The organism is Pseudomonas sp. NFX98 (assembly GCF_047784845.1).
Taxonomy (GTDB): domain Bacteria; phylum Pseudomonadota; class Gammaproteobacteria; order Pseudomonadales; family Pseudomonadaceae; genus Aquipseudomonas.
Genome location: NZ_JBLNNF010000008.1, coordinates 55,346 through 112,588, shown reverse-complemented (window position 1 = coordinate 112,588; position 57,243 = coordinate 55,346). Strand labels below are relative to the sequence as shown.

Here is a 57,243-nt window from a genome sequence, read left to right as displayed (position 1 = left end):
TTGGCGTAGGCCAATGCTACGTCCACCGCAGGAACCGGTTTGTAACCACGGAAGTAGGGTGCGTAGCTGCCCATGGCTTCGACGAGGACGGTGGGGCTGATCGAGTTCACACGCAGGCCGCGCGGCAGTTCGATGGCGGCGGCGCGGACGAAGCTGTCCAGTGCTCCGTTGACCAGTGCTGCCGAGGCGCCGCTGCGAATCGGGTCGTGACTGAGCACGCCGGTGGTGAGGGTGAACGATGCGCCGTCATTGGCGAACTCGCGGCCGATCAGCACCAGGTTGACCTGACCCATCAGCTTGTCTTTCAGGCCCAGGGCAAAACTCTCTTCGGTCATTTCGGCCAGCGGTGCGAAGGTCACGTTGCCCGCCGCGCAGACCAGTGCGTCGAACTTGCCGGTCTTCTCGAACAATTTGCGAATCGAAGCGCTGTCGCTGATATCCACCTGAAAATCACCGCTGTTGCGGCCGATGCGGATGATTTCGTGACGTTGCGACAGTTCTTTGTCGACGGCCGATCCGATGGTGCCGCCTGCGCCGATCAAAAGAATTTTCATGGGTACTTTTCCTCAAGTGGGTTGATTGAGGTTTCAGTTTAGAGTGGTTTTTTCTGTGGATAAGCGTGCTAATAGGCAACCTTTGGTTTTCTATTGGAAACAATCCATGAGCGATATGGATGATCTGGCGGCGTTTGCGGTACTGGTCGAAGCGGGCAGTTTTACGTTGGCTGCGCAGCAACTCGGTTGCAGCAAGGGGCAACTGTCCAAGCGCATCAGTCAGTTGGAAGCGCAGTTTTCCGTGGTCCTGTTACAACGCACTACACGGCGCTTGAGCCTGACTGCGGCGGGCGCGGCGTTGTTGCCGCAGGCCCAGGCGCTGGTGGTTCAAGTCGAGCGGGCGCGTCAGGCATTGGCGCGGTTGAAAGACGACATGGTCGGCCCGGTGCGCATGACGGTTCCGGTGTCGCTCGGGGAAACCTTTTTCGATGGTCTATTGCTGGAGTTTTCCGCCAAATATCCGCAGGTGCAGATCGAGCTCGATCTCAGTAACAACTATCGTGACTTGTCCCGCGAAGGCTTTGATCTGGCGGTTCGCTCCGACGTCGGAAATGACGAACGTCTGGTTGCGCGGCCGCTGTTGGCTTGGCACGAACTGACCTGCGCCAGCCCGGCATACCTTGAGCAACATGGCGAGCCATCGACCCCGCAGTCCCTGGCTGAGCACCAATGTTTGCTCAATAGCCACTACAGCGGCCGCGAAGAATGGCTGTATCACCAGCAGCACGAATTATTGCGTGTGCGTGTGTCGGGACCGTTCGCCAGCAACCATTACAGCCTGCTCAAAAAAGCCGCACTGGCGGGCGCCGGCATTGCGCGCCTGCCATCCTACTTGCTGCCGGCGGAATTGGCTGACGGCCGTTTGCGCTGGCTCCTGCGCGATTATCAGACCCGAAGCATGCCGATGTACCTGGTGCATCCGTATCAGGGCGGATTGCCGAAACGCACGCAGGTGTTGGCGGATTATTTGATGGGATGGTTCAAGAGGAGTGGGGAGGCGCTGGACAGGCTTTGAACCCCCACGGACCTTGTAGGAGCTGCCGCAGGCTGCGATCTTTTGATCTTGATTCTCTGGGAACAAGAAGGTCAAAGTCAAAAGATCGCAGCCTTCGGCAGCTCCTACACCGATCTTACTCGCAGGCATAAAAAAACGGCCCGCGAAGGCCGTTTCTTTGCTTACCGCAAAGGCTTATCCGCCGAGGTACGCATCGCGCACTTTCGGATCGGTCAGCAGCGCTTCGCCGGTGCCTGTCATCACTACCCGGCCGTTCTCCAGAACGTAGGCGCGGTCAGCGATTTTCAGTGCCTGGTTGGCGTTCTGCTCGACCAGGAACACCGTCACACCGTCCTTGCGCAGCTGTTCGATGATATCGAAAATCTGCTGGATGATGATCGGTGCCAGGCCCAGCGAAGGCTCGTCGAGCAGCAGCAGCTTGGGCTTGCTCATCAACGCACGGCCGATGGCGAGCATTTGCTGTTCGCCGCCGGACATGGTGCCGCCACGCTGGCTGAAGCGTTCTTTCAGGCGTGGGAAAAGTCCGAGGACCTTGTCCATCTGTTCCTGATAGTCGCCTTTCGCCGTGAAGAATCCGCCCATGGAAAGGTTCTCTTCCACGGTCAGGCGGGAAAACACCCGACGACCTTCCGGCACCACGGCGATGCTCTTGCGCATGATCTGCGAAGAGTCCTGACCCACCAGTTCCTCACCCATATAGCGGATGCTGCCGCTGTGGGCGCGCGGCGAACCGCACAGGGTCATCAGCAGCGTGGATTTGCCGGCACCGTTGGCGCCGATCAGGGTCACGATCTCGCCCTGGCGGACTTCGACGTTGACGCTGTGCAGGGCCTGGATCTTGCCGTAGAAGGTGGAAACGTTTTCGAACTGCAGCATTTACGCTTCCCCCAGGTAGGCTTTGATCACTTCAGGATTATCGCGGATCTGTTCCGGCGTACCGTCGGCCAGAGGCGTGCCCTGGTTGATCACGACGATGTGGTCGGAAATGCTCATGACCAGTTTCATGTCGTGTTCGATCAGCAGCACTGTCACGTTGTGCTCTTCACGCAACATGCTGATCAGCGCCTTCAGGTCTTCGGTTTCCTTCGGGTTCAGGCCGGCGGCCGGTTCGTCGAGCATGAGGATCCGTGGGCGGGTCATCATGCAGCGAGCGATTTCCAGACGACGTTGCTGACCGTAGGCCAGGGTGCCGGCCGGGCGGTTGGCGAACTCTTTCAGGTTGACCTTTTCCAGCCAGAACTCGGCGAAGTCCATGGCCTCGCGCTCGCTTTTGCGGAACGCCGGGGTCTTGAACAGGCCGGACAGGAAGTTGGTGTTCAGGTGACGGTGCTGGGCGATCAGCAGGTTCTCGACCGCCGTCATGTCCTTGAACAACCGCACGTTCTGGAACGTACGCACCACGCCTTTGAGGGCGATCTTGTGGCCCGGCAGGCCTTCAATCGCCTCGCCGTCGAGCAGGATGCTGCCGCCGCTCGGCTTGTAGAAACCGGTCAGGCAGTTGAATACGGTGGTCTTGCCGGCGCCGTTGGGGCCGATCAGGGCAACCACTTGTTTCTCTTTGACGCTCAAGGCCACGCCGTTGACCGCCAGCAAACCGCCGAAGCGCATGCTCAGGTTTTCTACTTTAAGGATCTCGCGGCTCATTTGCGCAGCTCCATGTGAGGACGTTGCATGGGCAGCAGACCCTGAGGGCGCCAGATCATCATCAGTACCATCAAGGCACCGAACATCAACATGCGGTACTCACTGAACTCACGCATCATTTCCGGCAGCAGGATCATCACCACGGCAGCGAGGATCACGCCCAGCTGCGAGCCCATGCCACCCAGCACCACGATGGCGAGGATGATCGCCGACTCGATGAAGGTGAAGGACTCCGGCGTCACCAGACCCTGACGGGCAGCGAAGAAGCTGCCGGCGAAACCGGCGAAGCTTGCGCCCAGGGTGAAGGCCGACAGTTTGATGATGGTCGGATTCAGGCCCAGCGCACGGCAGGCGATTTCGTCTTCACGCAACGCTTCCCAGGCACGGCCCAGAGGCATGCGCAGCAGACGGTTGATGACGAAAAGCGCACCGAGAGCCAGCAACAGCGCAACCAGGTAAAGGAAGATCACCTTGTTGATCGAGTTGTATTCCAGGCCGAAGTACTCGTGGAACGTCTGCATGCCTTCGGCAGCTTTGCGTTCGAAAGTCAGGCCGAAGAATGTTGGTTTCTCGATGTTGCTGATGCCGTTCGGACCGCCGGTGATATCGGTCAGGTTACGCAGGAACAGACGGATGATTTCACCGAAGCCCAGGGTCACGATCGCCAGGTAGTCACCGCGCAAACGCAACACCGGGAAGCCCAGCAGGAAGCCGAAAGTGGCCGCCATCAGGCCGGCGATCGGCAGGCAGATCCAGAAGCTCAGGCCGTAGTAGTGCGACAGCAGCGCATAGCTGTAGGCGCCGACGGCGTAGAACCCGACGTAACCGAGGTCGAGCAAGCCGGCGAGGCCGACCACGATGTTCAGCCCCAGGCCCAGCATCACGTAGATCAGGACCAGCGTCGCAATGTCCACCGCGCCACGGGAGCCGAAGAACGGCCAGACCAGCGCGCCGGCGATCAGCGCAATGATGATCCAGCGCTGAGTGGTCGGCAGGGTCAGGAAGTTACTGGCCTTGGCCGGAATCAGCGGCATGTTTGGCGAAGAACGCCAGGCCGAGCTGATCTGCTGGTCGAACAGCACACGCAGGAACATCAACACCGAACACACCGCGATGGTGATCAGGGTGGCGTTGCTGGTGCCGTGAACTTCGAGGTTGATGCCGACGATGGTCAGCTTCAGACCCAGTACCGGGTAGGCAACGGCCCACACCAGCAAGGCGCTGAACAGCGCCTGTTTAAGATTCCTAGTCATACTTTCTCAACCTCCGGACGGCCCAGCAGGCCGGTTGGCCGGAACAACAACACCAAAACCAGGAGACCGAAGGCCACGACGTCCTTGTACTGGTCGCCGAAGATATCGGCACCGAAGGCTTCCGCCACACCCAGTACCAGACCGCCGAGCATGGCGCCCGGAATGCTGCCGATACCGCCCAGTACCGCTGCGGTGAAGGCCTTGAGGCCGACCAGGAAACCGGCGTTCGGGTTGATCACGCCGTATTGCATGCTCAGCAGCACGGCCGCGATGGCCGCCAGCGCGGCACCGATGACGAAGGTCAGGGCGATGATGTTGTTGGTGTTGATACCCAGCAGGTTGGCCATCTTGATGTCTTCGGCGCAGGCGCGGCAGGCGCGACCCAGGCGAGAGCGGGAGATGAACAGCGTCAGGCCGAGCATGGCGACCAGGGTCACCACGAACACCACGATTTGCATGTAGGAAATCAGCACTTCATGTGCGCCACCTGGCCCAAAGGCAAAGTTGCCCGGAATCAGGTTGGGGATGGATTTGTCCTTGGAGTCTTGCGCCAGCAGAACCGTGTTCTGCAGGAAGATCGACATGCCGATGGCGGAAATCAGCGGGATCAGACGGTTGCTGCCGCGCAAGGGGCGGTAGGCGATCCGTTCGATGCTGTAGCCGTAGGCACTGGTCACCACGATGGTGGCGATGAACGCGGCGGTCATCAACAGCGGAACACTGTCGAGTCCCAGCATGGCCAGCCCGGCGATGGCGATGAACGCCACGTAGGAACCGATCATGTACACCTCGCCGTGGGCGAAGTTGATCATTCCAATGATGCCGTAAACCATCGTATAGCCGATGGCGATCAGGGCATACGTGCTGCCAATGGTCAGGCCATTAACCAGCTGTTGGAAGAAGTGATAGATGTCAGGCATTACAGCGCTCCTAAAAACCTGATACGCATTTCACTGGTGGAGTCATTTTCCCGCCCGAGCCCCGTGGATCTGCATCCACTTCGAATTCGGGGTTTGCCAGCGAACCGCTGATGACGGTTTTGAGATTTTCAGGTGGGGAGACTGGCGGATCACGCCAGCGCGGCCCAGGTACGTTCGTAAAACAAAGCCCACGGCACGCCGTGGGCTTTATTGGCAGTCAGTCAGGCAAGGCCTTACTGAGGCTTGGCTTCAGTTTTTGGTTTGCCGAAGTGCCACTCGTAAACCACAAATTTGAAGTCCTTCAGGTCGCCTTTCTCGTCGAAGCTCAGGTCGCCGGTAGGGGTCTTGAAGGTGCCGGCGTGGATGGCAGCAGCCACTTTGGCGGTGTCTTCAGACTTGGCAGCCTTGATACCGTCGGCGATCACTTCCACAGCCGAGTAGGCCGGGAACACGAACGGACCGCTCGGGTCTTCTTTCTTGGCCTTGAACGCGTCAGCCAGGGCGATGTTGGCAGGATCCTGGTCGAAGGATTTCGGCAGGGTCACCAGCAGGCCTTCGGAAGCGTCCTTGGCGATCTGCGAAATGGAGTCGTTACCCACGCCTTCCGGACCCATGAACTTGGCTTTCAGGCCTTTTTCCGCGGATTGACGCAGGATCAGACCCAGCTCCGGGTGGTAGCCGCCGTAGTAGACGAAGTCGACGTTGGCTTGCTTGAGCTTGGCGATGATCGAGGAGAAGTCTTTGTCGCCGGCGTTGATGCCTTCGAACACGGCAACCTTGGTGCCTTTCTTCTCAAGAGTGGTTTTAACGGCGGTAGCGATGCCTTCACCGTATTGCTGTTTGTCGTGCAGAACAGCAACGATCTTCGGTTTCACGAAGTCGGCGATGTAGTTACCGGCGGCAGGGCCCTGGGCGCTGTCCAGACCGATGGTGCGGAACACCATTTTGTAACCACGGGCGGTGATGTCCGGGCTGGTGGCAGCCGGGGTGATCATGATCACGCCTTCGTCTTCGTAGATGTCCGAAGCCGGTTGAGTGGAGCTGGAGCACAGGTGGCCGACCACGAACTTGACGCCGTCGTTGACGACCTTGTTCGCTACCGCTACCGCTTGTTTTGGATCACAGGCGTCATCGTATTCAACGGCTTCGAGTTTCTTGCCGTCTACGCCGCCTTTGGCGTTGATCTGTTCGATGGCCATTTTGGCGCCACTGAACTGCATGTCGCCGTATTGGGCTACAGGACCGGTTTTAGGGCCGGCGATGCCGATCTTGATGGTGTCAGCTGCGAACGAATGGCTGGCAACCCCGGCCAGAACCATAGCGGCAAACAGTTTGGAAATCTGCTTAGTAGCCTTAGTCATAGTGCTCCACTCTTACTGTTGTAGTTTTTATAGTCCTGGCGCCGTAGGCGATAGAACCGGGTCAGATATCTACGACATCCCCGGAAATACCCCCCGGCAACTGTACCGGTACAGTGTAGAGCGCCGATTGTCAGCCTGGGAAGCTGGCGCCAGGGGGCAAAACTTGGGGGTGTCGCCTTTTTGAAAGAAAAAGACAGAATTGCGGCGGGGGTTTGACGGGCTTATAGCCAGATTCCGTGCATTCCTTGGCTTTCCTGCGCTTTTCATTCAGTGATGCAAATTGCATCTGGGTTTTTCTGCCGGACCACCGACGTTATCATTGCGTCGATTTCTTTTCCGGACCGGACCCATGACTGAAGAACCTAGCACCCTCTATGCCAAGCTGCTTGGTGAAACCGCATCTATTACCTGGAAGGAGTTGGAGCCGTTCTTCGCCAAGGGTGCCCTATTGTGGGTCGACCCCAGCCTGGATTTGATCGCCGCGGCTGAGGCTGTAGCGACTGATGAAGGCGAGAAAGTGGCTGCCTGGCTGGCCGAAGACAAGGTCGCGAAGCTGTCTGAAACGCGGGCGCTGGATCTTTTCGAACGTGATCCGGCGTTGTGGGCAGTGGTCGTTTCGCCGTGGATTATGATCCAGGAAAGAGCGGGGGCCTGAATGTGCGCACCTGTTTGGTGCGCAGCACCATCCAGTAAAAGTGTGTAGGCGAGTAGCGTGATGGCACGTTGCCGTAGAGAAAGGCCACAGCCTCACGGTGACGTAAACGTAACGGGAACAGTTGAGCGAGCAGACAGAGGGCTGGTTAATTGTTTCTGGATGTAGAAATGTGGTGCATTGGAGGCCGCCATCGCGAGCAAGCTCGGCTCCTACAGGGACGATGTCGATCACAAATGTTGTGAACACCGTCGAACACTGTAGGAGCCGAGCTTGCTCGCGATTGGCCGTTACGCGGTCTTAAGCCGACCTTAGAACGTCTTGCCCGTATGGTTATTCAGCGAAATAACCTTGGTCTTGCCAATGCGATGACGGTAGATCTCGCGCAGGTACTTGATCGCTTTCTTCACGCAATCGCGCGACAGGCGGATGTCGTTGATCGAGACGAATTTGTCCTTGTCGTTGATCAGTTCGCGGTACTTCTTCTCGTACATCGGTTTGATCGCGTACCAGTTGGTGTCGAGGATCTTCGCCGGGTTCTCGAACTCATTGAGCAGGTCGTCGATCAGGTCTTCGTCAAAGTGTTCATTGATGATGAAGTCCAGGATCGAGTTGTCCAGTGTCTCGTCGAAGCGGTACGGGTTTTTCGCGAAGCAGCGCTTGATGAACGCCACGATCAGCGTCAGGAAGTCGTCCGACAGGCACGGGCTCTTGGCGATCAGGGTGGTCAGCGACAGGTTGGCCGAGGCGCCGATCACCAGCGCGTAACGCTTGAGCGTGGTGTTGGGGAACAGGCTGTTGAGATGAGTCTTGAGCCGGTTCAGGTCCATGTAGGACAGCTTGTAGTCCTTCGGCAAGGAAACGATCGACACCACCGACGAGCAGTTCTTGAAGAAGTGCAGGTCGTGCAGGGCAGCGGCGTCGTAACCCGAATTCTTGTACTGCTCCAGCGACGCGCGGTAGCGCTTGGACTCGATCGGCAGCAGGCTGATGCCTTCGATGGCCTGGGTGACTTTGTTGAAGTGCGGCAGGTCGATCGAGCGGAAGAACAGGTCGTCGATGTTCAGGCGCTGTGGCTCTTTCTCGAACACCTTGAATTTGTCGCTGCTTGGCGGCGGTGTTTCCGGCACCACGGATTCGGCGTAGGCAATCGCCACCGGGCCGGCCAGGCTCATGAACAGGTCGTTGGCGTCCAGGCGAATGGTTTCGCCGATGTCGATGCCGGCGCGACGGAAATAGTTCTGGTCGTAGTCAGTCGTGACCGCTTGCGCCGTCAGAATGTTGAAGATCTGCTGCGAGATGTACTGGTTGGCGTGCTTTTCCATCGCATTGACATCAATGTTCTGGATGTTGCCGTCATCGTTCTCTTCGGCATAACGCATGATGTCGTTGGAGATCAGCATCATGGCGTTCCATGGGCGGATACGGCCCATGACGCTGGCTTCGCTGCTGTCTTCGTTGGCGAAGTTGTAGGAGAAGTCCCATTCCTCCGACAGGTATTTGCACAACAGGCGGCCGGCGTTGATGTGCAGCGCCTCGGACATTTCGCTGCGGTGATCGGAAATGTTCGGCAGTACGCAGATACCGCTGGTGAAGATCGGCTCGAAGACGAACGAATGACCGCTCTTGCCGTCGTGCTCGTCCATCGGCTTGGTGTCGAAGGTCTTGTTCATGTACGAGTGCTGCTGGGCCAGGCCGAACTCCGAAGCCATGCCCGAACCCGTACCGCCACCGGCACTGAAGATCGAGAAGTACAGGCGCGACTGGTTGGCCTTGATGCCGCAGCTGTCGATCAGGTACGAGTGAATCATCTTCCAGTCAGGGCTGGAAAAACGCTGGGTGTCCTTGTTCAGGATGATCTTGGCCAGGTATTGGCCGAGGATCGGCGCGTTACCGGCGCCACCGGCGTGGACTTCCGACAAGTCCATGATTTTCATTTTGCTGTAGTCGCGCAGGAAGCCGCTTTTTTCGCCCTTGCGCGAGAAACGGATACGCCCGGCGATGTCTTTGTCCAGGTCGCCGAGCATGACCAGCGGCTCCACCAGGAACACCGGCTTGGTCGCCTTGTTCGGAATCAGGCGCAGGCTGTTGCGAATCCACTTTGCCGGGCTGTAGCCCTTTTCTGCGTAGCGTTTGTCTGGCGACAGGCGGTCTTCGTTGTTGAATTCGTTGAGGTAGAACTTGCGGGCGTTGTACACCAGCTCCGCGACATCCAGCGCAATGTTCGAACCGCAGCGGCCCAGGCCGATCAGGCACACAGACGGGAATTCCTGATCGCTGTGCTGTTCGCTGTCGCCTTCCAGGTGGGGGGCACGCGGGAACACCATGTCGCGCAGGCCGTCGAGGTTATCGAGGATGCGGTCGGTGTTGGTTTCGGTGAAGTACAGGTATTGCTGGGTCGCCAGCGGGCGCGACGGCGTCAATGGCTTCGACGGTGCGGGGCTGTTCGCCGCTGGGCTCAGCGTCAGATCGGAAATCGCGGTGGCCGGGGTATTTTTAGAAGTCATTGTTCGCCATGTACCTGGGCTGGTTGGTCGGGCGACACGCTGTCGTCGAACCGTCACGGAATGAGAACTCGCGTCTTTTATCAGCGCGTATTTGGCCCAAGCGTCAGAGCCATGGCCTGAGCGTCGCTCGGGGGAATCCTTTCCTAAGTCATGATAAATCGGCCAAGATTCGCCGATCTTTAATCAAAAAGAAGGCCAAATGATGTCAACGCTACCTTCGTTGGGGTTTGCCGGGATCGGATTGATGGGGTTGCCAATGTGCCGGCGTTTGCTGGCCGCGGGTTACCCGCTGACGGTATGGAACCGCAATCCCGCCAAATGTGCGCCGCTGGTCGAGGCCGGTGCGCGTCAGGTCGCCACTGCGGCCGAGTTGTGCCGGCACGCCGACGTGGTGATGTTGTGCCTGGCCGACACTTCGGTGGTGCACGACGTGGTGTTTGGCGCGAACGGCGTTGCAGAGGGAGCGAAAAGCGGCCAGGTGCTGGTGGATTTTTCCAGCCTGGAATCCACCGCGACCCGGGAAATGGCGGCAACGCTTGTGGGCAAAACCGGCATGAGCTGGCTGGATGCGCCGGTGTCTGGCGGCGTGGTCGGCGCCGAGGCCGGCAGCCTGGCGATCATGGTCGGTGGCGAAGCGTCTGATCTTGAACGCATCAAACCGGTACTGCTGAGTCTGGGTCAGCGCGTGACACACATGGGGGCGGTCGGAGCCGGGCAGGTGACCAAGGCCTGCAATCAGATGATCGTGGCCTGCAACGCATTGGTAATTGCCGAAGTAGTGGCGCTGGCAGAGCGCTCCGGGGTCGACGCGAGCCTGATCGCCGAGGCGCTGGCCGGAGGTTTTGCCGATTCAAAACCCTTGCAGATCCTCGCGCCGCAAATGGCCGAAAGCCGTTTTGAACCGGTGAAATGGCACGTGCGCACCTTGCTCAAGGATCTGGACACAGCAGTGAAGTTTTCCCGCGAGCAAGGCTCGGCAACACCGATCAGTGGCCTGGCGGCACAGCTGATGCGGTTGCATGGTGGGCAGGGAAATCTGGAAAAAGACCCGTCTACATTAGTGCAGATGTATCGTGAACCAGACTCAACGTCGTGACGGTGTAAGAGCGCTGGCGCTGGTTGATTTCGTTCAGTACCGGATGCAGTTCGGTTAGCGGCACCGGGCGACTGAGCAGGTAGCCCTGGACGAAGTCACAGCCGTGGCTTTCGAGAAACTGGTATTGCTCGAAGGTTTCAACGCCCTCGGTGACCACATCCAGGTGCAGGGTGTGGGCCATGGCGATAATGGCCTGGACGATTTCCATGTCCTGGGTCGACTTGGGGATGTCCTGAATGAACGAACGGTCGATTTTCAATGTGTTGAGCGGTAAGCGCTTGAGGTAGGCCAAGGACGAGTAACCGGTGCCGAAATCATCGATCGACAGCGACACGCCCAAGGCGCGAATCTGTCGCAGCAGCTCCAGCGTGTCGGCGATGTTGCCCATCAACGCATTTTCGGTGACCTCCAGTTCCAATCGCTGCGGTGCTACCCCGGCGCTACGCAACGCCTGCTCGATTTGCCCCGCCAGTTCTTGGCGGGCCAGGCTCAGCGGCGAGCAGTTCACGGCGATCTTCAACTCTTCACAACCCTGACGCGATAACTCGCCCAGATCCTCACAAGCCTTGCGCAATACCCAGTTGTCCAGCTCGATGATCAGGCCGTTGGCCTCGGCGATGGAGATGAAACGGTCCGGGGCGAGGAAGCCGTGGACCGGGTGTTGCCAGCGAATCAACGCCTCGAGTTTGCTGACCTGGCCGGTTTTCAGGTCGTAGATCGGTTGGTAATAGAGCATCAGGCCGGCGTCTTCGCGCAGGGCGTGGCGCAGTTCTTCTTCCAGTTGCAGTTCCAGCGTGGCACGGGCCTTGAGGTTGGCGCTGAAGAAATTCAGGCCGTTGCGACCGCTGCCCTTGGACTGATACAGCGCCAGGTCGGCATTTTTCAGCAGCTCATCACAGGTCTTGCCGTCTTCGGGAAACAGACTGATACCGATGCTGGTGGTCATGACCATGCGCCGCCCGGCCAACTCGATCGGTTCTTTCATTTTTTGCATGATGCGCTGGGCCATGTGTCGCGCTTCTTCGCGATCATGCAGGTCGATGAGCATGCAGAACTCGTCGCCGCCGAAGCGCGCCACCACATCATCGTGGCTGCGCACCGAGCCTTTGATATGGCTGGCGAGCACCTTGAGCAATTCGTCGCCGGCGTCGTGACCGAGGCTGTCGTTGATGCGCTTGAAATGGTCGATGTCGAGGAACAGCACCGCGAGCATGCCGCCATCGTGGGTTTTTTCGCTGAGCTTCTCGGCGAAGAGCTGGTTGAAGCCGCGGCGGTTGATCAGATTGGTTAGGGGGTCGTAATGCGCCACCTGCTGCAGGGACATACGCGCCTGATCCAGTTGGCTGAGCAGTGAATTGACCCGCTGCAGGTCATGTTCCTTGTGTTGCAGTTTCTTGTCCGCCAGCGCCGCGCTGATGCTGCTGCCGATGATCAGCAGCGTCATGACCGCCACCGTCAGCCCCAGTTGCAGGTGATTGTTTTCCCCGGGCTGGGTCAGGAGGCTGCCGGTGGGCAGCACCAGATTGAAGGCGGCCATGCCGGTGAAATGCATGCTGATGATGCCGGCCCCGAGCACCAGGCTGGCGCTGTACTTGAGCAACTGATGGAACATGCCGGTGCCGTTGCGCAGGTAGGTCGCCAGCAGCAATGCTGCCAGGCTGGCGCCGATCGCAATCACGATAGACAGGGCGAACAAGGTCGGTTGGTAGTAGACCGTCGCCTGCGAACGCAAGGCGGACATGCCGACGTAATGCATGGTGGCAATGCCCAGGCCGATCAAGACCGAAGCCTTGAGGCATTGCCAGAAACTCAGGACAGGGCGGCTGAGCGTATGCATCGCCAGCCACGATGCGAGCAGGGCGATCAACAGGGAAATCAGCGTGATCGGCAGTTGGTAGTGCACGTTGATGGGGGCCTGGAACGCCAGCATGCCGATGAAGTGCATGGCCCAGATTCCGCCGGCCAGACACCCGGCACCGACCCAGCGCCAAAGCCTGCGGGAGGCGGGTTTTTCCGCATGCGCGACGCGCTCGGCCATGTCCAGTGTGGCGAAGCTGCCAGCACAGGCGACCAGAAAAGCCAGTAGCACCAGAAAAGGGTCATGTATGCAGTTGAGCACGACCTGCCCACTCTCTGGCAGCTCGGTAAAAAAATGCAGACCAAGCCACTCCATAGCACGCCCCATCGTTGTTTCCCTGACCGGCGCAAAGGAGCGCCAGCGAACGTCTTGAAGTATAGAGGCCACGGGGGGAACGCAAGCGGTAGTGGCAAAATGGGCTCTACCATTTTGGAATGGGGATTAGAACGTTTGGAATTAAAATGTTGCATGGGCCGCTCCGGGCTCCATGAGCCGGTATCAGCTTTACGAATAATTACAGACAGCGTTCACAGGCCTGACTAGATTGCAGATTCCGGGAGCAGCGAAGCCCCCTCATAACAATAAAGAGACGGACCCATGCAGAACTCGACCCAAGCGGCGAATGCCTGGCGCATTCTGTTCCTGCTGTTCCTGGCCAACCTGTTCAACTTTTTCGACCGCACCATCCCGGCCATCATCATCGAACCGATCCGCATGGAATGGCACCTCAGCGATTTTCAGCTGGGCATCATCGGCACTGCATTCACCATCGTCTACGCGATTGCCGGCCTGCCCCTGGGGCGAATGGCCGACACTGGCTCGCGCGCCAAATTGATGGGCTGGGGCCTGGCGGCCTGGAGCGGGCTGACGGCGGTGAACGGCATGGTCGGCAGCTTCTGGAGCTTCCTGATCGTGCGCATGGGCATCGGCATCGGCGAGGCCAGTTATGCACCGGCCGCCAACTCGCTGATCGGCGACCTGTTCCCGGCCCATCGCCGGGCGCGGGCCATGGGCATTTTCATGCTCGGGCTGCCGCTGGGGTTGTTGCTGGCCTTCTTCACCATCGGTGCGATGGTCAAGGCGTTCGATAGCTGGCGCGCGCCGTTCTTCATTGCCGCGGTGCCGGGGCTGATCCTCGCGGTCTTCATGTTTTTCATCAAGGAACCGAAACGCGGTGCCGCTGAAAGCGTGCAGGTGTCGCAGGAGAAGGTCGATCGGCCTATTCGCCGCGTCCTGGCAGTGCCGACCTTCTTGTGGCTGGTGATGGCCGGGTTGTGCTTCAACTTCGCTACCTATGCCTGCAACTCGTTCCTGGTGCCGATGCTGCAACGTTATTTCCTGATGCCGTTGCAGGAAGCGGCGGTGGCGACCGGGGTTATCGTCGGCGTGACCGGGTTGGTCGGCCTGACTTTGGGTGGCTGGATCGCGGACAAGATCCATCAGCGAGTCGCCAATGGCCGCCTGCTGTTTGCGGCGTTCAGCCTGATCATCTCCACCGTGTGCACGGCGTGGGCGCTGCACTCCGGTCGCATCGAGATCGGCGTGTTTGTCGCGGTGTTCAGCCTGGGCTGGTTGTTTGCCTACAACTTCTATACCTGCGTGTACACGGCGATTCAGGACGTGGTCGAGCCGCGCCTGCGGGCTACGGCTATGGCGTTGTTCTTTGCCGGTCTGTATCTGTTGGGCGGTGGGCTGGGGCCGGTGGTCGTCGGCGCGTTGTCCGACCATTTCGCCCACACGGCGATGCTCGCGGCGGGTGCCGAACAGATGACCGAAGCGTTCAAGGCGGTCGGCCTGCATGATGCGATGTACCTGATCCCGGTGGCGCTGCTTTTCACCATGGTGTTTCTGGTGCTGGCTTCGCGGTGTTTCGTGCGCGATGCCCAGCGGATGAAGGATGGGTTGGTTGGCGTGGTTGAGCCGGAAGTTGCAGCGGCGACTGCTTAAGATAAAAAGATCGCAGCCTTCGGCAGCTCCTACATGTGTCGTGTACCCCTGTAGGAGCTGCCGAAGGCTGCGATCTCTTGATTCTGATTAAAAAAAGAAGGCCCGCATCGCTGCGGGCCTTCTTTATTTAGCAGGGTAGAGCAGGGGACTTAACCCGCCACCAATACCCGAATCGCTTCCAGTCGCAACGCCGCCTTGTCGAGCATGGCCAGGCCTTGCTCGCGTTGTTTGCGCAGGGCAACCAGTTCGCTGTCGCGTACGGTCGGGTTGACCGCTTGCAACGCGGTCAGGCGCGCCAGTTCTTCATCGGTGTCGGCGGCCAGACGACGTTGCGCCTCAGCCACACGTTCGGCGTGACGCGGGTAGATCTTGTCTTCGCCGGCGTTGATCCGTGGCGTCAGTTGATCGCGCTGGGCCTGGATGAACTTGTTGGCGCTGGCGCGCGGCACGCTTTCCAGTTGATCGTTCAGGGTCTCGAACGACACCCGGGACGACAGATCGTTGCCGTTGGCATCAAGCAGGCAGCGCAGGGCGGCCGGCGGCAGGTAACGGCCCAGTTGCAGCGAGCGCGGGGCAACCACTTCGCTGACGTAGAGCAGTTCCAGCAACACGGTGCCGGGTTTCAGCGCCTTGTTCTTGATCAGCGCCACGGCGGTGTTGCCCATGGAACCGGACAGCACCAGGTCCATGCCGCCTTGCACCATCGGGTGTTCCCAGGTGATGAACTGCATGTCTTCGCGAGACAGCGCCTGGTTACGGTCGTAAGTGATGGTCACGCCTTCGTCGTCGCCCAGCGGGAAGCTGGCGTCGAGCATTTTTTCGCTCGGCTTGAGGATCAGGGCGTTTTCCGAATGGTCTTCGCTGTCGATGCCAAAGGCGTCGAACAGGGTTTCCATGTAGATCGGCAGGGCGAACTGGTCGTCCTGCTCAAGGATGTCTTCAACCAGCGCATCGCCTTCGCCAGCGCCGCCGGAGTTGAGTTCCAGCAGACGGTCGCGACCGGTATGCAGCTCGGCTTCCAGACGTTCACGCTCGGTACGGGCTTCGTCGATCAGCGCTTGCCATTCACCGTCGTCGGCTTCTTCCAGCAGCGGCAGCAGGCGCGGGCCGAACTGGTGCTGCAAGGCGTTGCCGGTCGGGCAGGTGTTGAGGAATGCGTTCAGCGCTTCGTGGTACCACTGGAACAGGCGCTCTTGTGGACTGGTTTCCAGGTACGGCACGTGCAGTTCGATGATGTGCTTCTGGCCGATCCGGTCCAGACGACCGATACGTTGTTCCAGCAGGTCCGGGTGGGACGGCAGGTCGAACAGCACCAGATGATGGGAGAACTGGAAGTTGCGGCCTTCACTGCCGATTTCCGAGCAGATCAGCACCTGCGCGCCAAACTCTTCGTCGGCGAAGTAAGCAGCGGCGCGATCACGTTCGAGGATGTTCATGCCCTCGTGGAACACCGTGGCCGGAATACCGGAACGCACGCGCAGGGCGTCTTCCAGGTCCATGGCGGTTTCGGCGTGAGCACAGATCACCAACACTTTGGTGCGCTTGAGCATTTTCAGCTGATCGATCAGCCACTCGACGCGCGGGTCGAATTTCCACCAGCGTTCTTCTTCGCTGGCGTCCGGCTGGGCCTGGAAGCTGACTTCCGGGTACAGCTCGGCGTGATCGCCCAGCGGCAGTTCGAGGTATTCGTCCGGGCATGGCAGCGGATACGGATGCAGTTTGCGCTCCGGAAAACCTTGCACCGCAGCGCGGGTGTTACGGAACAGGACGCGGCCGGTGCCGTGACGGTCGAGCAGTTCGCGCACGAGGCGGGCGCTGGCTTCGATATCGCCGTCGTTGACCGCGGTCAGCAGGGCTTCGCCTTCGTTGCCGAGGAAACCGTGGATGGTCTTGTGTGCTGCTGGCGACAGGCGCCCCTTCTCCAGCAACTCCTGAACGGCTTCGGCCACCGGGCGATAGTTCTCGCTCTCGGCGCGGAAAGCGGCCAGGTCATGGAAACGATTCGGATCGAGCAGGCGCAGACGCGCGAAGTGGCTGTCCTGGCCGAGTTGTTCCGGGGTCGCGGTCAGCAGCAGCACGCCGGGAATGGTTTCGGCGAGTTGCTCGACCAGCGTGTACTCAGGGCTGGCCTGCTCTTCGTGCCACACCAGGTGGTGCGCTTCGTCGACCACCAGCAAATCCCAGCCGGCTGCGAACAGCGCGTCCTGGGCCTTCTCGTCGTCCACCAGCCATTCCAGGGCCACCAGCGCAAGCTGAGTGTCTTCGAACGGGTTGGAGGCATCGCTTTCGATGAAGCGTTCTTCGTCGAACAGCGCGACTTGCAGGTTGAAACGGCGGCGCATCTCCACCAGCCACTGGTGCTGAAGGTTTTCCGGCACCAGGATCAGCACGCGATTGGCGCGGCCCGAGAGCAGTTGACGGTGAATGATCAGACCGGCTTCGATGGTTTTACCCAGGCCCACTTCGTCCGCCAGCAAAACCCGCGGCGCGATACGGTCGGCGACTTCACGGGCGATGTGCAATTGGTGCGCGATCGGTTGCGCACGCACGCCGCCCAGGCCCCACAGCGCGGACTGCAATTGGCGGCTGGTGTGTTCCAGGGTGTGGTAACGCAGGGAAAACCAGGCCAGCGGGTCGATCTGGCCGGCGAACAGACGGTCGCTGGCCAGTCGGAACTGGATGAAGTTCGACAGTTGGGTTTCCGGCAGTGTGACCACTTCGTTCTGCGCGTTCAGGCCGTGGTAAACCAGCAGACCGTCCATGTCATCGACTTCGCGAACGGTCAGTTTCCAGCCTTCGAAGTGAGTGATGGAGTCGCCCGGCGAAAACCGCACGCGAGTGAGGGGCGCATTCCGTAGCGCGTACTGGCGGGTGTCGCCAGTGGCCGGATAGAGCACGGTCAACAAGCGGCCGTCCTGTGCCAGAACGGTGCCCAAACCCAGCTCGGCTTCGCTGTCACTGATCCAGCGTTGCCCCGGTTGATACTGCTGCGCCATGCTGCCTGACTCCCACCTTGAAAAAGCGGGCTATCTTAACGGAATCAGCTCTTCAGACCAAAGGAATACCTGTGCAGGCGCTGCCTTTGGCTGTGATCCTTTGATCTTCAGGACCTGAACAAATCCTAGACTGCGACCGTAACTACAGTGCCAATTGGGTCACAGTTTGCGACCGATGGCTCAAGTCGCTATCCCCGCAGCCGACATCCTGCTGACAGGAGACTAAAAAATATGCTGCCACCGATGCTTCCCTTGAGTGCCGTGCCGATCACTTCCCAGCACGACCCGGTCCGCCCGCGCCCGGACATCGCGCCCGTTGTACCGGTGCAGGAAAGCTCCACCGACAGCACCATCGACCTGCAAAAACGCGATCCTGAAGAAACCGCCCTGCTGCTGCGCGAAGAGCAGCGCCGCAAGCAAGAACAGCAAAGGCGTCGCCGCGAAGCTGACGAAGACCCGGAGGCGCACCTGGCCATTCCCGGTGACGAGCTCAATGCCGACAACACGGTGCCGGTGGCGCCGCTGATGGACGATCAGCCCCGTCAGGGCTTGTGGGTCGATATCGAGATTTGAGCTCGCGGCTGGTCAGCGCCGTCGCCAGACCGCATTATTGGGGCAATCCTGCCGAATGCTGCGGCAGCTGAATTTCATTCCATGCGATGCACAGAACATGAGCCAAGACGACAAACTGATCGACCTCAACGCCGAACGCGCCAAGCGTGTCCATGACCTCAACGACAAGCGACTCAATGAAGTTCGCCAGGCGTTCGAGCAGGCCATGCCGCTGGGCAAGGCGAAAAAAAAGCCAAAGAACAAACCGAAAAAACGTTGAATCCCCCTGCATCGATTGATGCAGGTCAGTTATTCCCCTCCTTTGAGCCCGGTCTCGGGCGACATTGATCCCGGTCAATATTTTCTCCTGCCCGTTTGGGTAACTTAGCCCTATCGCAACAGGGCAACAGCAGGAGACGCGTCATGTTTTTCGACAACGTGGTGATCGCCGGAGTGCTGACCGTCAGCCTCATGTTCGTTTTTTTTGCAGGATTCGGATTTTTTATCTGGAAGGATTCGCACAAGCGGAAAAAACCGTAGTTCTTTCTGGATGCAATGAGCACGCAAGGCATTTTGGGCAACTTCGGTTGCCTTTTTTTTTGCCTGAAGATTTATACGCGTAAACCTGTAGGAGCTGCCGCAGGCTGCGATCTTTTGATCTTGCCTTTTAAAAGATCAAAAGATCGCAGCCTGCGGCAGCTCCTACAGTGATCTGTTGCGTCGCGAAGATTCGGTAATAAAAAAGGCGCGGTCCTTGCGGAGCGCGCCTTTTTTCGTTCAGCGGCTTATCAGCTTCCGAGTGCCTTCGAAGCCAGCCAGAACAACCCGGCCGACAGGCCCACGGTTGCCGGCAGGGTCAGCACCCAAGCCAGCAGGATGGTCTTGACCGTACCGCCTTGCAGGCCGCTTTTGTTGGCGACCATGGTGCCGGCCACGCCCGAGGACAGGACGTGGGTGGTCGACACCGGCAGGCTGAAGATGTTGGCCATGCCAATCAGGCTGGCGGTGGTGATCTGCGCCGACATGCCCTGGGAATAGGTCATGCCTTGCTTGCCGATCTTCTCGCCGATGGTCAGTACCACGCGTTTCCAGCCAACCATGGTGCCCAGGCCCAGGGCCAGTGCGACCGCCAGAATCACCCAGAACGGCGCATATTCGGTGGTGGTGGTCAGGTCTTTGCGCAGTTTGTCCAGGTCAGCCTTTTCACGCGGGGCCAGACCTGGAAGCTTGCTGACCTTCTTCGCCGTGTCATCGAGGCAGAGCAGGTAGCGACGCACTTCGATGCGGCTTTCGGACGGCAGCGAATGGTAGTCGGCTACTCCCTTGAGAGTGCCCAGCAGTGCGGTGATGGTCGGTTCGGTCTGTTGCGGGTTGCAACGGAATTTCTCCGGCAGGTCTCCTTCCACGCTCTTGCCCAAGGCCAGGAACTCGCCCAGGGTTTCGGAATTGCGCTGGTAGAACTGGCTCAGGTGCAGGGTGGCGTCGCGGGTACGCTCGATCTGGTACGTGGTGCTGTTCAGGTCGAGAACGAACTGCGCCGGCACGATACCGATCAGTACCAGCATGATCAGGCCGATACCTTTCTGACCATCGTTGGAACCGTGCACGAAGCTCACGGCCATGGCCGAGATCACCAATACCAGACGGTTCCAGAACGGCGGGTGTTTCTTGTCGTCGATCTTGCGGCGTTGTTCCGGCGTCTTGTGCATCTTCGACAGCGGACGCCACCATTTCAAACCGATCAGGATCAGCGCAGCGATCAGGAAACCTGCCATTGGCGAGAACACCAGCGACATGCCGATATCGATCGCTTTCTGCCAGTTCACGCCGTCGGCCAACGGAATTTCGTTGATCAGGGCATTCGCCAGGCCCACGCCGAGGATCGAACCGATCAGCGTATGAGAGCTGGAAGCGGGGATACCGAAGTACCAGGTGCCCAGGTTCCAGGTGATCGCTGCGGCGAGCAACGAGAACACCATCGCCAGTCCGTGACCGGTGTTCACATTGATCAGCAGTTCCACCGGCAGCAAGTGGACAATGGCATACGCCACGCCAACGCCGCCCAGCAATACGCCGAGGAAATTGAACACACCGGAAAAGAACACTGCCAGATGAGGCGGCATCGCTTTGGTGTAGATAACAGTGGCTACCGCGTTAGCGGTGTCATGAAATCCGTTGATGAACTCGAAGGCGAGGACAAAAGTCAGGGCGAGCAGGAGGCTCACAAGCACCCAAGCATCCAGTCCGCTGAATAAATCGATCATGAAGGTTTTCTGACCCGGTCATAAGGGGGGCGGGATTATGCCAGAAAAGCGTGCCAATCAATGCACTAGCTGCTCGTCGGTAACATTCTTCAACGAATTTTTTCGCAGCCGCAGCTTCGGTCACGGCAATTTTTCAGGGATTGCAAGTCATTGAATTTCTTTAAAAACCCTTTAATCACAAGGGTTTCGCAAGCCTGAAACAGGGGCTTGTCCACTTGTATGAAATTTCTGAGAGGAGGGTCAGTTATGAGCCTTTTACCCTGTCCGATGAGCAAGGTGGCCGCTGCCCGCTCGTAGCGGGCGCAAAAGGCAACATCAATGCATCCCGCTTTTACCGGTTGCAAACGCAGACCCCTGGAAGGATTCAAGCCGAGGCCGTCATGGCTCTTCGGTTTTGAGTTCCTTTTCCATTTTTTCCAGTTCTTGCTTGAAAACCTGATCCTGAACGGTGGCGCGTTTACGCCAGGGCTTGCGTTCTGGTTCGGGCTGAGCGGCGTAGGTGGTGACTTCCCCGCCGTAAACTTCCTTGTAACGTTGTTCCTGGCGCTCAAGTTCCGCGCGCAGTTCGTCTTTCGTCACAGTGCTACCTGATTGAGTTGAGATAAATTCTGGTGAAACGCGCTGCGTTCAATGTATTGACCACGCTCGGCGAAAAGACAAGGCCCATGCAGGCATCGTTTTTACGGCAGGGCGATCAATACATCCATGTTGCAGGCGGCCACGGCACCAGAGGCAAATAGCTGACGTAGCATCAGATTCCTGTTTCGGCGAGCGCATTGGCGATGCGAATGCAGTCAGCGTAGGGCGCTTGCCGGAGGCAGCGGCGATGGGACATCGAGCCACCGGGTAGCGGGAGCGGCGAGTAAAGAACCGTCTGGCTACTGATTTGCATTATAGCGAGCGATTCACAGAACACTATCGCCAAACAGTTAAAAGTAGATCTTGATGTGTGATTGTTTTGTTGCCCGCAACTTTTAGAGTCAACTAGCGCATTGGCGAAGGTCACTGGACGGCGATGCCTTTCTGGCGCCATTAAGTCGAACAACTTAGGGGCAACTTAACTCAGCGTTTCGGCCAGTGTGTAAACATATAAGAAAGGTTGCGCAATTCAGCCTGTCGGCGGTTCGGGAGGGCGGCGGGGCAATTGCGATTATCGGTCGATGGTTCGATAATCGCCCGATGTTGCTTGCCCGGTCTTGTTTACCGGGTCCATGGCGCTTGTAATAGCCGCTGATCCGTGTGGGAAAAGGACCTTAAATGAACGATCAACTGCGCAATTCCTTCGCTTCAGTCGCACCGCCGATCGTCGCTTCGCCCGCCAAGCGGATCCAGGCCATGACCGGTGACCCGGATTTCATGACGTCGCTGGCGCGTGGGCTGGCTGTCGTGCAGGCATTCCAGGAGCGCAAGCGGCACCTGACCATCGCCCAGATCAGCCACCGCACGGAAATTCCCCGCGCCGCTGTCAGACGTTGCCTGCATACGCTGATCAAACTCGGCTACGCCACCACCGACGGTCGCACCTATTCCTTGCTGCCCAAAGTGCTGACCCTCGGCCATGCCTACGTCTCCTCGACGCCGCTGGCAGTTTCGGCCCAGCCGTACCTGGACCGCATGAGCGAGCAACTGCACGAGGCCTGCAACATGGCCACCCTGGAAGGCGACGACATCCTGTACATCGCCCGCTCGGCGACCACCCAGCGCCTGATTTCGGTCGACCTTTCCGTGGGCGGGCGCTTGCCGGCTTATTGCACGTCGATGGGCCGGATATTGCTCGCCGCGCTGGATGACACGTCGCTCGGCGAATACCTCGATCACGCCGACTTGCAAGCCAAGACCAGCCGCACCATCCACACACCCGAGGCGCTGCTCGAATGCCTGCAGGAAGTTCGGCAACAAGGCTGGTGCATTGTCGATCAAGAGCTTGAGCAAGGCCTGCGCTCGATTGCCGTCCCGGTTTACGACGCCTCCGGTCAAGTGGTCGCGGCCCTTAACGTCAGCACCCATGCCGGGCGGGTCAGTCGCAATGAACTGGAACAACGCTTTCTTCCGGGTCTGTTAAGCGCCAGCCGCGACCTCAGCGCTCAGTTGTTTGCCTAAGGTGTTCGATAAACGCACAGAGTCGCGTCTGGCGAATTGACGCTGTTTCCTCCGGATCATTACTGTCGCGGCTGCGCCAGCGTTGGCTGGCTACCCGTTCGACTGTGATCCATGGATAAAAATAATGAACCAGCCTCAGTCTGCTGTAGGTAACTGCCTCGACGTGCAGTCCTTCATCAACGCTCAACCCATTTCGCGCTATCAATGGCGAGTGGTGATCCTGTGTTTCCTGATTGTCTTCCTCGATGGCCTCGACACCGCGGCCATGGGTTTCATTGCGCCAGCCCTGTCTCAGGACTGGGGAATCGACCGCGCCAGCCTGGGCCCGGTAATGAGTGCGGCACTGATCGGCATGGTCTTCGGGGCGTTGGGCTCCGGCCCGTTGGCTGACCGTTTCGGGCGAAAAGTTGTGTTGGTTGGCGCGGTATTGCTGTTCGGCGTCTTCAGCCTGGCCTCGGCGTACAGCACCAACGTCGACCAATTGCTGGTGCTGCGCTTTCTGACCGGTTTGGGATTGGGCGCGGGCATGCCGAACGCCACCACGCTGCTGTCGGAATACACCCCGGAACGCAAGAAATCCCTGCTGGTGACCAGCATGTTCTGCGGTTTCAACCTGGGCATGGCCGGTGGGGGATTCATCTCGGCCAAGCTGATCCCGGCATTCGGCTGGCACAGCCTGTTGCTGATCGGCGGGATTCTGCCGTTGATCCTGGCCGTAGTTCTGCTGTTCTGGCTGCCGGAATCGGCGCGCTATCTCGTCGTCCGTAACCGTGGCACCGACAAGGTGCGCAAGACCCTGGCGCCCATCGACCCGAAAGTCGTAGCGCAAGCCTCGAGCTTCAGCGTGCCGGAACAGAAAACCGTGAAGGCGCGCAACGTGTTTGCGGTGATCTTCTCCGGCACCTACAGCGTCGGCACGTTGCTGCTGTGGCTGACCTATTTCATGGGCCTGGTGATCGTTTACCTGCTGACCAGTTGGCTGCCGACCCTGATGCGCGACAGTGGCGCGAGCATGGAGCAAGCGGCGTTCATCGGCGCACTGTTCCAGTTTGGCGGTGTGTTGAGCGCGGTGGGCGTAGGTTGGGCGATGGACCGGTTTAATCCGCACAAAGTCATCGGCATTTTCTACCTGCTGGCCGGGGTATTTGCCTACGCGGTAGGACAGAGCCTGGGCAACATCACGCTGCTGGCAACTCTGGTGCTGGTGGCCGGGATGTGCGTCAACGGCGCGCAATCGGCGATGCCGTCGCTGGCCGCGCGGTTTTATCCGACCCAGGGCCGTGCGACCGGTGTGTCGTGGATGCTCGGCATCGGCCGCTTTGGCGCGATCCTCGGCGCATGGATGGGCGCAACGCTGTTGGGCCTGGACTGGAACTTCGAGCAAGTGCTGACGGCCTTGGTGATTCCAGCGGCGTTGGCGACCACGGCGGTGGTGATCAAGGGCATGGTCAGCCATGCGGATGCGACCTGAGCGACGATCGGTAGCCAGACAACAATGTGTTCGATAAACGAACACTCAGTCGATTATCGGATTGTTTGGCGTTTTTCACAGGCTTAATCTGCAGTTATTGCGGCGCTGCGCATCGGCGCCTTTTTCCACTGTCGGTTAATAACAAATGGGAGCCTGCCCCAATGGCTGAAATTCTTTCGCTGCACGACGCGGTGAAGCAATTCGTAAACGACGGCGATACCGTTGCGCTCGAAGGCTTTACCCACCTGATCCCTACGGCGGCGGGTCACGAAATCATTCGTCAGGGCAAGAAAGACCTGACCCTGGTACGAATGACCCCTGACCTGATCTACGACCAGTTGATCGGTGCCGGTTGTGCCCGCAAGCTGATTTTCTCCTGGGGCGGTAATCCGGGTGTCGGTTCGCTGCATCGTCTGCGTGACGCGGTCGAGAAGCAGTGGCCACACGCGCTGGAAATCGAAGAACACAGCCACGCCGACCTGGCCAATGCCTACGTCGCCGGTGCTTCCGGCCTACCGTTCGCGGTGCTGCGTGCCTACGCCGGTTCCGACCTGCCGAAGGTCAACCCGCTGATCAAATCCGTGACCTGCCCATTCACTGGCGAAGTGTTGGCCGCCGTGCCTTCGGTTCGCCCGGACATCACCGTGATCCACGCACAGAAAGCCGACCGCAAAGGCAACGTACTGCTGTGGGGCATTCTCGGTGTGCAAAAAGAAGCCGCACTGGCCGCCAAGCGCTGCATTGTTACCGTTGAGGAAATCGTCGACGACCTCAAGGCACCGATGAACTCCTGCGTGCTGCCGACCTGGGCCCTGAGCGCAGTCTGCCACGTACCGGGCGGCGCGCATCCGTCTTACGCCCACGGTTACAACGAACGCGACAACCGCTTCTATCAAGCCTGGGACCCGATTGCCCGCGACCGTGACACCTTCACCGCGTGGATCAACGAGTACATCCATGGCAGCGCTGACTTCAGCGAGTTCCAGGCCAAACTGGCCGCCGCTTCGGAGGCGAAGTAATGACTTACACCACCAATGAAATGATGACCGTCGCCGCCGCTCGCCGTCTGAAGAACGGTTCGGTGTGCTTCGTCGGTATCGGCCTGCCATCGAAAGCCGCCAACCTGGCGCGCCTGACCTCTTCGCCTGACGTTGTGCTGATCTACGAATCGGGCCCGATCGGTGCCAAGCCGAGCGTGCTGCCATTGTCGATCGGCGACGGTGAGCTGGCGGAAACCGCCGACACCGTGGTCCCGACCGGCGAGATTTTCCGCTACTGGCTGCAGGGCGGGCGCATTGACGTCGGTTTCCTCGGCGCCGCGCAGGTCGACCGTTTCGGCAACATCAACACCACCGTCGTCGGTGATTACCACTCGCCGAAAGTCCGTCTGCCAGGTGCCGGTGGCGCGCCGGAGATTGCCGGTTCGGCCAAGAGCGTGCTGATCATCCTCAAGCAGTCGTCGCGTTCCTTCGTCGACAAACTCGACTTCATTACCTCGGTCGGTCACGGTGAAGGCGGCGACTCGCGCAAGCGTCTCGGCCTGCCGGGCGCCGGTCCGGTCGGCATCATTACCGACCTGTGCACCATGGAGCCGGAAGAGGGCACCCACGAATTCGTGGTCACCGCGTTGCATCCTGGTGTAACCCGTGAGCAAGTGGTCGCCGCCACCGGTTGGCCGATCCGTTTTGCCGACAGCGTGGCACTCACCGCCGAGCCGACCGAGGTCGAACTCACCGCACTGCGTGATCTTGAAGCCCGTACCGCTGCCGCCCACGGCCAAGCCCCCGGAGAAGCGTGATGCGTGACGTTTATATCTGCGACGCGATTCGTACCCCCATCGGCCGTTTTGGCGGTGGCTTGTCGACCGTTCGCGCCGACGACCTGGCCGCCGTGCCGATCAAAGCCTTGATGGAGCGCAATCCGTCGGTGGACTGGAACGCCGTGGACGAGGTGTTCCTCGGCTGCGCCAACCAGGCCGGCGAAGACAACCGCAACGTCGCGCGCATGGCGCTGCTGCTGGCGGGACTGCCGGAAACCATTCCCGGCGTGACCCTCAATCGTCTTTGCGCTTCGGGCATGGATGCCATCGGCACCGCGTTCCGCGCCATCGCCAGTGGTGAAATGGAGCTGGCGATTGCCGGCGGCGTCGAGTCGATGTCCCGCGCGCCGTTCGTGATGGGCAAGGCTGACGCCGCGTTCTCGCGCAACATGAAACTGGAAGACACCACCATCGGCTGGCGCTTCATCAACCCGTTGATGAAAGCCCAGTACGGCGTGGACGCGATGCCGCAAACCGCCGACAACGTGGCTGACGACTACAAGGTATCCCGCGCCGATCAAGACGCGTTCGCCCTGCGCAGTCAGCAACGCACCGCCGCCGCGCAAGCCGCAGGTTTTTTCGCCGAAGAAATCGTCGAAGTGCGCATCACCCACAAGAAGGGTGAAACCGTGGTCAGCCAGGACGAGCATCCTCGCGCCGACACCACGCTGGAAGCGCTGACCAAACTGAAACCGGTCAACGGTCCCGACAAAACCGTGACTGCCGGCAATGCGTCGGGTGTGAACGACGGTGCCGCCGCGTTGATCCTGGCGTCAGCCGAAGCCGTTAAGAAACACGGTCTGACCGCTCGCGCCAAAGTGCTGGGCATGGCCAGCGCCGGTGTTGCGCCGCGTGTGATGGGCATCGGCCCGGTGCCAGCGGTGCGCAAACTGATTGAGCGCCTCGGTGTGGCGGTCAGCGATTTCGACGTGATCGAACTCAACGAAGCCTTCGCCAGCCAAGGCCTGGCGGTGCTGCGTGAACTGGGGATCGCCGACGACGCAGCCCAGGTCAACCCGAACGGCGGCGCCATTGCCTTGGGCCATCCGTTGGGCATGAGCGGTGCGCGTCTGGTGTTGACCGCGTTGCATCAGCTGGAAAAAAACGGTGGCAAGAAAGGTCTGGCGACCATGTGCGTCGGCGTCGGCCAAGGTCTGGCTTTGGCGATCGAGCGCGTCTGACGCGCTCTGAAGACTTATAAGAACTGAGGAATGTTTCATGACTGACAAGCCTGGTTACCGTCGCCCGCAGGAAGGCACTCAGCCGGAGTACCTGCACCCGACTTATCAATCCACCAACCTGCGCTCGCCGTCCAAGCCTTTGGTGTTCTTGCCGCACTCGCTGTCGGAAATCACCGGTCCGACCATCGGCGCCGAGCGTGTCAATGAGAAAGACAATGACCTGACTGCCCAGCATGACGCGGAACCTCAGGGTGAACGCATCATCATCCACGGCCGTGTGCTGGATGAAAACGGTCTGCCGGTGCCGGGGATTCTGGTGGAGATCTGGCAGGCCAACGCCGCCGGCCGCTACGCCCATGCCCGTGACCTGCACGACGCGCCGCTGGACCCGAATTTCACCGGTACCGGCCGTACCGTGACCGACGCCGATGGCTGGTACCAGTTCCAGACCATCAAGCCTGGCGCCTATCCGTGGGGTAACCACCACAACGCCTGGCGCCCGGCGCACATCCATTTCTCGCTGTTCGGACCGAGCATCCTCACGCGGCTGGTCACGCAAATGTATTTCCCGGGCGACCCGCTGCTGGCGTACGACCCGATCTACAACTGCGTGCCCGATACCCGCGCCAAAGAGCGTTTGATCGCCACGTTCGATCTGGAAAAAACCATCCCTTCCTATGCCCTCGGTTATCGCTGGGACATCGTTTTGCGCGGCCGCGACGCCACGCCGATGGAGAAATAAGATGACGCTGACTGCGACCACGTCCCACACCGTCGGGCCGTACTATCACATCGGCCTGACCTGGCTGAACCGCGAAAACCTGACCGTCGAACAAACCCTGGGCGAGCGCGTGGCGATCACCGGGCAAGTGGTCGATGGCAACGGCGATGTCGTCAACGACGCGATGCTCGAAGTCTGGCAGGCTAACGCCGCCGGCAAGTACGACCATCCGGAAGACGAGCAGGACAAACCCCTGGACCCGAATTTCGAAGGTTTTGGCCGGGTGCCGGTGGACGCTGAAGGGCGTTTCCGGTTCACCACAATCAAACCGGGCACGGTCGAAGGCCTGAAGGGCTCGACCCAGGCGCCGCACCTTGTCGTGCTGGTGTTCGCCCGTGGCCTGGTGAAGCACCTGCTGACGCGGATTTACTTCGATGGCGAGCCGGCCAACGTCGACGATCCGCTGCTCGAATGCGTACCGGCCGAGCGTCGCGGGACGCTGCTGGCGAAACAGGATGCGTCGGGTGTGTACCAGTGGAATGTGATTCTGCAGGGTACTGATGCCGAGACGGTGTTCTTCGATTATTAAGATCTAGATCAAAAGATCGCAGCCTGCGGCAGCTCCTACATAAACACGGCGTACACCCTGTAGGAGCTGCCGCAGGCTGCGATCTTTTGATGCTTGTTGCTGCGGAACGGGACTGTTGCAAAGTATGTCTAGACTCTCACTGTCCCTATTGAGTAAAAAACAATGACAACGACCACCGCTACAGAACCTCTCTACACCGGCGAAGAACGCAGCAAGCGGATCTTCGCCATTGTCGGCGCCTCGTCCGGCAACCTCGTCGAATGGTTCGACTTTTACGTCTACGCCTTCTGTGCGATCTATTTCGCCCCGGCGTTTTTCCCGTCCGATAACCCGACGGTGCAGCTGGTCAACACCGCGGGCGTGTTCGCCGCCGGGTTCCTGATGCGGCCGATTGGCGGCTGGATTTTCGGCCGTGTCGCGGACAAGCACGGGCGCAAGAACTCGATGCTGATCTCGATTCTGATGATGTGCTTCGGCTCGTTGCTGATCGCCTGTCTGCCGACGTACGCCAGCATCGGCGTCTGGGCGCCGATCCTGTTGCTGTTCGCCCGCTTGCTGCAAGGCTTGTCGGTGGGCGGCGAGTACGGCACCACGGCGACCTACATGAGCGAAGTCGCGCTCAAGGGCCAGCGCGGGTTCTTCGCCTCGTTCCAGTACGTGACCCTGATTGGCGGACAGCTGCTGGCGGTGTCGCTGGTGGTGATCCTGCAACAGTTCCTCAATGAGGATGAGCTGCGTGCCTACGGCTGGCGGATTCCATTCGTGGTCGGTGCGGTGGCGGCGTTGATTTCACTGTTCCTGCGTCGTTCGCTGAAAGAAACCAGCAGCAAGGAAATGCGCGAGAACAAAGACGCCGGCAGCATCAAGGCGCTGTTCCGCGACCACAAAGCCGCGTTCATCACCGTGTTGGGTTACACCGCCGGTGGCTCGCTGATTTTCTACACTTTCACCACATACATGCAGAAGTATCTGGTGAACACCGCCGGCATGCACGCCAAGACCGCCAGCTACATCATGACCGGCGCGCTCTTTCTCTATATGTGCATGCAGCCGCTGTTCGGCATGCTCGCCGACAAGATCGGCCGACGTAACTCGATGCTCTGGTTCGGCGCCCTCGGCACTTTGTGCACCGTGCCGATTTTGCTGAGCCTGAAAAGTGTCAGCAGTCCGTTCCTGGCTTTTGTACTGATCACCGTGGCGCTGGCAATCGTCAGTTTCTACACCTCGATCAGCGGCCTGGTGAAAGCCGAGATGTTTCCGCCGGAAGTGCGCGCACTGGGCGTCGGCCTGGCGTATGCGGTGGCGAATGCGATCTTCGGCGGATCGGCGGAATTTGTGGCCCTGAGCCTGAAGAACGTAGGCATGGAAAACTCCTTCTACTGGTACGTGACGGTGATGATGGCGATCGCGTTCCTGTTCAGCCTGCGTCTGCCGAGACAGGCGAAGTATCTGCACCACGATCTTTGATCTTTACGCGGGCCTCACCGGCCCGCGCCTCCAGGGACTGTTTATGAACCAGCGACCGGGCAATCAATTGTTCGATGCCTATTTCACTGCCCGCGATATGCGTGACGTGTTCTGCGATCAGGGCCGCGTCCAGGCCATGCTCGATTTCGAAGCGGCACTGGCCCGGGCCGAAGCGCGGGTCGGTTTGATTCCGCAGACGGCGGTGGCGCCGATCATGGCGGCGTGTCAGGCCGGGCATTACGACTTTGCAGCCCTCGGCGAGGCGATTGCCACGGCGGGCAATTCGGCGATTCCGTTGGTCAAGGCATTGGGCAAACAGATCGCCGTGAAGGACGCCGAAGCCGAGCGCTACGTGCATCTGGGCGCGACCAGTCAGGACGTGATGGACAGCGGCCTGGTGCTGCAATTGCGCCGGGCGCTGGAACTGATCGAAAGCGATCTGGCGCAATTAGGGCAAGTTCTCGCGACCCAGGCTCAGCGTTATGCGGCGACGCCGCTGTCCGGGCGTACCTGGTTGCAACACGCGACACCGGTCACCCTCGGCATGAAAATCGCCGGTTGGTTGGGCGCAGTGACTCGTAGTCGCCAGCGTTTGGTCGAACTCAAACCACGCCTGCTGGTGCTGCAATTCGGCGGCGCTTCCGGGACGCTCGCCGCGCTCGGTGATCAGGCCATGCCGATTGCGCTGGCGCTGGCCGAAGAGCTGCAACTGAATCTGCCTGAACAGCCATGGCACACCCAGCGTGATCGCGTGGTGGAATTTGGCGCGGTGCTTGGCCTGATCGCCGGCAGCCTCGGCAAACTCGGCCGCGACATCAGCCTGTTGATGCAAACCGAAGCGGGCGAAGTGTTCGAACCTTCGGCGCCGGGCAAGGGTGGTTCCTCGACCATGCCGCACAAACGCAACCCGGTAGGCGCGGCGGTGCTGATCGGCGCGGCGACTCGCGTACCCGGTTTGCTCTCGACGCTGTTCAGCGCCATGCCACAAGAACACGAACGCAGCCTCGGGTTGTGGCATGCCGAATGGGAAACGCTGCCGGAGATTTGCTGCCTGGTGTCCGGCAGCCTGCAACAAGCGCTGTTGGTCGCCCAAGGTCTGGAAGTGGATGCCGAACGCATGGCGCGCAATCTCGACCTGACCCAAGGCCTGGTGCTCGCCGAAGCGGTGAGCATCGTCCTCGCGCAACGGGTTGGTCGCGATACCGCGCATCACCTGCTGGAACAATGCTGCAAACGCGCCGTGGCCGAACAGCGTCATCTGCGCGCGGTACTCGGTGACGAACCGCAAGTGACTGCCGAACTGTCGGCCGCCGAACTCGATCAACTGCTGGACCCCGCTCATTACCTCGGCCAGGCCAAAACCTGGGTTGAGCGAGCGGTGGCCGAACATTCTGCATTGACTGCCTGAAGGAGATTGCTGTGGCTTTCGTTCAACTCGCCGATGGCGAACTACATTATCAAGTTGATGGACCGGTCGATGCGCCGGTGCTGGTGCTGTCCAACTCGCTGGGCACCGACCTGCACATGTGGGACGCACAAATTCCGGCGTTCACCGAGCATTTTCGCGTGCTGCGTTTCGACACTCGCGGTCACGGCAAATCGCTGGTAACCCCGGGGCCGTACAGCATCGAGCAACTGGGCCACGACGTGCTGGCGCTGCTGGATGCCTTGCACATCGAACGCGCGCATTTCTGCGGCCTGTCCATGGGCGGGTTGATCGGCCAGTGGCTGGGCATCAATGCCGGCGAGCGTTTGAACAAATTGATCGTGTGCAACACGGCAGCGAAAATCGGCGACCCGTCGATCTGGAACCCGCGCATTGAAATGGTGCTGCGCGATGGTCAGGCGGCGATGGTTGCCCTGCGTGACGCGTCGATTGCACGCTGGTTCACCCCGGACTTCTCCGAGGCCAACCCGGCAGCGGCCAAGCAGATTACCGACATGCTCGCGGCCACTTCGCCGGAAGGTTATGCGGCCAACTGTGCGGCGGTGCGCGATGCCGATTTCCGTGATCAGTTGTCGTCGATCAAGGCGCCATTGCTGGTGATCGCCGGCGCTCAGGATGCGGTCACGCCGCCGTCCGGTGGGCACTTCATTCAGGAGCATGTGCCGGGCGCCGAGTACGCCGAGTTCCATGCCGCGCATCTGTCCAACGTCCAGGCCGGCAGTGCGTTCAGTGAGCGGGTGCTGGCGTTTCTGTCGGCCCAGTGAGGATTATTTCGTGGAAGAGAAACAACGTTACGACGAGGGAATGGAAGTCCGCCGCGCAGTGCTCGGCGACGCCCACGTCGACCGCAGCCTGACCACCCTGACCGAGTTCAACTCGGAGTTTCAGGAGATGATCACCCGCCACGCCTGGGGCGACATCTGGACACGTCCCGGCCTGCCGCGCCACACCCGCAGCCTGATCACCATCGCCATGCTGATCGGCATGAACCGCGAGGGCGAACTCAAACTGCACCTGCGTGCCGCCGCCAACAACGGCGTGAGCCGTGGCGAGATCAAGGAAGTGATCATGCAGAGTGCGATCTATTGCGGCATTCCCGCCGCCAACGCGACGTTCCACCTGGCGGAGTCGGTGTGGGATGAGTTGGGGGTTGAGTCGCGGGAATAGGGTCGCGGTTTAAAAAGATCGCAGCCTTCGGCAGCTCCTACAGGGGAAAGTGAACACCTGTAGGAGCTGCCGAAGGCTGCGATCTTTTGACTTTAAAGCAAGCTGATCGGATAGCTGATGATCACCCGGTTCTCATCGAACTCGTTATTGCTGTAATCCCGGCGCATGGTCGAGTTGCGCCATTTCACGTTCAGGTCCTTCAGCGCACCACTTTGCACGGTGTAGCCCAATTCCGATTCACGCCCCCATTCCTTGCCATCGGTAATCGTGCCGGTGTGCACGTTGTCGCCGCTGATGTAGCGGTTCATCAGCGTCAGGCCCGGTACGCCGAGGGCGACGAAGTTATAGTCGTGACGCACCTGCCAGGATTTTTCCCGGGCGTTGTCGTAGCTGGAGTTGTAGCTGTCGTTGGCCAGCGTGCCGCCGCTGGTGCCGTTGACCCGCATCCACGGGCTGTCGCCGGTGAGTTTTTGCAGGCCGACGTAGAAGGTGTTGCCGCCGTACTTGGCCGAGAGCAGGCCGTACATGGTTTTGTTGTCGAGCTCCCCGGCGCGGGCGCTGCCGTCATCCTTGCCGTAGAAGAACCCGAGGTTGGCGCCGAGGGTCCAGTCGCCGATCGGTTGGCTGTGGGTCAGGTTGATGAATTGCTGGCTGTAGATGTCCTTCAGTTCAGCATTCCACACGCCGATCTGGGTGCGTTTTTCGTTGAACAGGTATTCGCCGCCCTGGAAGTTGAAACGGTCGGAAGTGAATGCCGCTTTGCCGGTCATCGACATGTCGTCCATGCTGCTGTCGTCGCGCGGGCTGTTCTGGCGGAACTGGCCGCCGTAGAGCGTCAGGCCGGCGATTTCCTTCGAGGTGATCTGACCGCCGCGGAAGGTTTGCGGCAGCGAACGACCGTCGTCCGAACGCAGGATCGGCAGCACCGGCATCCATTCGCCCACCTTCACTTCAGTCTGCGACAGCTTGGCCTTGAACGCCACGTTGGTGCGCCCGAAGTTGTCCGCCGGGCGGCCGTCGCTGTCCAGCGGCAGTAGCTGCGTACCGCCTGTGCCTTTACCGCCATCGAGCTTCACCGAATACAACCCCAGCACATCCATGCCGAACCCGACGGTGCCTTGGGTGAACCCGGATTTTGCGTCGAGTATGAAGCTCTGCGTCCACTCTTCAGCTTTGCCCTGGGCCTTGGTCGGGTTGGTGAAATTACGGTTGATGTAGAAGTTGCGCAGGTTCAGGTTGACCTTGGCGCCTTCGACAAAGCCTGACTCTTCGGCCTGGGCGGGCAGGGCCGCACTGGCCAGGGCGACGGCGATCAGGCTGGGAACGAAATACTGCGCGGTGGAAGGCGTCATGGGCTCGGGTCTCTCTGATTCTTGGGGGTGAAACGGGGTGATGCCGCGACCGGGAAGGTGCGGACAGGTAGTCGAATTTTTTGGGATAAAGCCTGGGGATCAGCCGGACAGGGCAGGGCGCGGGGGCATGGTGTCGAACCTGTTGTTATTGGTTTTGTGGGTCGGATGGTGCGGGGAATGTACTGGATGGTTCAATTGCTGAAAGCGGGTTTTGGGCGATTATCGAACGTAAGATTGGCTCTGGTTTTTGTGCTGTTCTTGCGGGCCTCATCGCTGGCAAGCCAGCTCCCACAGTGTCCGTGTCGTACGTAAATTTTATGGTCCACTGTGAACCTGTGGGAGCTGGCTTGCCAGCGATGAGGCCCGCACGGCTAACACACCTTTCCCCGCAGCCAACAAAAAGCCCACCAATCGGTGGGCTCTTTGTTTTCACTGCGTTATCAGAACAACTTCAACTTCGGCGCTTCTTCTTTCAATGGCTCGTTCTTCGCCGTTTGTTCGTTCCAGCCACCACCCAGGGCCTTGTACAGGTTGACCTGGCTGACCAGCTGCGCCAGACGGTCGGTGATCAGCACTTGTTGGGCGCTGAACAGCTGACGCTGGGCATCGAGGAAGGTCAGGTTGCTGTCGACACCGATACGGTAGCGACGCTCGGCCAGACGGTAGTAGTCCTGGTTGGCGCTGACGAAGTCTTGCTGCGCCTGCAACTGTTGCACGTAGGTCTGGCGAGCGGCCAGGCCGTCGGCGACTTCCTGGAAGGCCGTTTGAATGGACTTCTCGTAGTTCGCCACGCCAATGTCTTTCTGGATTTTCGAGTAATCCAGGCTGGCGCGCAGGCTGCCGGCGTTGAAGATCGGCAGGTTGATCTGCGGCTGGAACAGCCAGGTGCCCGAACCGCCCTTGAACAGACCGGACAGGTCCGGGCTCAGGGTCCCGGCATTGGCGGTCAGGCTGATGCTCGGGAAGAACGCTGCGCGCGCCGCGCCGATGTTGGCGTTGGCCGCTTTCAGGTTGTATTCGGCTTGCAGGATGTCCGGACGACGTTGCAGCAAGTCCGACGGCAAGCCCGGCGGCACTTCGGCCAACAGATCGTCCGCCAGCGGTTTGGCCGCTTGCAGGTTGGCCGGAATGCTGGTGCCGAGCAGCAGCACCAGGCTGTTCTCATCCTGAGCGACCTGACGGGTGTACTTCGCCAGTTGCGCACGGGCGTTTTCCACCGAGGTGCGCGACTGCGCCAGATCCAGAGCCGAAGCGACCCCGACTTCGTTGCTGCGCGCGGTGAGCTTGTAGCTCTCCTCGAACGCGGCGAGGGTGTCCTGCGTCAGCTTGAGCAGTTCCTTGTCGGCCTGCCAGGTCAGGTAGGCATTGGCCACGCTGGCCACCAGACTGATCTGCGTGCTGCGACGGCCTTCTTCGGTGGCGAAGTACTTCTGCAGCGCTTCTTCGTTCAGGCTGCGAATCCGACCGAACAGATCGAGTTCATAAGCACTGATGCCGACGGTGGCCGAGTAGGAGCTGGTGATACCTGCTTCACCGGTCTGCGAAGCATCGGCCGGAACCCGCTGACGGGTGCCGGTGCCATTGGCCGAAACGGCCGGGAACAGATCGGCGCGGGAGATGCGGTATTGAGCCGCAAACGCGTCGATGTTCAGGGCCGCGACACGCAGGTCACGGTTGTTTTCCAGGGAAACCTGGATCAGCTGTTGCAGCGCAGGGTCGTGGAAAAACTGCCTCCAGCCTTGCTCGGCAGCGGCCTGCGCCGGTGCCTGGGCCGGCGAGTACGCCGGGCCCTGCGGGTATTGACCTGCCACCGGAGCGTCCGGCTGCTGATAATCAGGTATCAGCGAGCAGCCACCGAGCACGAAGGCGGCGACTGCCAGGGAGAGTAGCGACTTGCTCATTAGCCAGCCTCTTTAGGAGTTTCAGTAGCGTCTTCCCGGTCGACGTTTTTACGCTGACCCATGGCCGACACAGTGACGAAGAACAGTGGGACCCAGAAGATCGCCAGTACGGTTGCAGTGATCATACCGCCAATCACGCCGGTACCGATTGCATGCTGGCTACCCGAACCTGCGCCCGTGGATATCGCCAGTGGTACCACACCGAGAACGAAGGCGAGCGAGGTCATGATGATCGGTCGCAGACGCATGCGGCAGGCTTCGATCGCCGCCTCGCGCAAGCTGCGCCCTTGCTCGTGCAGTTCCTTGGCGAATTCGACGATCAGAATGGCGTTTTTCGCCGCCAGACCGATAGTCGTCAACAGGCCCACCTGGAAGTACACGTCGTTGGACAAACCGCGCAGGCTGGTGGCCATCAGCGCACCGATGATCCCCAGCGGCACCACCAACATTACCGCGATCGGAATCGACCAGCTTTCATACAACGCCGCCAGACACAGGAACACCATCAGCAGCGACAGGGCGTACAGCGCCGGCGCTTGCGAGCCGGACAGACGTTCCTCGTACGACAGGCCGGTCCAGGAAATACCGACACCGGCCGGCAGTTTCTTGGCAATGGCTTCGACTTCGGCCATGGCTTCACCGGTGGAATAACCCGGCGCCGGGGCACCGAGGATTTCCATCGCTTCCACGCCGTTGTATCGGGCCAGTTTCGGCGAACCGTAGATCCACTCACCCTTGGCGAACGCCGAGAACGGAACCATGGTGCCGACGCTGTTGCGCACGTACCACTTCTTCAGGTCCTCAGGGCTCATGCGAGCGCCCGGCTGGCCTTGCACGTAAACCTTCTTCACCCGACCACGGTCGATGAAGTCGTTGACGTAGCTACTGCCCAACGCAATCGACAGGGTGTTGTTGATGTCGGCGATGGTAATGCCCAGGGCACTGGCCTTCTCGTCATCGATTTCCAGCTGGTATTGCGGTTCGTCGTTCAGGCCGTTCGGACGCACCTGAGTCAGAATCTTGCTTTGCGCCGCCATGCCGAGGAACTGGTTACGCGCCTCCATCAGTTTTTCGTGACCGATACCGGCGCGGTCCTGAAGGAACACGTCGAAACCGGTGGCGTTACCCAGCTCCAGTACCGCTGGCGGGGCGAAGGCGAACACCATCGCGTCACGGAAGGTGAAGAAGTGCTGCTGGGCACGGGCTGCAACCTTGAACACGCTGTTGTCGGCGTTACGGTCGTCCCATGGACGAAGCATGATGAACGCCATACCCGAACTCTGGCCACGGCCGGCGAAGTTGAAGCCGGTCACGGTAAACACTGAGTTCACCGCATCGCCTTCACCGCCGTCCTTGCCCGGACGCAGCAGGAATTCACGCATTTCGTCCACGACCACTTGGGTACGCTGGGCAGTCGAACCGGCCGGAGTTTGCACCTGGGCGAACAGTACGCCCTGGTCTTCTTCCGGCAGGAACGCTGTTGGAATGCGGGTGAACAGCCAGATCATGCCGACGACGATGATCAGGTACGCCAACAGGTACGGCGCCTTGTGCGTCAGCATGCTGCCCACGCCACGCTCGTAGCTTCTGACACCACGGTCGAAGTTGCGGTTGAACCAGCCGAAGAAGCCGCGTTTCGGCGTGCCGTGCTCGCCTTTCTTGATCGGCTTGAGCATGGTGGCGCACAGCGCCGGGGTGAAGATCAGCGCAACCAGTACCGACAGAGCCATGGCCGAGACGATGGTGATCGAGAACTGCTTGTAGATCACACCGGTGGAACCGCTGAAGAACGCCATCGGCAACAGAACCGCCGACAGTACCAGAGCGATACCGACCAGTGCGCCCTGGATCTGGCCCATGGACTTCTTGGTGGCTTCCTTGGGCGACAGGCCTTCTTCGCTCATCACCCGTTCGACGTTTTCCACCACGACGATGGCGTCGTCCACCAGCAAGCCGATGGCCAATACCATACCGAACATGGTCAGGGTGTTGATGCTGAAACCGGCGGCCGCGAGGATGCCGAACGTACCGAGCAATACCACCGGCACAGTCATCGTGGTGATGATGGTCGCGCGGAAGTTCTGCAGGAACAGGAACATCACCAGGAACACCAGCGCAACCGCTTCAACCAGGGTGTGAACCACGCCTTTGATCGACTCGGTCACCACCGGGGTGGTGTCGTACGGGAACACCACTTCCATCCCTTGCGGGAAGAACGGCTTGAGGTTGTCGATGGTGGTGCGCAGCGCCTTGGCGGTATCCAGCGCGTTGGCGCCGGTGGCCAGCTTCACCGCCAGACCGGATGCCGGGGCACCGTTGAACTGGGCATTGATGCTGTAGTTCTCACCACCCAGGCCGACATCGGCGACATCTTTCAACCGAACCTGAGAACCGTCCTTGTTGACCTTGAGCAGGATCTTGTCGAACTGCTCAGCGGTTTGCAGACGAGTCTTGCCGATGATCGTCGCGTTCAGCTGGGTGCCGGGCAGGGCAGGCAAACCGCCGAGTTGACCGGAGGACACCTGAACGTTCTGTGCGGCGATGGCGGTCTTGACGTCGATCGGGGTCAGGTTGAAGTTGTTCAACTTGGCCGGGTCGAGCCAGATACGCATGGCGTACTGCGAACCGAACACCTGGAAGTCACCGACACCGGCGGTCCGCGAGATCGGGTCCTGCATGTTCGACACGATGTAGTTGGACAGGTCGTCCTTGGTCATGCTGCCGTCACGCGACACCACGCCGATCACCAGCAGGAAGTTCTTCACTGCCTTGGTCACGCGGATACCCTGTTGCTGCACTTCTTGCGGCAGCAGCGGGGTGGCCAGGTTCAGCTTGTTCTGGACCTGGACCTGCGCGGTATCGGAGTTGGTGCCTTGCTCGAAGGTCGCGGTGATGGTCATGGTGCCGTCGGAGTTACTTTCCGAGGACACATAACGCAGGTTGTCGATACCGTTGAGCTGCTGTTCGATCACCTGAACCACGGTGTCCTGCACGGTTTGCGCGGAAGCGCCCGGGTAGGTCACGGAAATGGCGATGGCCGGAGGCGCAATGCTCGGGTACTGGTTGATCGGCAGCTTGAGGATCGATAGTGCCCCGACCAGCATGATCACCAGGGCAATTACCCAGGCGAAAATCGGACGGTCGATAAAAAATTTCGACATGGTTTACTCCCCTTTGCCGCTGGAAGCCTTGTCAGCTGCCTGTGCGGGGGCCGGGTTCTTTGCGGCTACGTTGGTCGCATCGCTGGCTTTGACTTCAATGCCAGGTTTGACGAATTGCAGGCCTTCGGTAATCAGGCGATCGCCGGCTTTCAGACCGTCTTCGATCAGCCATTGGTTGCCGACGGTACGGCTGGCCTTGAGCTGACGCAGTTCGACCTTGTTGTCCGGCCCGACGACCAGTGCGGTCGGTGTGCCTTTGAGGTCGCGGGTCACGCCTTGTTGCGGGGCCAGGATCGCCGCGCTATTCACACCGGCCTGCAACCGGGCATGTACGAACATGCCGGGAAGCAGCGTGTGATCAGGGTTCGGGAACACGGCGCGCAGAGTCACGGAGCCGGTGGTCTGGTCAACCGAGACTTCGGAGAACTCCAGCTTGCCGTCGAGTTTGTACTGGCTGCCGTCTTCGAGGGTCAGCTTGACGGTCGCGGCGTTGTCGCCGGCCTTTTGCAGACGACCGCTTTCGAGGTCGCGGCGCAGTTGCAGCAGCTCGACCGAGGACTGGGTCACGTCGACGTAGATCGGGTCGAGTTGCTGGATCACGGCCATCGCCTCGGTCTGGGCATTGCTGACCAGCGCACCCTCGGTGACCGTAGATCGACCGATACGACCGGTCAGTGGCGCGTAGACCTTGGTGTAGCGCACATTGATCTGGGCCGTTTGCAGCGCGGCTTCCGATTGCAGGCGGTTGGCCACGGCCGTGTCGTATTCCTGGCGGCTCACGGCCTGTTCGTTGACCAGTTGCTGATAGCGATCGGAAATCGACTTGGTCGAACGCAGGTTGGCTTCGGCGCTTTTCTGGGTCGCTTCATAGATCGATGGATCGATCTGATACAGCTGCTGGCCGGCCTTGACGTCGCTGCCTTCCTTGAACAGACGCTTGAGAATGATGCCGTTGACCTGCGGACGAACCTCGGCAATGCGGAACGCACTGGTGCGCCCCGGCAATTCCGAGGTGAGCGTAAACGTTTGCGGCTGGAGCGTGACGACGCCGACCTGAGGCGGTGGTGCGGCCGGTGGAGCTTCTTCCTTTTTGCATCCGCTGAGCAGCGATGCCAGGGCGACGGCGGCGACCAGAGCGGTAACAGCTGGCTTGAATTGCATGAAAATCCTCGGGTCAGGCGCGAAATAAACGCACAAGAAAAGATGGAAGGTAAAAATTGGGTGCCGGGTGGATAAGTAGCATGCTAAGGAATATACTTACGTTCACGGCTGTTTGTAAATACCTTGGCTGTGTATCCACGCCGTTACAGACGCCGCTGAAAGGTTGGAATTGTAGGCCCGGGGACGATACCCAAGAGCGCTCGCCCCACTTTTATTCAGCTGATATTCAGACATCGCTGAAGCATCCTGATTGAGGTTGTACTGCCATGGTTCGTCGCACCAAAGAGGAAGCTCAAGAAACCCGTAGCCAGATACTCGAAGCGGCCGAGAAAGCCTTTTACGAGCGGGGCGTGGCCCGAACCACTCTGGCGGATATCGCGACCCTGGCCGGCGTCACGCGCGGGGCTATTTATTGGCATTTCAGCAACAAGGCGGATCTGGTGCAGGCCATGCTCGACACTCTGCACGAGCCGCTGGAAGAAATGGCCAAGGCCAGCGAGAGCGAAGACGAACTCGATCCGTTGGGCTGCATGCGCAAATTGTTGATTCATTTGTTTCATCAAATTGCGCTGGACCCGAAAACCCGGCGCATCAACGAAATTCTGTTTCATAAGTGCGAATTCACCGATGAAATGTGCGACCTGCGCCAACAGCGCGTGGCAGCCAGCCTGGACTGCAATGTGCGAATCGGCCTGGCCTTGAGTAACGCCGTGAATCGCGGACAGTTGCCGGAAAACCTCGACACCGCCCGAGCGGCCATCAGCCTGCACGCTTTTATCGATGGCATCCTGTATCAGTGGCTGTTGGCCCCTGACAGCTTTCAACTGCACATCGAGGCCGAGCGTTGGGTCGATACCGGTCTGGATCTATTGCGCTTCAGCCCCAGCCTGCGCAAGTGAAGCAAAATGCGTAATCAACGATGTATGTGTCAACCGTCGAAGCCATAGATGAACAGTTCTTCACCCGTCCTGTGGCAATGGGGTGCTTTTATATACGGACACGTGTCAGGTTGACAGATCGCAAGCTACATAAATTGTAGGAATTTTGTGTTGCGTTTGTATGAGGGGCTGAATTTCAAAAGGTGAATCAAGCCCAGAGGGAAGTAGCCCCGGCGATGCGCGCTGGGGCCAGGGGGGAGTTGAACAGGCAGACGTAATTTGACTTTGATGATTTATTAGTCGTCGTTTTTATTGGCTGGATAACTTAACCGAGTATCAGATCGACGCTAAAGCTGAAGGGCGCATCTTTGCTCCTGTCTGTTATCTCGGCGGTGGCCGGGTATCGACTATTGCTGTTACCCGATCGCGTGATTGTTGTTTTCCAGTTTGGCCAGAGGGTCGGGTGCAGTACGCCAAAGCCAATTGTAATTGTCAGTTGGATATCAATTGTGCAAATCAATCCATCTTCGGTGGCATACGAAAATTGTTGATGTAGTGGGGCGAACTTTCTCTTGTTGTAAGTTAGACCATTGCTGGAGAAGTCACGATAGTAAGGAAGGTTAAGAGTTTGTTCATCCTCTGCATCAATGTCGAAATCCGATAGCGACGTTCCAGTCAAGTCCCAGCCAGCCGTCAACAGGTGGATGGGCCCATTGGTGTTGTTGGTGATGTTAATTGTCATCACCGTATAGTGTTTGGGGAATGCTTGGCCTGAGGCAAATATTCCCTCTTTCTCAAGACTCATGTTTGCAGTAATAAGTGGTGCGTGAATTGGGCCGTTAGTGTCCATTGTTTAAATCCTTTAAATTGATAGGTAAGGCTTTCCGTAGCGTTCCGGTTTTGTCATGAGGCGTCGTGGAGTATCAAGTTATTCTTGGTGGGTGTCTGGCTTGTAATTGTAAATTTGTATGGCTTGTTTGGGGGCGCGGGTGTTGGTTGGGCGTATGAAGTTTTTTCAGGGGATTTGTTAGGTAAAGTTATTTTAAGTATAAAAAAAGCCCGACGTTAACGCGTCGGGCTTTTTATTTTTACATGGCTTTTACAGCGCTGGGTAGTCGATGTAGCCGACCGGGCCCTTGGCGTAGAACAGTTCCGGACGCGCTTCGTTCAGCGGCGCGTCAGCTTTCAAACGTGCAGGCAGGTCCGGGTTGGCAATGAACGGGACGCCGAAAGCGACCGCATCCGCCTTGCCGCTGGCCAGCCACGCGTTGGCGCTGTCCTTGGTGAAGCGTTCGTTGATGATGTACGGGCCGCCGAAGGCTTCCTTGATTTGTGGGCCGAGGCTGTCGGCGCCTTCTTTCTCGCGCGAGCAGATGAACGCGATGCCACGCTTGCCCAGTTCGCGGGCGACGTAGGTGAAGGTTTCGGCCAGGTTGTCATCGCCCATGTCATGGGAATCGGCACGTGGCGACAGATGCACACCGACGCGGCCGGCGCCCCAGACTTCGATCGCGGCGTCGGTCACTTCCAGCAATAGGCGTGCACGGTTTTCCAGGGAGCCGCCGTAGTTGTCGGTGCGCTGGTTGGTGCTGCTTTGCAGGAACTGGTCGAGCAGGTAACCGTTGGCGCCGTGGATTTCCACGCCGTCAAAACCGGCGGCCTTGGCGTTCTCGGCACCGGTGCGGTAGGCGTCGACGATGTCGGCGATTTCAGCGGTTTCCAGGGCGCGCGGGGTCGGGTAGTCAGACAATGGACGAACCAGGCTGACGTGACCTTTGGGCTGGATGGCGCTCGGTGCGACCGGCGCTTCACCGTTGAGATAGGACGAGTGCGAAACCCGGCCCACGTGCCACAGTTGCAGGAAAATCTTGCCGCCCGCGCCATGGATTGCCTTGGTCACGTTGGCCCAGCCACGCACCTGGTCGTTGGACCAGATACCCGGGGTGTCCGGATAGCCGACGCCCATTGGCGTGACCGAAGTCGCTTCGCTGAGGATCAACCCGGCAGTTGCGCGTTGCACGTAGTACTCGGCCATCAGCGCGTTCGGCACACGGCCTTCGTCGGCGCGGCAGCGGGTCAGCGGGGCCATGATGATGCGGTTGGCCAACTCGAGGTCACCCAGTTTGATCGGATCGAAAATAGTGGTCATTCAGTACAACCCTCGTGAGGTAAGTGAATCAGTTGGTAGCAGGAGCCAGCTCGGGATTGCCGTTCTGGCGGAAAGTAATCAGGGTAACCAGCAAGGCGAGTACCGCCAGTGCGCCTGCCGCGAGCGGCACGCTGGTCAGGCCGAAGCCGTGGGCGATGACGCTGCCGCCGACCCAGGCGCCAAGGGCGTTGCCGACGTTGAAGGCGCCGATGTTCAGGGTCGAAACCAGGTTCGGCGCGGCCTTGCCGTAAGTCACCACGTTGACTTGCAGGGCAGGCACGGCGGCAAAACACGCGGTAGCCCAGAGGAACAGGGTGATTTCGGTTGGGATCAGCGCGACGCTGGTCCAGGTCAGTACGGTGGACACCACCGCCATGGCGATGAACACGCCGATCATTGTGGCGGCCAGGCCTTTGTCGGCCATCTTGCCGCCGATGATGTTGCCGACCGTCAGGCCCAGGCCGATGAGCATCAATGTCCAGGTCACGCCACGGGGCGACACGCCGGTGACTTCGCCCAGCAGTGGCGCGACGTAAGTGAACAGGGTGAACACCGACGCGGCGAACAGCGCGGTCATGCTCAGGGACAACCAGATACCGGCGCCTTTGAGAGCGCGCAGTTCGGCACGCATGTCGAGTTTTTCTTCATCGCGCTTGGACGGCAGGAAGCGGATCAGGCCAATCAACGCAATCACACCAATCACGGTCACCGCCCAGAAGGTCGAACGCCAGCCGGCTTCCTGACCGAGCGCGGTGCCCAGCGGCACGCCGAGCACGTTGGCCAGGGTCAGGCCGGTGAACATCAGGGCCACGGCCGAGGCGCGCTTGTTCGCTGGCACCAGGCCGGCGGCTACGACTGAGCCGATACCGAAAAAGGCACCGTGACACAGGGCCGTGACCACGCGGGCAAACATCAGCACGTTGTAGTCACTGGCCACTGCGCAGAGCAGGTTGCCGATGATGAAAATACCCATCAACGCCACCAGTGCAGCCTTGCGTGGCAGCCTGGCGGTGGCCAGCGCCATGAACGGCGCACCGATGGCCACGCCCAGGGCGTAACCGGTCACCAGCCAGCCGGCACCGGGAATCGACACACCGAGATCGACCGCCACATCGGGCAGCAAGCCCATGATGACGAACTCGGTGGTGCCGATGGCGAAGGCGCTCAAGGCCAATATAAGTAGCGAGAGGGGCATTGGTTAATTCCTTTTGGCTGACTGACGTTAAGGGTCAGAGCTCTTTGCTGAAGATGCGGAGGAACTCCTGAATGGTTTCCTCGTTGCGTTTGAAGAAGTGCCACTGGCCGACTTTGCGGCTGCTGATCAGGCCGGCGCGTTGCAGGGTTGCCAGGTGTGCGGACACCGTGGACTGCGACAGGCCGCAACGTTGATCGATCTGCCCGGCGCAAACGCCGTGCTCGTTGCTGTGGGACTGGTCGGGAAATTCGACGGTCGGGTCTTTGAGCCAGTGCAGGATGTCTCGCCGTACTGGGTGTGCCAGGGCTTTTATTATTTCGTCGAGGTCAAGGTTCATGGCAGTGTGCTCGTGATCAGTAAAACGCTATATCGCGATGAGGCGAACTTTATATCGCTATTTCGCGATACACCAATATGATTTTGGTCTGATGACCGAGTAAATCGGTATATCGGGTTATAACGATACGGTGGATGTAGATACCAGGACGCAGTGCTAAGCTGCGCCCATGAACTATCTCGCACATCTTCACCTCGGTGGCCAGCGTCCCGGTCAATTGCTCGGCAGTCTGTACGGCGATTTCGTCAAAGGCAGGCTGCAAGGGCAGTTCGAACCGGAGATCGAAGCGGCCATCCAGCTGCATCGCAGCATCGACGTATTCACCGATCGCCATCCGCTGGTGGATGTCGCGCTGTCGCGGTTTTCCCTGACGCGCCGGCGTTATGCCGGGATCGTCCTCGACGTGTTTTTCGACCATTGCCTGGCGCGGGACTGGACGCTGTATGCCGATCGGCCGCTGGAGTTGTTCACTTCAGACGTTTATCGCGTACTGTCCAGCGAACAGCAATTGCCGGAACGTTTGGCGAAGATTGCCCCGCACATGGTGGCCAACGACTGGCTGGGTTCGTACCAGGAATTCGAAGTGCTGGAACAGGTGCTGCGGGGGATTTCCCGGCGCTTGACCCGCCCGGAAGAGCTGGCGCCGGCGATGCAGGAATTGCGGCGGTTGTATGAACCGTTGAGTGAGGATTTTCGGTTGTTCTATCCGCAGTTGCAGGATTTTGCAGTGCAGCGACTTTAGACAAAATCAAAAGATCGCAGCCTGCGGCAGCTCCTACAGAGATCGGTGTAGGAGTTGCCGCAGGCTGCGATCTTTTGTTTTCAGGCGGCGATCAGTTCGCCTGCACGACGCGGTTCAGCAGATTTCACCACATCACCAAACAACGCCTTCTGCACCGCCTGCTGCGCGTCGAACGCCAGTGCCGCGCGCTCCCGGCCTTCGCAAGCAATCGGCTTGAGCAAATGAATCTCCACACCACCACGGTCATTGGCAAACAGACGCATCAGATGCGAGAGCAAATCATCGTCGCCAATGAACGGTGCCAATGTATCGAGCTCACCGTCACGCACATAACGAATCGCCACCGGTTGCAACGCCACTTCTGAATCGATGGCGGCGGACAGCAGGCGACCATGGAAGGTGCGCAATGAACGGCCATCGGTGGTGGTGCCTTCCGGGAACATCAGCAGCGGATGCGCCTGTTCCAGATGTCGGGTCATCTGTTTGCGGATCAACTGGCTGTCGCCCGAACCTCGACGGATAAACAGGCTACCGGCCTTGGCCGCCAACCAGCCCGCCACCGGCCAGGTGCGCACTTCGGCCTTGGACAGGAATGACATCGGCGTGAGCATCCCCAGCAGCGGGATGTCAGTCCAGGACACGTGATTGCTGACCCAGAGCATCGGCGCTCTAGGCATTTGACCGTGGACCGTCACGTCGAAGGGCAGGGCGTTGCTCAGGCGTGCCATGAAAAACCGCGACCAGCGCTGACGCCGTTCCATCGAGTGGGCCATGCCCAAGCGTTCGAACACGCCGAACACACTGGCCATGGTCAGGCCAAGACCCACCACCAGCAACACCCGCGCAATTCGCGCGTACACGCGTAGCCGGCTCATCACACAGCCGCCTTGAAGTGTTTGGCGTAGCGCGGGCAGAGTTCGTCGCGCTTGAGCAGGATGAACACGTCGGCGACTTGGAAATCTTCATCCCAGCATGGCTCGCCGCAGATCTTCGCGCCCAGGCGCATGTAGGCCTTGAGCAGCGGCGGCATTTCGGCGATCACGTTGGAAGGAATATCCAGGGTCGGCAGCGGTTTTTTCGGTTCGGCGCGCAGGTGTTCGGTGCACAGGTAGCGTTCGCGCAGTCGCTGCATGATGGCGTGCGCCTGGATGCCGCCGTCCTGCATCGGGATGCTCGCGCAACCCATCAAATAGCTGTAGCCGCCCTCGTTCAGTACTTCGGCCAGTTCGCCCCAAAGCACGGCGATGGTGCCTCCGTTGCGGTAGGCCGGATCGACGCAGGTGCGACCGATTTCCAGGATCGGGCCTTGCAGATGGACCAGGCCATGCAGACTGAATTCTTCTTCGCTGTAGAACTTGCCCAGGCTGCTGGCGGCGGTGTGGTCGAGCAAACGGGTGGTCGCCACCAGGCGGCCAGTGTTCAGGTCACGCACGCCGATGTGGGCGCAGTGAACATCATAGTCATCCATGTCCAGACCCAGTTCCGCGCCTTTCAGCTTGGCGTTGAACTCGCCGCTGAACACGTTGAAACGCAAGGCCTGAGCTTCCTGCAAAGCCTCGGCGCCCACCAGGCGTTCGGCTTGCAGGCGGCGTTCGTTGCCGGTGTCGCTGATGCGGGCGATCTGAGTCATGGCGATTCTCCGTGCGGGCTGCTCACCCGTCTTTGGGTTACAGCGGATCGACTTTCTTTATCCAGCCTTGTTGTGCAAAGTCAGGCTATGTAGCCCCGGTGTCATCGCCATGAAGCTTTGGTGATGCTTATATGACAGCCCACGAGGAGCCTCTTATGCCCTGGCAAACCCTGTTGAAACGCCGCGATCGCTTGCCCGCCAACCCGGATCTGGGCGAAGGCTTCGCGACCTTGTTAGAGCAATTGGGCAGCGTCACGCCATTCGAATTGGCGGTGGCGGGCGGGCGCTTGATGGCGACGCCGGGGCTGGCGTTTCTGGTGGGCTATCAAGCGGCACTGCGCATGCTCTGGCCGAGCGCGCCGTTGAGCCTCGGCGCCCTGTGCGCGACTGAGCAACGCAGCCTGCGCCCGGCTGACATGCAAACCCGGCTCAACGGTTTACGCCTGAGCGGGCGCAAGGATTTCGTCACCGCTGGCGATGCCGCCGACTGGCTGCTGGTCGCCGCGCGCAGTGAAGAGCCCGGTGAAGATCCACAGTTGAGTCTGGCGGTGATCTATCCCGATGAACCGGGTGTGCGGGTGGAACAACTGCCGTCGATTCCGTTGATGCCGGACATCAGCCACGGCCGCTTGTTTCTCGATAACGCGCTGTGTGAACTGCTCGCGGGGGATGGCTGGGATGCCTACGTCAAACCGTTCCGCACTCTTGAAGACATCTATGTGCTGAGCGCCATGAGCGCTTGGTTGTATGGCGTCGGCGATGACTGCGCCTGGCCGCAATCGCTGCAATTACGCTTGTTGGCGCTGTTGGCCGGGTGTGCGGAAGTCAGCCGCCAGGCACCGAGTCATCCGGCTGGGCATGTGTTGCTCGGTGGATTGTTTGCGCAGTTCGAAGCGCTGAAAACTGAAATCAATGAAGCGCTGGCCGATGGACCGCCGGAGTGGGCGGCGATGTGGCAGCGGGATCAGGCGGTGATGGATTTGGCGGCGGGGGCGCGGGAGAAGCGGTTGGCCAAGGCACTTGCGGTGATTTGACGGGCCTCATCGCGGGCAAGCCTTGCTCCTACAGGATTGATGCGTTTTCAAAAATGACACATAACCTGTAGGAGCAAGGCTTGCCCGCGATGGCGGCCTTATAGGCAACACAAATCCCGGAACTGTCATCAACCTCGACTAGGCTCAGCGGGTTATTCCCCAAGAGCCCCTCACCATGCCCAAAGGCTTGTCCCTGTTTCTCCTGCTACTGCTCAGCCTCACGGCCCACGCCGAAAACTGGCCCGCCGAGCAATGGCAAACCGGTCCGACCCTCACCGGCCCGGCGCTTCAGGCCCTGGAGAGTTACGCCTTCCCACCCCGCAACGACACCACCCGCCAAGGCATCCGCACCGACGCCCTGCTGGTGATCCGCGATGGCCAATTGATCTACGAACGCTACGCCGGCCCGACCACCGCCGACACCCCGCACCTGACATGGTCGATCAGCAAAAGCCTGATGGCCACGGTGCTGGGTGTGGCTTACGGCGAAGGCCTGTTCAAGCTCCAGGAGCCGGCGCAGAAATTTTATCCGCCGCTGAAAAAACACCCGGACATGACCATCGCCGATCTGCTGCACTGGGCCTCGGGCATCGACTGGCAGGAAGACTACGAATACGCACCGTTGAAGTCCTCGGTGGTGGCCATGCTCTACACCCGAGGCCATGGGGACATGGCCGCGTTCACCACCGATCACTCCAGTTACGCGGCGCCGGGCCAGGCATTTCGCTACTCCAGTGGTGACAGCAATCTGTTGTCCGCCGCGCTGAAAAACATCGTCGGGCCGAATCGCTATGCGGACTATCCATGGACCGCACTGTTCGATCCGCTGGGCATTCGCCATGCCGTTTGGGAAAGCGATGCCACGGGGACTTTCGTTGCGTCCTCGTATGCTTACCTCACCGCACGGGATCTGGCGCGGGTCGGTTTGCTGATGGCCCGCGACGGTCGTTGGGGCGACAAACAACTGCTGCCCAAGGATTGGGTCGCGTTCAACCGCGAACCTTTCGCGAACTATCACGCCCATCAGGACGAAGCCGTACCCGGCGGGCACTGGTGGCTCAATAGCGCAGCCGACGGCGCCGCCCAACCCTGGCCCGATGCGCCCACCGACACCTTCGCCGCGCTGGGCCATTGGGGCCAGGCGATGTACGTGATTCCCAGCGAAAAACTGGTGATCGTGCGTTACGGCGATGACCGCGACGGCAGCTACCGGCACAACGAATTACTGAAACTCGCGCTCAAGGCGTTTGCGACAAAGGTGCAGCCATGACCGGTTTCATACGCCGTCGCCCGTTCAGTTCACTGTTGCTGATCCTGCTGCTCGCCTTGCTCGGCTGGATCTGGCACGAGCGCGTTGCACTGTGGGCGTTCCCCGACATCATCAGCGCCTATACCGCGAAGGAATATTGCTCGTGCCGTTACGTGATGAACAACGACGCCGAGTATTGCCACGCTTACGTGAAGCAGTGGCTGCCCACCAGCGACTTTGCCGATGACACCGCCAGCAAGCGCATCACGGTCAGCGGCATGGGCCGCAGCAACAGCGCCGTGTGGATCGGCGAGCGTCAGGGTTGCCGCTTGCAGCCCTGACATCCCCTCAGGTTCCACTCTGTGGAACCACATTCGATTGTCCTCGCGCTCGACTCGCGGTTATCTGGCGGTGAGCGCGACCTGCCTTCGATGTGTCGCGAAATCACTGCGAACAACAAGAACGGGAAATCACCCGGCCTGAGGACAATCGTCATGACCCGACATCAGCACATCCTTGCCTGGCTCAACGACGTGGCTAGCGACCTGCACGCCACCCGCCAGGACATCCACGCCCACCCGGAACTCGGCTTCGAGGAAAACCGCACCTCGGCGCTGGTGGCCAAATCCCTGGCGGATTGGGGCTACGAGGTGCACACCGGTATCGGCAAGACCGGCGTGGTCGGCGTCCTGCGCAATGGCAGCAGCCCGCGCAAACTCGGGATACGGGCGGACATGGATGCGCTGCCGATCATCGAAAACACCGGAGCAACCTACAGCAGCCAGCACAAGGGTTGCATGCACGCCTGCGGGCATGACGGCCACACCACGATGTTGCTGGGCGCGGCGCGCTACCTGGCGGCAACCCGGCAGTTCGACGGCACCCTGACCCTGATTTTTCAACCCGCCGAAGAAGGCCAGGGCGGCGCTGAAGCGATGCTCGCCGATGGCCTGCTCGAACGTTTTCCGTGCGATGCGCTGTTCGGCATGCACAACATGCCGGGCTTGCCGGCAGGGCATCTGGGCTTTCGCGAAGGGCCGATGATGGCTTCGCAGGACTTGCTCACAGTGACCATCGAAGGCGTGGGCGGCCACGGCTCGATGCCGCATCTGGCGGTCGATCCGTTGGTGGCGGCGGCGAGTGTGGTCATGGCTCTGCAAACCGTGGTTGCGCGCAACATCGATGCGCAGCAGGCGGCGGTGGTCACGGTCGGCGCGTTGCAGGCCGGGGAAGCAGCCAACGTCATTCCGCAGCAGGCGATCCTGCGCCTGAGCTTGCGTGCACTGAACGCCCAAGTGCGCGAGCAAACCCTCGACCGCGTGCGCGCAATCATCGAATCCCAGGCCCAGAGTTTCGGTTGCACCTCACGCATCGAACATCGCCCGGCCTATCCGGTACTGGTCAACCACGCCGCCGAAACCGAGTTCGCCCGTCAAGTCGGCGTCGAACTGGTTGGCGCTGATGCGGTGGACGGCAACACGCCCAAACTGATGGGCAGCGAAGACTTCGCCTGGATGCTGCAACGCTGCCCCGGCGCCTATCTGTTCATCGGCAACGGCGTGTCGCGGCCGATGGTGCACAACCCCGCGTATGACTTTAACGACGACATCCTGCTGACCGGCGCGGCGTACTGGGGCGCGCTGACCGAGAGCTGGCTCAAGCCTGCCTGATTTCCGCACTTTCTACTGCCGCTGGACCGGGCGCGCTCCGTCGTGCCCGCCGTTACCCAACAGGTTTTTGGAGAGTTCCCTATGCAGACTTCGAGCACAGGCGTTTCGCGTACCCGGCAAGTGGTCGCCGCTGTTATCGGCAATGCGCTGGAATGGTATGACTTCATCGTTTACGGCTTTCTGGCGAGCATCATCGCCCGGCAATTTTTCCCGTCTGAAGACGAGTACGCGTCGCTGCTGATGGCGTTGGCGACCTTCGGCGTCGGCTTCTTCATGCGCCCGGTGGGCGGCATTCTGTTGGGCATGTATTCGGACCGCAAAGGGCGCAAGGCGGCGATGCAGATGATCATCCGCCTGATGACCGTGTCCATCGCACTGATCGCCTTCGCGCCGAATTACGCCGCCATCGGCATGGGCGCGCCGCTGCTGATCGTGGTTGCGCGGATGCTCCAGGGCTTCGCCACGGGCGGCGAATACGCCAGCGCCACGGCGTTCCTGGTGGAGAGTGCGCCCGCGCATCGCAAGGGTTTGTACGGCTCGTGGCAATTGGTCGGGCAATGCCTGGCGGTGTTCTCCGGGGCAGCGATGGTTGCCTTGTTCACCCACCTGCTTTCTCCAGAGGCGCTGGACAGTTGGGGCTGGCGCATTCCATTCATGATCGGCTTGTTGATCGGCCCGGTCGGGCTGTGGATTCGCAAGCACATGGAAGAGCCGGAAGAGTTTCTTGAAGCACGCAAGCAGGCCAAAGGTCAGAGCCCGAGCCTGATGCAAGTGCTCCGCGAGCACCGCCGCAGCATTCTGGTGTCGATGGGTCTGGCCTGCGGGGCGACCGTGTCGTTCTACGTGGTGCTGGTGAACATGCCGACCTTTGCCCACAAGAATCTGGGCCTGCCGCTGGATCAAGTGCTGCTGGTGCAAATGCTTGCGGTGGCGGTGATGACGGTGGTCATTCCATTGTCCGGCGCGTTGTCGGATCGCCTCGGTCGTCGCCCGGTACTGATGGCGTTCACCCTGGCGTTTTTCCTGATGGTGTATCCGCTGTACGTGTGGGTGGCGGCAGCGCCGTCGGTGGAGCGCTTGCTGGTGATGCAACTGTTGCTGTGCAGCGCTATTGGCGGTTTTTTCGGCCCGGCACCGACGGCGCTGGCCGAGCAGTTCCCCATCGAAGTGCGCTCCACCGGGGTGTCGGTGGCCTACAACGTCGCAGTGATGGTGTTCGGTGGTTTCGCGCCGCTGATCGTCACTTGGCTGAGCAAGGTGTTGGCAACGCCGGTGGCGCCATCGTTCTACGTATTGTTCGCTTGCCTGCTGACGCTGTTGGGCACTTACTGCATGCAGGAAGCACCACGGGCAAAGCGATCTGTCGAACTTAACCTTGGGGTGAAACCTTGAGCATCAATCCGATTGTTGAAATGGACGCCGATGCGCTGTCCTGGGCCATCCACGCGCGGCAGGTGTCGTGCCGTGAAGTGATGCAGGCGTATCTGGCGCAGATCGAGCGCTTCAATCCGCTGGTCAATGCGCTGGTGTCGCTGCGTCCGAGTGAAGAACTGCTGGCCGAAGCCGACGCCTGTGACCGGCAACTGGAGCAGGGCCAGTCCCGAGGCTGGATGCACGGCATGCCGCAAGCGGTCAAGGATCTGGCGGCCACCGCCGGTTTGCGCACCAGCATGGGCTCGCCGCTGTTCGCCGAACAAGTCCCGCAGCGCGACGCCATCAGCGTGGCCCGGGTGCGTGACTGCGGGGCGATCATCATCGGCAAGACCAACGTTCCGGAGTTCGGCCTCGGCTCGCAGACCTACAACAGCGTATTCGGCACCACCACCAATGCCTACGACCCGACCCGCGTTGCCGGTGGCAGCAGCGGCGGGGCGGCGGTGGCGTTGGCGTTGCGCATGTTGCCGGTGGCCGACGGCAGCGACATGATGGGCTCGCTGCGCAATCCGGCGGCGTTCAACAACGTCTTCGGTTTTCGTCCGTCCCCGGGCCGCGTGCCCCACGGGCCGCAACCTGAGGTGTTCGTCCAGCAACTGGCCACGGAGGGGCCGATGGGCCGCACGGTTACCGATGTCGCCCGTTTGCTCGGCACCCAGGCCGGGTTCGATCCGCGCGTGCCGTTGTCGCTGACCCAAGACCCGGAGATTTTTCACCAGCCACTGGCGCAGGATTTCAGCGACGTCCGTGTTGGTTGGCTGGGCGACTACAACGGTTATCTGCCGATGGACCCCGGTGTGATGAGCCTGTGCGAATCGGCGTTGCAGGACTTCACGGCACTGGGCTGCAAGGTCGAAGCCTGCCAGCCGGATTTCTCCATGGAACGCCTGTGGCAAACCTGGCTGGTGCATCGTCACTGGCTGGTGCAAGGCAGCCTCGGCGCGCTGTACGCCGATCCGCAAAAGCGCGAGCAACTCAAGCCTGAGGCGCAATGGGAAATCGAAGGCGGGTTGCACCTGACGGCAGCAGATGTCTATCAGGCCTCGGTCAGTCGCAGCGAGTGGTATCGAGCCTTGAACGAATTGTTCGAACGTTACGACTTCCTGTTGTTGCCCACTGCCCAAGTGTTTCCTTTTGATGCACAAACCCCGTGGCCACGCATCGTTGGCGGGCAGAGCATGGACACTTATCACCGCTGGATGGAAGTGGTGATCGGACCGACCCTGGCCGGGTTGCCGAGCATGAATGTGCCGGTGGGTTTCAACCCCGCCGGGTTGCCGATGGGCCTGCAAATCATTGGCCCGGCCCAGGCCGACCGCGCGGTGTTGCAACTGGCGTATGCCCATGAACAGTTGACTCAGTGGGTCAAGCGTCGACCGCCCGGCTGTCTGCAAAACGCTTGAACGCGCCGGACGGGCGCACATCTTGCTGTATAAAACGATCATTCCATCCGGGCAGAGGGAGATCGAATCCATGGACAGCAAAGCAGAATCCGGCAGTGTGCGTTCGGTCGAGCGCGCCCTGGCGATCGTCGAGTTGCTGGGAGAGCATCAGGCGTTGGGGCTGGAGGAGTTGCATTACCTGACGGCCCTGCCCAAAGCCACGGTGTCGCGCATGTTGCTGACCTTGCAGGAGCAGGGCTGGATCTATCGCGGCTTGAGCGACCGGCGTTACCGTTTGTGTGCCAAGCGCTTGTTCGGCGACAGCCAGCAGCGCTTCAAGCGGCGACTGGTCGAAAACGCCGCGCCGCTGTTGCTGGAATTGAGCGAGCGCACCGGGCTGGTGGTGGATCTGTCGTGCTTCGACGGCGAGCGGATCGAGGTCATGGAAAGTGCCATCCCGACGGTGTTACGCAAACGCTATCCGAACAATTGCCAGATCGTCGGCCAGCACGCCAGCCTGTTTCATTCCGCCATGGGCCGGGCCTGCCTGGGCGCACTGGACAGTTCTGAAGTGGAACGTCTGGCCGAGCGTGAACGGTTGAATGACGACACACTGTTCAGCGCCACTGAAACGGCCTTGCACCAAGGTTTCGGTCAACGCACCGAAGGTTACTGGGAATACCCGGTGCGCCTGCCGTTCCTGATTCGCGCGGTAGCGTTGCCGATCCGCACCGGCGGCCGACTGGTCGGCAGCATGGCGTTGCACTGGCCGATGGACCAGGCGCCGGTAGAACGGGTGCTGAGCCTGCACCTCAACAGCCTGGCCACGACCATCGGCGATGTGCAGCAGGTGATGGCCTGACAGCAAAAAGATCGCAACCTTCGGCAGCTCCTACACGGTTTTTTGTACTCCTGTAGGAGCTGCCGAAGGCTGCGATCTTTTGATCTTCGGTTTGCAATAGAGCAGCGGGCAGTTAAGGTTCAGCACAGGTTTATCTGCCCTACGAGTCTTTATGTTCATGCGGTCTGTCTGCAAAACCCTCGCCTTATTGCTGTTGGCCGGCGCTTCGCTGTCGGCCCAGGCCAACTGGTATCTGGACGGCGAGTCTTCGCGGCTGTCGTTCGTCAGCACCAAAAACGCCAATATTTCCGAAGTGCAGCGCTTCCTGGTGTTGCACGGCAAGGTCGATCCCAAGGGGTTGGCGCAGGTTGAAGTCGAGCTGGATTCGATCAACAGCGGCATCCCGTTGCGCGATGAGCGCATGCGCAACAACCTGTTCGAGATCGACAAATTTCCCGAAGCACTGATCACCACGCAGATCGACCTGCGCCCGATCAACGACCTCGCTCCCGGCGCACAACTGGAATTGCGCCTGCCGCTGACCGTCGACCTGCATGGCAAGCAACACACCTACAACGCCGAATTGCTGGCGACCCGCCTCGATGACCGACGCTTTCAGGTGGTGACGCTGGAGCCACTGGTTATCAATGCTGAAGACTTCGACATGGCACCGGGCCTGGACGCGCTGCGCAAGGTCGCCGGTCTGTCGGCCATCAGTCTGTCGGTGCCGGTGGGTGCGGTACTGATTTTCACGGCGCGCTGACATGGCCGGCGCAATTTTCCCGTGGCGTGAAGGCAATCACTTCGAACTGCTGATCGACGGCCCGCAGTTCTTCCCGCGCATGCTGGTAGCGATTGCCCGCGCTGAAGAGCAGGTCGAACTGGAGTTGTACCTGGTGGAAGCGGGCGCCTGCGCCGAGGCCATGGTGCAAGCGCTGGTTCAGGCTGCCGAACGTGGCGTGCGGGTGCGTTGCCTGTTCGATGACTACGGCAGCCTCGCGTTCACCCTGACTCTGCGCCAGCGCCTAATGGCGGCGGGGGTTGAACTGCGCTTTTACAATCGCCTGAACTGGCGGCGTTGGGTCGGCAACTTCTATCGCGATCATCGCAAGTTGCTGCTGGTGGATCAGAGCATGGCGGTGGTTGGTGGCACTGGTGTTACCGATGAGTTCTGGACGCCGGGCGAAAACGTCAGCGAGTGGCACGAAGTGATGGTGGAAATCACCGGCCCGCTGGTACTGGACTGGCAACTGCTGTTCGACCGCCAATGGATCGCCAACCGCCATCGCCGCGCCTGGAAACCCGCGTCGCATTTCGGCTTGCCGCGTTTGCCTCGCGTGCCGTCCACGGGCGAGGGCATGGGCCGTGTAGCCTATGCCGATGCCCGCCAGCACCGGGATATTCTGCAATCGCTGATTCGCGCACTGAACAGCGGCCAGAAACGCATCTGGCTGGCCACCCCGTATTTTCTGCCGACCTGGAAAGTCCGCCGTTCCCTGCGCCGTGCCGCTGGTCGAGGCGTCGATGTGCGCCTGCTGCTGACCGGGCCCCGCACCGATCACCCGTCCGTGCGCTACGCCGGGCATCGCTACTACCCGCGATTGCTCAAGGCCGGGGTGCAGATTTTCGAATACCAGCCGTGTTTCCTGCACCTGAAAATGGTGTTGATCGACGATTGGGTGAGCATCGGTTCGTGCAACTTCGATCACTGGAATCTGCGTTTCAACCTGGAAGCCAATCTGGAAGCACTGGACCCGGCATTGACCCGTGCGGTGGCGGCGAGTTTCGAAACGGATTTTGCCCAGAGCCAGCAAGTCAGCCTGGAAGAATGGCAACGGCGGCCGTTGTGGCGGCGGGTCAAGCAAAGGGTGTGGGGATGGGTGGATCGGGTGGTGGTGAATCTGTTGGATCGGCGGGGGTAAAGCAAGACCAAAGGATCGCAGCCTTCGGCAGCTCCTACAGGGTTATGTGTACACCTGTAGGAGCTGCCGAAGGCTGCGATCTTTTGCTTTCAAGGGTTACAGCAGTTCAAAACTCTGCTGCGTCACGTCTTGGGAATCCAGGCCGATCTGCACGTTGAACTTGCCCGGCTCGGCGGCGTACTTGAGCTGGGTGTTGTAGAACTTCAGGTCGTCCTCGGTGATGGTGAAGTGCACGACTTTCTGTTCGCCGGCCTTGAGCATCACTTTCTGGAAGTTTTTCAGTTCCTTGATCGGACGGATCATCGAACCGGTTTCGTCCTGAATGTACAACTGCACCACGGTTTCACCGTCGCGCTTGCCGGTGTTCTTCACCGTGACGCTGGCGTCGAGCTTGCCGGTCTTGTTCAGCGTGGTCGATGACAGGGCCATGTCGCTCAGGCTGAAGCTGGTGTAGCTCAAGCCATAGCCGAACGGGAACAGCGGACCGGTGGTGTCATCGAAATACTGCGAGGTGTAGTTGCCCGGTTTGCCCGGCGTGAACGGCCGGCCAATGGTCAGGTGGTTGTAGTAGGTCGGAATCTGGCCCACCGAACGCGGGAAGGAAATCGGCAGTTTGCCCGACGG

51 protein-coding genes (2 of these 51 only partly in view) are annotated in these 57,243 nt (G+C 60.1%); 29 read left to right on the top strand and 22 right to left on the bottom strand.

Annotated elements, in window-relative coordinates:
* On the bottom strand, window positions 1-554 hold the 5' portion of the coding sequence (locus ACM110_RS12580; protein WP_416128018.1) for a short chain dehydrogenase. It extends 46 nt beyond the left edge of the window; 554 of the gene's 600 nt are visible here — the first part of the coding sequence; it begins with the start codon at window positions 552-554; its stop codon lies off the left edge, out of view.
* Between the two features lie 106 nt (window positions 555-660).
* On the opposite strand from ACM110_RS12580, the gene ACM110_RS12575 reads away from it, so the two are divergent.
* Window positions 661-1,569, top strand: a complete 909-nt coding sequence (locus tag ACM110_RS12575) for a LysR family transcriptional regulator (protein WP_416128017.1) — start codon at window positions 661-663, stop codon at window positions 1,567-1,569.
* Between the two features lie 174 nt (window positions 1,570-1,743).
* Here the strand turns inward: ACM110_RS12575 and ACM110_RS12570 are convergent, their stop codons facing one another.
* From ACM110_RS12570 to ACM110_RS12550, 5 genes are all read right to left on the bottom strand, one after another.
* Complete coding sequence (locus ACM110_RS12570; protein ID WP_020798122.1) at window positions 1,744-2,445, bottom strand: ABC transporter ATP-binding protein; 702 nt, start codon at window positions 2,443-2,445, stop codon at window positions 1,744-1,746.
* Window positions 2,446-3,213, bottom strand: coding sequence for a high-affinity branched-chain amino acid ABC transporter ATP-binding protein LivG (gene livG / locus ACM110_RS12565; RefSeq protein ID WP_338585124.1), 768 nt, complete (start codon window positions 3,211-3,213; stop codon window positions 2,446-2,448).
* Window positions 3,210-4,466 carry a high-affinity branched-chain amino acid ABC transporter permease LivM gene (locus tag ACM110_RS12560; RefSeq protein WP_416128016.1) on the bottom strand — a complete coding sequence of 419 codons (1,257 nt, stop codon included), beginning with the start codon at window positions 4,464-4,466 and terminating at the stop codon, window positions 3,210-3,212. Before ACM110_RS12560 ends, livG begins: the two co-directional genes overlap by 4 nt.
* The gene (gene livH / locus ACM110_RS12555; protein WP_416128015.1) at window positions 4,463-5,386 is read right to left on the bottom strand and encodes a high-affinity branched-chain amino acid ABC transporter permease LivH; all 924 of its coding nucleotides are present in this window, start codon (window positions 5,384-5,386) and stop codon (window positions 4,463-4,465) included. The genes ACM110_RS12560 and livH overlap by 4 nt, the downstream gene beginning before the upstream one ends.
* Window positions 5,387-5,619: 233 nt before the next feature.
* Entirely contained in the window at window positions 5,620-6,747 is a 1,128-nt protein-coding gene (locus ACM110_RS12550; protein WP_338585126.1) for a branched-chain amino acid ABC transporter substrate-binding protein, read from the bottom strand.
* A 349-nt stretch (window positions 6,748-7,096) separates the two neighbouring features.
* On the opposite strand from ACM110_RS12550, the gene ACM110_RS12545 reads away from it, so the two are divergent.
* On the top strand, window positions 7,097-7,402 hold the full coding sequence (locus ACM110_RS12545) for a DUF2288 domain-containing protein (RefSeq protein ID WP_416128014.1): 306 nt from the start codon (window positions 7,097-7,099) through the stop codon (window positions 7,400-7,402).
* A 308-nt stretch (window positions 7,403-7,710) separates the two neighbouring features.
* On the opposite strand, the gene ACM110_RS12540 is transcribed toward ACM110_RS12545, so the two are convergent.
* Window positions 7,711-9,906 carry a hypothetical protein gene (locus tag ACM110_RS12540; RefSeq protein ID WP_416128013.1) on the bottom strand — a complete coding sequence of 732 codons (2,196 nt, stop codon included), beginning with the start codon at window positions 9,904-9,906 and terminating at the stop codon, window positions 7,711-7,713.
* Between the two features lie 199 nt (window positions 9,907-10,105).
* Between ACM110_RS12540 and ACM110_RS12535 the strand changes: the two genes are divergently transcribed.
* The gene (locus ACM110_RS12535) at window positions 10,106-11,002 is read left to right on the top strand and encodes an NAD(P)-dependent oxidoreductase (protein WP_416128012.1); all 897 of its coding nucleotides are present in this window, start codon (window positions 10,106-10,108) and stop codon (window positions 11,000-11,002) included.
* Here the strand turns inward: ACM110_RS12535 and ACM110_RS12530 are convergent.
* On the bottom strand, window positions 10,959-13,175 hold the full coding sequence (locus tag ACM110_RS12530; RefSeq protein WP_416128136.1) for a putative bifunctional diguanylate cyclase/phosphodiesterase: 2,217 nt from the start codon (window positions 13,173-13,175) through the stop codon (window positions 10,959-10,961). The genes ACM110_RS12535 and ACM110_RS12530 overlap by 44 nt on opposite strands.
* 282 nt (window positions 13,176-13,457) lie before the next feature.
* On the opposite strand from ACM110_RS12530, the gene ACM110_RS12525 reads away from it, so the two are divergent.
* Window positions 13,458-14,807, top strand: a complete 1,350-nt coding sequence (locus ACM110_RS12525; RefSeq protein WP_416128011.1) for a spinster family MFS transporter — start codon at window positions 13,458-13,460, stop codon at window positions 14,805-14,807.
* Window positions 14,808-14,956: 149 nt separating this feature from the next.
* On the opposite strand, the gene rapA is transcribed toward ACM110_RS12525, so the two are convergent.
* Window positions 14,957-17,803 (bottom strand): RNA polymerase-associated protein RapA, encoded by a 2,847-nt coding sequence (gene rapA, locus ACM110_RS12520; protein ID WP_416128010.1) that lies wholly within the window; start codon window positions 17,801-17,803, stop codon window positions 14,957-14,959.
* 231 nt (window positions 17,804-18,034) lie between these two features.
* Here rapA and ACM110_RS12515 point away from each other — a divergent pair, with 231 nt between their 5' ends.
* The 3 genes from ACM110_RS12515 (at window position 18,035) to ccoM (ending at window position 18,895) form a co-directional block, all read left to right on the top strand.
* Entirely contained in the window at window positions 18,035-18,376 is a 342-nt protein-coding gene (locus ACM110_RS12515; protein ID WP_338585133.1) for an aspartate-semialdehyde dehydrogenase, read from the top strand.
* Window positions 18,377-18,473: 97 nt separating this feature from the next.
* Window positions 18,474-18,635, top strand: coding sequence for a hypothetical protein (locus ACM110_RS12510; RefSeq protein WP_008016476.1), 162 nt, complete (start codon window positions 18,474-18,476; stop codon window positions 18,633-18,635).
* A 143-nt stretch (window positions 18,636-18,778) separates the two neighbouring features.
* Window positions 18,779-18,895 (top strand): cytochrome c oxidase subunit CcoM, encoded by a 117-nt coding sequence (gene ccoM, locus ACM110_RS12505; protein ID WP_056856105.1) that lies wholly within the window; start codon window positions 18,779-18,781, stop codon window positions 18,893-18,895.
* 248 nt (window positions 18,896-19,143) lie between these two features.
* Here ccoM and ACM110_RS12500 read toward each other — a convergent pair whose 3' ends face one another.
* Together ACM110_RS12500 and ACM110_RS12495 are read right to left on the bottom strand one after the other, a co-directional pair.
* Entirely contained in the window at window positions 19,144-20,619 is a 1,476-nt protein-coding gene (locus tag ACM110_RS12500) for an inorganic phosphate transporter (protein ID WP_416128009.1), read from the bottom strand.
* Between the two features lie 378 nt (window positions 20,620-20,997).
* Window positions 20,998-21,198: a hypothetical protein gene (locus ACM110_RS12495; protein WP_077047717.1), complete on the bottom strand. Its 201-nt coding sequence runs from the start codon at window positions 21,196-21,198 to the stop codon at window positions 20,998-21,000.
* A 678-nt stretch (window positions 21,199-21,876) separates the two neighbouring features.
* On the opposite strand from ACM110_RS12495, the gene pcaR reads away from it, so the two are divergent.
* The 11 genes from pcaR to pcaC all read left to right on the top strand — a co-directional run bounded on the left by pcaR (window position 21,877) and on the right by pcaC (window position 32,581).
* On the top strand, window positions 21,877-22,719 hold the full coding sequence (pcaR, locus tag ACM110_RS12490; RefSeq protein WP_338585136.1) for a pca regulon transcriptional regulator PcaR: 843 nt from the start codon (window positions 21,877-21,879) through the stop codon (window positions 22,717-22,719).
* 124 nt (window positions 22,720-22,843) lie between these two features.
* Window positions 22,844-24,190: an MFS transporter gene (locus ACM110_RS12485; RefSeq protein WP_416128008.1), complete on the top strand. Its 1,347-nt coding sequence runs from the start codon at window positions 22,844-22,846 to the stop codon at window positions 24,188-24,190.
* Between the two features lie 161 nt (window positions 24,191-24,351).
* Window positions 24,352-25,209, top strand: a complete 858-nt coding sequence (locus tag ACM110_RS12480) for a CoA transferase subunit A (protein ID WP_338585138.1) — start codon at window positions 24,352-24,354, stop codon at window positions 25,207-25,209.
* Entirely contained in the window at window positions 25,209-25,988 is a 780-nt protein-coding gene (locus ACM110_RS12475; RefSeq protein ID WP_416128007.1) for a CoA-transferase subunit beta, read from the top strand. The genes ACM110_RS12480 and ACM110_RS12475 overlap by 1 nt, the downstream gene beginning before the upstream one ends.
* On the top strand, window positions 25,985-27,190 hold the full coding sequence (gene pcaF, locus ACM110_RS12470; protein ID WP_416128006.1) for a 3-oxoadipyl-CoA thiolase: 1,206 nt from the start codon (window positions 25,985-25,987) through the stop codon (window positions 27,188-27,190). Before ACM110_RS12475 ends, pcaF begins: the two co-directional genes overlap by 4 nt.
* A 37-nt stretch (window positions 27,191-27,227) precedes the next feature.
* Window positions 27,228-27,932: a protocatechuate 3,4-dioxygenase subunit beta gene (pcaH, locus tag ACM110_RS12465; RefSeq protein ID WP_416128005.1), complete on the top strand. Its 705-nt coding sequence runs from the start codon at window positions 27,228-27,230 to the stop codon at window positions 27,930-27,932.
* A gap of 1 nt (window position 27,933) precedes the next feature.
* On the top strand, window positions 27,934-28,500 hold the full coding sequence (gene pcaG / locus ACM110_RS12460) for a protocatechuate 3,4-dioxygenase subunit alpha (protein ID WP_416128004.1): 567 nt from the start codon (window positions 27,934-27,936) through the stop codon (window positions 28,498-28,500).
* A 162-nt stretch (window positions 28,501-28,662) separates the two neighbouring features.
* Complete coding sequence (locus ACM110_RS12455) at window positions 28,663-29,967, top strand: MFS family transporter (protein ID WP_416128003.1); 1,305 nt, start codon at window positions 28,663-28,665, stop codon at window positions 29,965-29,967.
* A gap of 43 nt (window positions 29,968-30,010) precedes the next feature.
* On the top strand, window positions 30,011-31,375 hold the full coding sequence (locus ACM110_RS12450; protein WP_416128002.1) for a 3-carboxy-cis,cis-muconate cycloisomerase: 1,365 nt from the start codon (window positions 30,011-30,013) through the stop codon (window positions 31,373-31,375).
* An 11-nt stretch (window positions 31,376-31,386) separates the two neighbouring features.
* The gene (gene pcaD, locus ACM110_RS12445) at window positions 31,387-32,178 is read left to right on the top strand and encodes a 3-oxoadipate enol-lactonase (protein ID WP_416128001.1); all 792 of its coding nucleotides are present in this window, start codon (window positions 31,387-31,389) and stop codon (window positions 32,176-32,178) included.
* Between the two features lie 10 nt (window positions 32,179-32,188).
* On the top strand, window positions 32,189-32,581 hold the full coding sequence (gene pcaC, locus ACM110_RS12440; RefSeq protein ID WP_416128000.1) for a 4-carboxymuconolactone decarboxylase: 393 nt from the start codon (window positions 32,189-32,191) through the stop codon (window positions 32,579-32,581).
* Window positions 32,582-32,673: 92 nt separating this feature from the next.
* On the opposite strand, the gene ACM110_RS12435 is transcribed toward pcaC, so the two are convergent.
* From ACM110_RS12435 to emhA, 4 genes are all read right to left on the bottom strand, one after another.
* On the bottom strand, window positions 32,674-33,933 hold the full coding sequence (locus tag ACM110_RS12435; protein ID WP_416127999.1) for an OprD family porin: 1,260 nt from the start codon (window positions 33,931-33,933) through the stop codon (window positions 32,674-32,676).
* 440 nt (window positions 33,934-34,373) lie between these two features.
* Complete coding sequence (gene emhC, locus ACM110_RS12430) at window positions 34,374-35,834, bottom strand: efflux RND transporter outer membrane subunit EmhC (RefSeq protein WP_416127998.1); 1,461 nt, start codon at window positions 35,832-35,834, stop codon at window positions 34,374-34,376.
* Complete coding sequence (gene emhB, locus ACM110_RS12425) at window positions 35,834-38,995, bottom strand: efflux RND transporter permease subunit EmhB (RefSeq protein ID WP_416127997.1); 3,162 nt, start codon at window positions 38,993-38,995, stop codon at window positions 35,834-35,836. Before emhB ends, emhC begins: the two co-directional genes overlap by 1 nt.
* 3 nt (window positions 38,996-38,998) lie before the next feature.
* A complete protein-coding gene (gene emhA / locus ACM110_RS12420) occupies window positions 38,999-40,156 on the bottom strand; it encodes an efflux RND transporter periplasmic adaptor subunit EmhA (protein ID WP_416127996.1) in 1,158 nt (385 codons plus the stop codon).
* 266 nt (window positions 40,157-40,422) lie between these two features.
* Here emhA and emhR point away from each other — a divergent pair, with 266 nt between their 5' ends.
* Window positions 40,423-41,055 (top strand): efflux system transcriptional repressor EmhR, encoded by a 633-nt coding sequence (emhR, locus tag ACM110_RS12415; RefSeq protein ID WP_338585151.1) that lies wholly within the window; start codon window positions 40,423-40,425, stop codon window positions 41,053-41,055.
* Between the two features lie 304 nt (window positions 41,056-41,359).
* On the opposite strand, the gene ACM110_RS12410 is transcribed toward emhR, so the two are convergent.
* From ACM110_RS12410 to ACM110_RS12395, 4 genes are all read right to left on the bottom strand, one after another.
* On the bottom strand, window positions 41,360-41,884 hold the full coding sequence (locus tag ACM110_RS12410; protein ID WP_416127995.1) for a hypothetical protein: 525 nt from the start codon (window positions 41,882-41,884) through the stop codon (window positions 41,360-41,362).
* Between the two features lie 249 nt (window positions 41,885-42,133).
* A complete protein-coding gene (locus ACM110_RS12405) occupies window positions 42,134-43,183 on the bottom strand; it encodes an alkene reductase (RefSeq protein ID WP_416127994.1) in 1,050 nt (349 codons plus the stop codon).
* Between the two features lie 28 nt (window positions 43,184-43,211).
* Window positions 43,212-44,378, bottom strand: coding sequence for an MFS transporter (locus tag ACM110_RS12400; RefSeq protein WP_416127993.1), 1,167 nt, complete (start codon window positions 44,376-44,378; stop codon window positions 43,212-43,214).
* A 34-nt stretch (window positions 44,379-44,412) separates the two neighbouring features.
* The gene (locus ACM110_RS12395) at window positions 44,413-44,715 is read right to left on the bottom strand and encodes an ArsR/SmtB family transcription factor (protein WP_175392598.1); all 303 of its coding nucleotides are present in this window, start codon (window positions 44,713-44,715) and stop codon (window positions 44,413-44,415) included.
* A gap of 169 nt (window positions 44,716-44,884) precedes the next feature.
* Between ACM110_RS12395 and ACM110_RS12390 the strand changes: the two genes are divergently transcribed.
* Window positions 44,885-45,457, top strand: a complete 573-nt coding sequence (locus ACM110_RS12390; protein WP_416127992.1) for an ACP phosphodiesterase — start codon at window positions 44,885-44,887, stop codon at window positions 45,455-45,457.
* An 80-nt stretch (window positions 45,458-45,537) separates the two neighbouring features.
* Here ACM110_RS12390 and ACM110_RS12385 read toward each other — a convergent pair whose 3' ends face one another.
* Window positions 45,538-46,332 (bottom strand): lysophospholipid acyltransferase family protein, encoded by a 795-nt coding sequence (locus ACM110_RS12385; protein ID WP_416127991.1) that lies wholly within the window; start codon window positions 46,330-46,332, stop codon window positions 45,538-45,540.
* A complete protein-coding gene (gene olsB / locus ACM110_RS12380; RefSeq protein WP_416127990.1) occupies window positions 46,332-47,087 on the bottom strand; it encodes an L-ornithine N(alpha)-acyltransferase in 756 nt (251 codons plus the stop codon). The genes ACM110_RS12385 and olsB overlap by 1 nt, the downstream gene beginning before the upstream one ends.
* Before the next feature lie 155 nt (window positions 47,088-47,242).
* Here olsB and ACM110_RS12375 point away from each other — a divergent pair, with 155 nt between their 5' ends.
* From ACM110_RS12375 to ACM110_RS12335, 9 genes are all read left to right on the top strand, one after another.
* Complete coding sequence (locus ACM110_RS12375; protein WP_416127989.1) at window positions 47,243-48,121, top strand: acyl-CoA dehydrogenase family protein; 879 nt, start codon at window positions 47,243-47,245, stop codon at window positions 48,119-48,121.
* Between the two features lie 175 nt (window positions 48,122-48,296).
* Complete coding sequence (locus ACM110_RS12370; RefSeq protein ID WP_416127988.1) at window positions 48,297-49,391, top strand: serine hydrolase domain-containing protein; 1,095 nt, start codon at window positions 48,297-48,299, stop codon at window positions 49,389-49,391.
* The gene (locus ACM110_RS12365) at window positions 49,388-49,711 is read left to right on the top strand and encodes an amidase (protein ID WP_416127987.1); all 324 of its coding nucleotides are present in this window, start codon (window positions 49,388-49,390) and stop codon (window positions 49,709-49,711) included. Before ACM110_RS12370 ends, ACM110_RS12365 begins: the two co-directional genes overlap by 4 nt.
* 153 nt (window positions 49,712-49,864) lie before the next feature.
* Complete coding sequence (locus ACM110_RS12360) at window positions 49,865-51,040, top strand: M20 aminoacylase family protein (RefSeq protein ID WP_416127986.1); 1,176 nt, start codon at window positions 49,865-49,867, stop codon at window positions 51,038-51,040.
* A gap of 81 nt (window positions 51,041-51,121) precedes the next feature.
* The gene (locus ACM110_RS12355; RefSeq protein WP_416127985.1) at window positions 51,122-52,432 is read left to right on the top strand and encodes a citrate-proton symporter; all 1,311 of its coding nucleotides are present in this window, start codon (window positions 51,122-51,124) and stop codon (window positions 52,430-52,432) included.
* Between the two features lie 2 nt (window positions 52,433-52,434).
* Entirely contained in the window at window positions 52,435-53,877 is a 1,443-nt protein-coding gene (locus ACM110_RS12350; RefSeq protein WP_416128135.1) for an amidase, read from the top strand.
* Between the two features lie 70 nt (window positions 53,878-53,947).
* On the top strand, window positions 53,948-54,718 hold the full coding sequence (locus ACM110_RS12345; protein WP_416127984.1) for an IclR family transcriptional regulator: 771 nt from the start codon (window positions 53,948-53,950) through the stop codon (window positions 54,716-54,718).
* Window positions 54,719-54,869: 151 nt separating this feature from the next.
* Window positions 54,870-55,460 carry a YceI family protein gene (locus tag ACM110_RS12340; protein ID WP_416127983.1) on the top strand — a complete coding sequence of 197 codons (591 nt, stop codon included), beginning with the start codon at window positions 54,870-54,872 and terminating at the stop codon, window positions 55,458-55,460.
* 1 nt (window position 55,461) lies between these two features.
* On the top strand, window positions 55,462-56,619 hold the full coding sequence (locus ACM110_RS12335; RefSeq protein ID WP_416127982.1) for a phospholipase D-like domain-containing protein: 1,158 nt from the start codon (window positions 55,462-55,464) through the stop codon (window positions 56,617-56,619).
* Window positions 56,620-56,715: 96 nt separating this feature from the next.
* On the opposite strand, the gene bglX is transcribed toward ACM110_RS12335, so the two are convergent.
* A protein-coding gene (bglX, locus tag ACM110_RS12330; protein ID WP_416127981.1) for a beta-glucosidase BglX crosses the window boundary here: on the bottom strand, window positions 56,716-57,243 show its 3' portion. 1,764 nt of this gene lie beyond the right edge of the window; 528 of the gene's 2,292 nt are visible here — the last part of the coding sequence; its start codon lies beyond the right edge, outside the window; the stop codon is at window positions 56,716-56,718.

Bases quoted from the DNA above. Each gene is read 5' to 3' on its own strand.
- ACM110_RS12400 (WP_416127993.1), bottom strand. From the start codon at position 44,378: ATGCCCCTCTCGCTACTTATATTGGCCTTGAGCGCCTTCGCCATCGGC.
- ACM110_RS12550 (WP_338585126.1), bottom strand. From the start codon at position 6,747: ATGACTAAGGCTACTAAGCAGATTTCCAAACTGTTTGCCGCTATGGTT.
- ACM110_RS12365 (WP_416127987.1), top strand. From the start codon at position 49,388: ATGACCGGTTTCATACGCCGTCGCCCGTTCAGTTCACTGTTGCTGATC.
- ACM110_RS12340 (WP_416127983.1), top strand. From the start codon at position 54,870: ATGTTCATGCGGTCTGTCTGCAAAACCCTCGCCTTATTGCTGTTGGCC.
- emhA (WP_416127996.1), bottom strand. From the start codon at position 40,156: ATGCAATTCAAGCCAGCTGTTACCGCTCTGGTCGCCGCCGTCGCCCTG.
- ACM110_RS12335 (WP_416127982.1), top strand. From the start codon at position 55,462: ATGGCCGGCGCAATTTTCCCGTGGCGTGAAGGCAATCACTTCGAACTG.
- pcaR (WP_338585136.1), top strand. From the start codon at position 21,877: ATGAACGATCAACTGCGCAATTCCTTCGCTTCAGTCGCACCGCCGATC.
- ACM110_RS12515 (WP_338585133.1), top strand. From the start codon at position 18,035: ATGCTGCCACCGATGCTTCCCTTGAGTGCCGTGCCGATCACTTCCCAG.
- livH (WP_416128015.1), bottom strand. From the start codon at position 5,386: ATGCCTGACATCTATCACTTCTTCCAACAGCTGGTTAATGGCCTGACC.
- emhB (WP_416127997.1), bottom strand. From the start codon at position 38,995: ATGTCGAAATTTTTTATCGACCGTCCGATTTTCGCCTGGGTAATTGCC.
- ACM110_RS12455 (WP_416128003.1), top strand. From the start codon at position 28,663: ATGACAACGACCACCGCTACAGAACCTCTCTACACCGGCGAAGAACGC.
- ACM110_RS12360 (WP_416127986.1), top strand. From the start codon at position 49,865: ATGACCCGACATCAGCACATCCTTGCCTGGCTCAACGACGTGGCTAGC.
- ACM110_RS12545 (WP_416128014.1), top strand. From the start codon at position 7,097: ATGACTGAAGAACCTAGCACCCTCTATGCCAAGCTGCTTGGTGAAACC.
- emhC (WP_416127998.1), bottom strand. From the start codon at position 35,834: ATGAGCAAGTCGCTACTCTCCCTGGCAGTCGCCGCCTTCGTGCTCGGT.
- ACM110_RS12480 (WP_338585138.1), top strand. From the start codon at position 24,352: ATGGCTGAAATTCTTTCGCTGCACGACGCGGTGAAGCAATTCGTAAAC.
- ACM110_RS12395 (WP_175392598.1), bottom strand. From the start codon at position 44,715: ATGAACCTTGACCTCGACGAAATAATAAAAGCCCTGGCACACCCAGTA.
- ACM110_RS12485 (WP_416128008.1), top strand. From the start codon at position 22,844: ATGAACCAGCCTCAGTCTGCTGTAGGTAACTGCCTCGACGTGCAGTCC.
- ACM110_RS12570 (WP_020798122.1), bottom strand. From the start codon at position 2,445: ATGCTGCAGTTCGAAAACGTTTCCACCTTCTACGGCAAGATCCAGGCC.
- ACM110_RS12560 (WP_416128016.1), bottom strand. From the start codon at position 4,466: ATGACTAGGAATCTTAAACAGGCGCTGTTCAGCGCCTTGCTGGTGTGG.
- livG (WP_338585124.1), bottom strand. From the start codon at position 3,213: ATGAGCCGCGAGATCCTTAAAGTAGAAAACCTGAGCATGCGCTTCGGC.
- ACM110_RS12450 (WP_416128002.1), top strand. From the start codon at position 30,011: ATGAACCAGCGACCGGGCAATCAATTGTTCGATGCCTATTTCACTGCC.
- ACM110_RS12500 (WP_416128009.1), bottom strand. From the start codon at position 20,619: ATGATCGATTTATTCAGCGGACTGGATGCTTGGGTGCTTGTGAGCCTC.
- olsB (WP_416127990.1), bottom strand. From the start codon at position 47,087: ATGACTCAGATCGCCCGCATCAGCGACACCGGCAACGAACGCCGCCTG.
- ACM110_RS12385 (WP_416127991.1), bottom strand. From the start codon at position 46,332: ATGAGCCGGCTACGCGTGTACGCGCGAATTGCGCGGGTGTTGCTGGTG.
- ACM110_RS12530 (WP_416128136.1), bottom strand. From the start codon at position 13,175: ATGGAGTGGCTTGGTCTGCATTTTTTTACCGAGCTGCCAGAGAGTGGG.
- ACM110_RS12370 (WP_416127988.1), top strand. From the start codon at position 48,297: ATGCCCAAAGGCTTGTCCCTGTTTCTCCTGCTACTGCTCAGCCTCACG.
- ccoM (WP_056856105.1), top strand. From the start codon at position 18,779: ATGTTTTTCGACAACGTGGTGATCGCCGGAGTGCTGACCGTCAGCCTC.
- ACM110_RS12410 (WP_416127995.1), bottom strand. From the start codon at position 41,884: ATGGACACTAACGGCCCAATTCACGCACCACTTATTACTGCAAACATG.
- pcaH (WP_416128005.1), top strand. From the start codon at position 27,228: ATGACTGACAAGCCTGGTTACCGTCGCCCGCAGGAAGGCACTCAGCCG.
- ACM110_RS12345 (WP_416127984.1), top strand. From the start codon at position 53,948: ATGGACAGCAAAGCAGAATCCGGCAGTGTGCGTTCGGTCGAGCGCGCC.
- ACM110_RS12510 (WP_008016476.1), top strand. From the start codon at position 18,474: ATGAGCCAAGACGACAAACTGATCGACCTCAACGCCGAACGCGCCAAG.
- pcaG (WP_416128004.1), top strand. From the start codon at position 27,934: ATGACGCTGACTGCGACCACGTCCCACACCGTCGGGCCGTACTATCAC.
- ACM110_RS12435 (WP_416127999.1), bottom strand. From the start codon at position 33,933: ATGACGCCTTCCACCGCGCAGTATTTCGTTCCCAGCCTGATCGCCGTC.
- rapA (WP_416128010.1), bottom strand. From the start codon at position 17,803: ATGGCGCAGCAGTATCAACCGGGGCAACGCTGGATCAGTGACAGCGAA.
- ACM110_RS12375 (WP_416127989.1), top strand. From the start codon at position 47,243: ATGCCCTGGCAAACCCTGTTGAAACGCCGCGATCGCTTGCCCGCCAAC.
- ACM110_RS12575 (WP_416128017.1), top strand. From the start codon at position 661: ATGAGCGATATGGATGATCTGGCGGCGTTTGCGGTACTGGTCGAAGCG.
- ACM110_RS12390 (WP_416127992.1), top strand. From the start codon at position 44,885: ATGAACTATCTCGCACATCTTCACCTCGGTGGCCAGCGTCCCGGTCAA.
- ACM110_RS12405 (WP_416127994.1), bottom strand. From the start codon at position 43,183: ATGACCACTATTTTCGATCCGATCAAACTGGGTGACCTCGAGTTGGCC.
- emhR (WP_338585151.1), top strand. From the start codon at position 40,423: ATGGTTCGTCGCACCAAAGAGGAAGCTCAAGAAACCCGTAGCCAGATA.
- ACM110_RS12525 (WP_416128011.1), top strand. From the start codon at position 13,458: ATGCAGAACTCGACCCAAGCGGCGAATGCCTGGCGCATTCTGTTCCTG.
- ACM110_RS12475 (WP_416128007.1), top strand. From the start codon at position 25,209: ATGACTTACACCACCAATGAAATGATGACCGTCGCCGCCGCTCGCCGT.
- ACM110_RS12535 (WP_416128012.1), top strand. From the start codon at position 10,106: ATGATGTCAACGCTACCTTCGTTGGGGTTTGCCGGGATCGGATTGATG.
- ACM110_RS12355 (WP_416127985.1), top strand. From the start codon at position 51,122: ATGCAGACTTCGAGCACAGGCGTTTCGCGTACCCGGCAAGTGGTCGCC.
- ACM110_RS12540 (WP_416128013.1), bottom strand. From the start codon at position 9,906: ATGACTTCTAAAAATACCCCGGCCACCGCGATTTCCGATCTGACGCTG.